Genomic DNA, 57,671 nt, shown 5'->3' with positions numbered 1-57,671 from the left:
CGGGTCACTCGCGCTGTCTATCAGTATCTGAAAACTCACTCCTTGTGATCTGCTGTGTACGTTCAGCAAGATTCCCTCTGGTGTCAGTGTTCATGCCCGGCCAGTCCGTGGCGAATGACGGGGTAGGCGATGCGCGAATCCGTACAGGCAGAGGTCATGATGAGCTTTCTCGTGTCGGAGGAACTGTCCTTCCGCATCCCGGTTGAGCTCCGCTACGACACCTGTGACCCCTACGCCGTGCGGCTGACCTTCCACTTGCCGGGAGATGCTCCAGTGACCTGGGCGTTCGGTCGGGAACTGCTGATCGACGGCGTCGGGCGGCCGTGCGGGGAGGGCGACGTACGCGTCTCGCCGGTGGATCCCGACGTACTGGGCGAGGTGCTGATCCGACTTCAGGTCGGCAGCGATCAAGCGCTGTTCCGTTCGTCGACCGCACCGCTCGTGGCCTTCCTCGACCGCACCGACAAGCTGGTGCCGCTGGGCCAGGAGGGGGCGCTCGCCGACTTCGACGCCCACCTGGACGACGCGCTGGACCGGATCCTGGCGGAGCAGAGCGCCGGCTGAAGCGTTCCGCCAGTCGGGTGGACCGGTGGCGGAACGCTTCAGCGCGCTCCGCCCGCCATCCGGGACATCAGCGCTTACGGCGCCTGCCCCGCCCGCCGCGCCCTGCGGCAGGCCGTGCATCCGGTACCTGCCCGGTCCCGTGTGCCTGCGCCGGTCCGTATGCCTGCGTCCGTGCCTGAGCCGTCGGGCGGTCGGCCGAGACCACCAGCGCGGCCAGGGCCGTGGTCACCGGTACCGAGGCCACCAGGCCGATCGAGCCGATCAGGGTGCGCACGATCTCCTCCGCGACCAGCTCGCTGTTGGCGACCGTCCCCACGCTGCTCTGCGCGATGGAGAACAGCAGCAGCAGCGGCAGTGCGGCGCCCGCGTAGGCGAGGACCAGCGTGTTGACCACGGACGCGATGTGATCGCGGCCGATGCGGATGCCAGCGCGGTACAGCCCGCGCCAGCCCGTCGAGGGGTTGGCCTCATGCAGCTCCCAGACCGCGGACGTCTGGGTGACCGTCACGTCGTCGAGGACACCGAGCGAACCGATGATGACGCCGGCCAGCAGCAGACCGCTCATGTCGATCCCGGGATACAGCCCGTGGATCAGACCGGTGTTGTCGTCGGTGTTGCCGGTCAGCGCGGCCCACCCGATGAACACCGAGCCCAGGAAGCCGATCAGCAGCAGCGAGATCAGTGTGCCGAGCACCGCCACCGACGTACGCGCCGACAGCCCGTGACACAGGTACAGGGCGATCAGCATGATCGCGCTCGCCCCCACCACCGCCACGACCAGCGGGTTCGATCCCTGCAGGATCGCGGGCAGGATGAAGAAGTTGAGCACCAGGAAGCTGATCGCCAGCGCGACCAGCGCCATGACGCCACGCAGCCGTCCCACGGCCACGACGGCGAGCGCGAAGATGCCCGCGAGCAGCGCCATCGGGAAGCGCCGGTCCACATCGGTGACCGAGTACTGGAGGTCCTCGGGCGCGGAGGGCTCGTAGGCGACCACGACCTTCTGGCCCTCGCTCAGCTGCCGGGACTGGTCCGGCTGCACGATCTCGTTGAACGTACGGCCCTTGTCGTCGCCGGTGTCGACCCGGATCGTCGCCTTCTTGCAGGTACCGCCCGCCTGCTGCTGGGCGGACGAGCCCTCGGCGGTGGAGGTGTCGCCGGTCGGGACGCCCCCGGAGGCGTTGACGGACTGACAGCTCAGCTCGACCACCTTGGTGACCGTGGCGCGCTGTGTCTGCCGGTCGAAACCGACGCCTGTGCGCTCGTGCGCCGGGGCACCGCCCGGCCACAGCACGGCGAGTCCGATCAGCACCGCCGCCGTGAACGGGATCAGGATCGCCGCGATGACCTTGCGCAGGTGCTGGGAGACGGGCGCCGCCGGGCCGTGACTGTGGCTGTGCCCGTGCGCGTGGCCGCCGCCGTCTCCGGCACCGGGTGTGCGCGGTGGTTCGGGCGGTGGATACGGAGGAGGTTGAGTGGAGCTCACCGCCCGATCATCGCAAGAACGGGATGGGCCCTCTGTTCACCGCGCCAGAAATGACGCTAGCGTGGAGGCGCTTTTGTACACGCGGGAGCTCGGAGCACCGGGCTGAGAGGGCGCTGACCTCCGTCCCAGCGATGTTTCACATGAAACATCACCGAATTGCGAGTGATGTTTCACACGGAACGTCGGCAGACGGAAACCGCTGCGTCGACCGCCGAACCTGTTACCGGGTAATGCCGGCGTAGGGAGTAGGTCTCATGACCAACAAGGACGCACGCACGCCTGCCTCCACGCAGAACCCGACGGAGACGTCGGTGAACGGGGAGGCCGGGAAGTCCATCGGCTGGCACAAGGCGTACGTCGAGGGCGCACGCCCCGACCTGCGGGTGCCGGTCCGTCAGGTGCACCTCACCAACGGGCAGTCGGTCACGCTGTACGACACGTCGGGCCCGTACACCGATCCGCTCGTCGACACCGACGTCCGCCGGGGCCTGGCTCCGCTGCGGGAGAGCTGGATCATCGCCCGCGGTGACACGGAGGAGTACGCGGGCCGTCCCGTCCGTCCCGAGGACGACGGGATCAAGCACACCTCTCCGCGCGGGGGCCTGCGCAATCTGGACGCCGTGTTCCCCGGCCGGCCGCGCCTGCCGCGCAGGGGCCGCGGGGGCCGGGCGGTCACGCAGCTGGCGTACGCGCGCCGTGGTGAGACCACGCCCGAGATGGAGTTCGTCGCGGTCCGGGAGAACGTCTCCCCCGAAGTGGTCCGTGAGGAGATCGCGGCGGGCCGGGCGGTGCTGCCGGCCAACGTCAATCACCCGGAGATCGAGCCGATGATCATCGGCAAGCGGTTCCTGGTGAAGGTGAACGCCAACATCGGCAACTCGGCGGTCACGTCCTCCATCGAGGAGGAGGTCGAGAAGATGACCTGGGCGACCCGCTGGGGCGCCGACACGGTCATGGACCTTTCCACCGGCCGGAACATCCACACCACCCGCGAGTGGGTGCTGCGCAACTCCCCCGTCCCCATCGGCACCGTGCCGCTCTACCAGGCCCTGGAGAAGGTCGACGGCCGGGCCGAGGAACTGACCTGGGAGATCTACAAGGACACGGTCGTCGAACAGGCCGAGCAGGGTGTGGACTACATGACGGTCCACGCGGGCGTGCGTCTCGCGTACGTACCGCTCACCGCCCACCGCAAGACCGGCATCGTCTCCCGCGGCGGCTCGATCATGGCCGCATGGTGCCTGGCGCACCACAAGGAGTCGTTCCTGTACGAGAACTTCGAGGAGCTCTGCGAGATCCTCGCCGCGTACGACGTCACGTACTCGCTCGGCGACGGCCTGCGGCCCGGGTCCATCGCGGACGCCAACGACGAGGCGCAGTTCGCGGAGTTGCGCACGCTCGGGGAACTCAACACGGTCGCGAAGCGTTTCAATGTTCAGACCATGATCGAGGGCCCGGGGCATGTCCCGATGCACAAGATCAAGGAGAACATCGACCTTCAGCAGGAGATCTGCGATGAAGCCCCGTTCTATACGCTCGGCCCGCTGACGACGGACGTCGCGCCCGCGTACGACCACATCACGTCCGGCATCGGTGCCGCGATGATCGCTTGGTGGGGCACGGCCATGCTCTGCTACGTCACGCCCAAGGAACACCTGGGCCTGCCCAACCGTGACGACGTCAAGACCGGCGTCATCACCTACAAGATCGCCGCCCATGCCGCCGACCTCGCCAAGGGGCACCCGGGCGCCCAGGAGTGGGACGACGCGTTGTCCGACGCCCGCTTCGAGTTCCGGTGGGAGGACCAGTTCAACCTCGCCCTGGATCCGGAGACGGCACGTGAGTTCCACGACGAGACCCTGCCGGCGGAACCCGCCAAGACGGCCCACTTCTGCTCGATGTGCGGACCGAAATTCTGTTCGATGAAAATCTCTCAGGACATCCGTCGTGAACACGGCGGAAGCCGGGACGAGATCGAGGAGGGGATGGCTCGGAAGTCGAAGGAGTTCGCGGAGGCGGGCAATCGCGTGTACCTGCCGATCGCGGACTGAGCGTTCGCCGCAGGCGGCGCGGGGGCGGTGCCCGTGGTGGGTGCCGCTCCCGCGGGGCGGCAGGTGCGGTTGCCTCTCCCCTTCGCCGGGGCGGGTGGGCAGACTGGCCCCATGACAGCGAGTCCGATGAGCAAGGGGTCCAATCTTCCCGTCGATGCCCGCGTGGTGCGCGTGGAGTTCGCTTGGGCGGCCGGGCCCGGTGTGCCCGACATCGACGCCTCGGCGCTTCTCCTCACGGAGGCCGGGCGGGTGCGGGACGACGGGGACTTCGTCTTCTACAACCAGTCCCGTCACACGTCCGGCGCCGTGACGCACCTCGGGAAACAGCGTGGCGCGCGGGACGTGACCGACACCGTGGAGGTGGATCTGGACGCCGTGGAAGGGGCGGTCGAGCGGATCGTGCTGTGCGCGTCGGCGGACGGCGGGACGTTCGGGCAGGTGCCGGGACTGGTGCTCAGGCTGCTCGACGCCGGGGCGGGGGCCGAGCTGGCCCGGTTCGACATGGCGGCGGGGACGGAGACCGCGTTCATCGGCGGCGAGCTGTACCGGCGGCAGGGGAAGTGGAAGTTCCGGGCGGTGGGACAGGGGTACGCCTCCGGACTCGCGGGCCTGGCCACGGACTTCGGCATCACCGTGGACGACACGCCCCAGGTCTCGTCCGCTTCCCCCGCGGCCACCGCGCCCCCGGCCCCACCCGCGGTCGTCGCAGCCCCGGTTCCGCCGTCCCCGCCCGTTCCTCCCGCGGTGCCGGTCGCGCCCGCCCATCAGCCCTCCGTGCCCCACCCCCACTCCGGTGCCCCGCGGCTCACCAAGGGCGAGGAGCGGTTGCCCGTCGACATGCGCAAGCGGTTGTCGCTGCGCAAGGAGCAGGTGGCGGTCAGTCTGCGCAAGCACGGGGCCGCCGAGGTCACCGCGCGCGTCATCCTCGTACTCGACGCCTCCGGGTCCATGTCCTTCCTGTACTCCAAGGGGGTCGTGGCCGATGTCGTCGAGCGGATGGCGGCGGTCGCGGCGCAGCTGGACGACGACGGTGAGATGCAGGCCTGGACCTTCGCCTCGAACCCGGCCCGGTTGCCGGATCTGCGGCTGGGGGAGCTTCCCGAGTGGCTGCGGCTGCATGTGCGCGTGGGGGAGGTGGGTCTGTTCAGGCGCGGGCGGAAGAAGGGGCTGGAACCCAGCCAGGTCGACATGCGGGACGTGGGCATCCAGAACGAGGAGCAGAAGGTCATCGCCGAGGTGCGGGCGTTCGTCCGGGACCGTCCCGCGTCCGCTCCGACCCTCGTCCTGTTCTTCTCCGACGGTGGTGTCTACCGCAACAAGGAGATCGAGCGCGAGCTCCGCGAGGCGGTGGAGGAACCGGTCTTCTGGCAGTTCGTGGGGCTGGGCAGGTCCAACTACGGCGTGCTGGAGCGGTTCGACACACTGCCGGGACGCCGCGTCGACAACGTCGGGTTCTTCGCCGTCGACGACATCAGCACCGTGCCGGACGCGGAACTGTACGACCGTCTGCTGTCCGAGTTCCCGCAGTGGATCACGGCCGCGGGACGGGCGGGGATTCTCTGAGACCCGGTCCGAGCCTCCCCGGTCCGACCTCCCCAGCCCTTCATCGGACCCGGCCCTCCGCCCCGTCCACCCGGCTCGCGCCTCCGGCATGGAGAGCGCAAGCCGACGGACGGGCCACCCGGCTACTCCGGCTGGTGCTCCGGTCCCCCGAAGTCCGGGCTGGAGTAGTCCGGACTGGAGTAGCTCGGCCGTGTGCCGCGGGTCGCCCCCTCCTCCGGACTGGAGAAACCCGGCCGGTCGTACCCCAGGTGCGGGATACGGCTGGTCGGCGCGGGCGGTGCCGTGTGCCGCAGCGCAGTGACCGTCGCCGGGTCGGTGAGCGCGTCCCGCAGGAACGGCAGGATCCCCCGCTCCAGCAGGGCCTCGTGCCAGGCGTCCCTGGCCAGGGCCACCTCCCCGTCGAGTTCGCGGTACGGCCCGCCGAGCGCCGAGGGCTTGTTGTGCAACGCGGTGAGCAGCAGGCCCACGGCGGCGACGAGGATGGCGACCGCCGTCACCGCGCCGAACACCCACCCCGTGGTGAGCATGGTCCGGGCGAACGCGGCGCCGGGGTCGAGCATCCGCAGGATGTAGCCGACGAGCAGGAAGATCGCAGCCGCCGTTCCGGCCAGGACGGGTGCCAGGACGGCGACGACGGCGACGGCGCCGGCCCCGGTGGTCCCGGCGACCTCTCCCACGGTGGCGGCGAGCCCCACCGCGTTCGTGTCCGGCTCGGTGGAACCGGACTCGCGGACGGACGGGGTGGCCGACGACGGTGGCCGGCGCAGTTCCTCACGGACCTTCACATAGTGCTGGTACTCGGTCGCCGCGGCCGTCGTGATGATCGCGGTGGCGTTGAGCGCCATGGTGCGCAGTTGTTCCGAGTTGAGCCGCTGTCCGACCGCGGCCAGTTCCGGGTGGTGTGGTGCGGAGCGCAGCGCCTCATCGAGAATCCGCTCGTATTCCTGGCGGTCCTCGTTCAGCAGGTGCTGCGGAACGCTGTTCATGTGCATCCCCCGATGCTCCGTAGGGCTTGGGGCTCGGCATGCTGACGAGCCGTCGGGCAGAAACGGAGGGGAGCCTGCTACGGATAAGCCGATGGTAGAGCGGTGACGGCGCGTGGTGACAGGGGGTTTACCGAAATTGGCACGTGCACGGTGCGGTTGCGGGCCGCACGGTCACGGCCCGTTGGATCGTCAGGTGCCCAGCGGCAACTGCTGGACCAGCAGTTTCCCGGCCATGGTGACCCCGCCGTCCATCGCGATGGCGAGTCCGTCGGCGTAGACATGAGGACCGGTGACCACGGGGCCGCTGTCGTCCTCGCCGTCCTCGGAACCGACTTCGCCCGTCAGATACGGGATCGGGCTGTGGCCGTGAACGACCCGGGTGCCGCCGTACGTATCCAGCAGGGAGCGCACCGCGTCGGCGCCGCCCTCGTCGCGGAAGGAGAACCGCTTGGTGAACTTGCGGAACAGGTCCCAGACCTCGTCGGCGTCGTTGCGGGTGAGCGTCTCGCGGACGGTGTCGTTGACCTCTTCGATGGAACGGCCGTAGTCGAGGTAGGCGGTGGTGTCGGAATGCAGCAGCAGATGGCCGTCGACCTCCTCGACGGCGTCGAGGCGGGCCATCCACTGCAGGTGGTGGTCCTGGAGGCGGTCCATGTCGGTCTTCTGTCCGCCGTTGAGCAGCCAGGCCGCCTGGAAGGTGGCGGTGCCCGCGCCGGAGTTGACGGGGGTGTCGCCGAACCGCTTGGCGCCGAGCAGCAGCAGCTCGTGGTTGCCCATGAGGGCCTTGCAGTAGCCGCCGGCGGCGGCGGCCTCGGCGGACAGCCGCATCACGAGGTCGATGACGCCGATGCCGTCCGGGCCGCGGTCGGTGAAGTCGCCGAGGAACCACAGCCGCGCGGTGCCGGCGCACCACTGGCCCGCCGAGTCCAGCAGCCCCTGCTCCTGGAGGGCGGCCACCAGCTCGTCGAGGTAGCCGTGGACGTCGCCGACCACATACAGCGGTCCCTGGCCGGTGGCGGGCTGCGGGGCGGGGACGGACGCGGGATCGACGGTCACCTGAACAGTGTCCCCCCGATTGATGACGGGGAGGTCCCGCTGGGTGGGTGTGTATCCCTCCGGATAGGTCTCCTCGGAGGGCGGGACGACGTCGCCGGGGTGCGTGCTCTGGGCATACGGACCGGTCTCGTGCACGTACGCGGGTACCCGGAAGTCGCGCAACGTCGCCGTCCGCTCCACCTCGGGTCCCTGACCGGCCCCCTGAGTCATCGACCCCTCCACCATCGCGCCGCTTCTGCACCGCGTCGGACTGCCTGGTCGCAGCGGCCCGCGGTGTCGTGGGCCCATCATAGGAATGCGGATCGCGCCGTGTGACGACCCAGGGGTGGTGAATCGGAGCAAGACTCCGGTTCACCGCGGCTTTCGCCCTGTTTGAGTGGGTCTTCGACGGCCCCGGCCGCACACCTTCCGCCGCTGACCGGTTCGCCTTCCTTCCGGGTGCCCGGCCCGTTTCCCCCGGAGGGGTGCCCGGGAACACCCTCGCGTCCCCCTCCGGAGACAGGACCGTCCCCCCTCCGGAGACAGGACCGTCCCCCCTCCGGAGACAGGGCCGTCCCCCCTCCGGAGACGGGACCGTCCCTGCGGGACCCGGACCCGCCTGTACGAGACCCCCCGGAAACGGAGTGGGCACCGTCCCGGACGCCCTCCGATGCCGACCCGGCGTGCGTGACACGCCTTCTTCCGAGGCGCGGCCGGTCGTCGAAGCCGCCGCTTTCCCCTCCGGAAGCGGAAGCTCCACGATCCGGGCCGCGGCACGCCCTGTCGGGACCCCTGTGTCACGACCCCTTCGGTGACCTCGGCGGGCTGACCGTCGTACGGGGCGGACGCCGCTGCGAGGAGGTCCGCACGATCAGCTCGGTCGGTATGACCTGCTCCACCGGCTGGTCCGAGTCGACGCCCTCGATGGCGTCGATGAGCAGCTGGATCACCGCCGTGCCGATGCGGCGCGGTTTGAGGGAGAGCGTGGTGACGGGCGGTTCGGTGTTGGCGTAGACCGTGGACTCGCTGCAGCAGACGAGCAGCAGGTCGTCCGGGACGCGCAGGCCGTAGCGGCGGGCGGCGGCGAGCAGATCGGTACCGTTCGGATCGAACAGGCCGTAGACGGCGTCGGGTCGGTCGGGACGGGCGAGCAGCCGGTCGGCGGCGACGGCGCCGGCGCACGGATCGTGCGCCGGGTAGGCCTCGTAGACTGGATCCTGGCCCACACGCTCGCACCAGTGCAGATAAGCGGTGGTCGACAGGTGGGTGTACGTGTCGGTGGTGGTGCCGGTGAGCAGGCCGATGCGGCGGGCGCCGGCGTCGGCGAGGTGGTCGAGGATGCCCGTCACAGCGGCCTCGTGGTCGTTGTCGACCCAGGCGGTGACCGGCAGCGAACCGGCCGGCCGGCCGTCGGAGACGACCGGTAAGCCCTGGCGGACCAGCTCGCTGACGACCGGGTCCTGGTCGGAGGGGTCGATGACGACCGTGCCGTCCAGGGCCACGTTGGACCACACGTCGTGGCGGGAGGTCGCGGGCAGGATGACGAGGGCGTAGCCGCGGGCGAGCGCGGCGGAGGTGGCGGCGCGCGCCATTTCGGCGAAGTACGCGAACTCGGTGAAGGTGAAAGGTTCATCCCCGTACGTCGTCACGGTCAGGCCGATGAGTCCGGACTTCCCGGTGCGGAGCGTACGGGCGGCGGCCGAGGGGCGGTACCCCAGTCTGTCGGCCACCTCGCGGACGTGGCGCCGGGTGGCGTCCGGGAGCCTTCCTTTGCCGTTGAGGGCGTCGGAGACGGTCGTGATGGAGACTCCGGCGGCGGCGGCCACGTCCCTGATGCCCGCTCGTTCCGGCCGGCTGCCTCGGCGTGAGGTATCCGCGCGGCTCACCTGGTGCTTCCCTGCTGCTGTCATGGCGAGCCGATAGTAGGGCTCATGCGGTGGGGTAGGGCGGACGCATATGCACGCGTTGACAGGCACGTTTCTGCATGATCATTAAGGGTCAATTGGCTTAGAAGTAAAGGGTGTTGAACGTTCCGATACCAAGACCTGGCGTGTCGGCGCATGCGGGCCTGTCGAGGGTGTGATGTTGCGAAGAGGTCTCAACTCACCTGCACGAGGGATGCGCGCCACGGCGCAAGCCACCGGCGCGTAGATATATGTACAGCGCGCCCCTGGTCCGCACGCCATTCGTACACCTTCGGGTTACGTTGCCCTTGTTGCCTCTGTGACGTACGGGCCGGTGAGCATCCTCTGCTCCTCTACGCAGCGGCGCCCAATCCTCATAAGGTGAGCAGTATTGGATGTCGGCGGCGGACACGGGTGCCGCCGGTCTTCGCGAGGAGGACTGCGGTGAGCGAGACGAGCCCCAAGCTGCGCGCCGAGCTGGAGGGGATCCCCACGTACAAGCCGGGCAAGCCGGCGGCGGCCGGCGGACCGGTGGCGTACAAGCTGTCCTCCAACGAGAACCCCTATCCGCCGCTGCCCGGCGTGATGGAGACCGTGACGGCCGCGGCCTCCTCCTTCAACCGGTACCCGGACATGGCCTGTACGGCGCTGATGGCCGAGCTGTCCGAGCGCTTCGCGGTCCCGGCCTCCCACCTGGCCACCGGCACCGGCTCGGTCGGTGTCGCCCAGCAGCTGCTGCAGGCCACCTCCGGGCCCGGCGACGAGGTGATCTACGCCTGGCGGTCCTTCGAGGCCTACCCGATCATCACGCAGGTCAGCGGTGCCACGTCGGTCCAGGTGCCGCTCACCCCGGGAGACGTGCACGACCTGGACGCGATGGCCGGGGCGATCACCGACCGGACCCGGCTCATCTTCGTCTGCAACCCCAACAACCCGACCGGCACGGTGGTGCGGCGGGCCGAGCTGGAGCGTTTCCTCGACCGGGTTCCGAGCGACGTCCTGGTGGTGCTCGACGAGGCCTACCGCGAGTTCATCCGGGACACCGAGGTGCCGGACGGCGTCGAGATCTACCGCGAGCGGCCCAACGTCTGCGTCCTGCGGACCTTCTCCAAGGCGTACGGCCTGGCGGGGCTGCGTGTCGGTTTCGCCATCGCCCATGAGCCGGTGGCGGCGGCGCTGCGCAAGACGGCGGTGCCGTTCGGGGTGAGCCAGATCGCACAGGACGCGGCGATCGCCTCACTGCGCGCCGAGGACGAGCTGATCGGCCGGGTCGGCTCGCTGGTCTGTGAGCGCAACCGCGTGATGGACGCGCTGCGGGACCAGGGCTGGACGGTGCCCGAGACCCAGGCCAACTTCGTCTGGCTGCGGCTGGGGGAGCGCACGGCGGCGTTCGCGCAGGCGTGCGAGCAGGCGGGTGCGGTCGTCCGGCCGTTCCCCGGGGAGGGCGTGCGGGTCACGGTCGGGGAGACCGAGGCGAACGACATCTTCCTGAAGGTGGCTGAAGGCTTCCGCAAGGAGGTCTGACCGGCGCGTATGTCCAGGCGGTCGGCGGCTCGTCCGTCGGCCGCCTTCGTGTGTGCGGAAGTGCGCGCAAAGGGGTCGACGTCACAGGGGACCCCCCTTCCCGGTCAGAAAAACGGTAGGTCATAATTGCTTGTGAATGTGAACGCGTTCACAAGCGCATCCCGTTTTCGTCCGAGATGTCGAGGGACGAACGGGATCAAGCGGCCGCCGCGACCACGGCGAAGTGAAGTAAGGAGCGACGACGTGGATCTGGCTCTGGCGCCGGAGACCCTGGCGCGATGGCAGTTCGGTATCACCACCGTCTACCACTTCCTCTTCGTTCCCCTGACGATCTCGCTCGCCGCCCTCACCGCGGGGCTGCAGACCGCCTGGGTGCGCACGGAGAAGGAGAAGTACCTCAAGGCGACGAAGTTCTGGGGCAAGCTCTTCCTGATCAACATCGCGATGGGCGTGGTCACCGGCATCGTGCAGGAGTTCCAGTTCGGCATGAACTGGTCCGACTACTCGCGGTTCGTCGGTGACGTCTTCGGCGCCCCGCTCGCCTTCGAGGCTCTGATCGCCTTCTTCTTCGAGTCCACCTTCATCGGACTGTGGATCTTCGGCTGGGACAAGCTGCCCAAGAAGATCCACCTGGCCTGCATCTGGATGGTCTCGATCGGCACCCTGCTGTCGGCGTACTTCATCCTCGCCGCCAACTCCTGGATGCAGCACCCGGTCGGCTACCGGATCAACGAGGAGAAGGGCCGCGCCGAGCTCACCGACTTCTGGCTGGTGCTCACCCAGAACACCACGCTCAACCAGGTCTTCCACAGCTTCTCGGCGGCCTTCCTGACCGGCGGCGCCTTCATGGTGGGCATCGCCGCCTTCCACCTGATACGGGGGAAGCACATCCCGGTGATGCGGACCTCGCTCCGGCTCGGCCTGGTCACCCTCGCGGTCGGCGGCCTGTTCACCGCGATCAGCGGCGACACCCTCGGCAAGGTCATGTACGAGCAGCAGCCGATGAAGATGGCCGCAGCCGAGGCCCTGTGGGACGGCGAGGAACCGGCGCCCTTCTCCGTGTTCGCCTACGGCGACGTCGACCGGGGCCACAACAAGGTCGCCCTGGAGATCCCCGGCCTGCTGTCCTTCCTCGCCCACAGCGACTTCGAGTCGTACGTGCCCGGCATCAACGACACCAACGAGGCCCTGCAGGAGAAGTTCGGCCCCGGTGACTACAAGCCCATCGTCCCCGTCGCCTACTGGGGCTTCCGCTGGATGATCGGCTTCGGGATGGCCTCCTTCTCGCTCGGCCTCCTCGGCCTGTGGCTCACCCGCAAGAAGTTCCTGCTCCCGGCCGCCCACCGCACCGGGGAGGACGAGGTACCGCACCTGGTGCTGCTGAAGAAGCCGCTCGGCTCCCGGCTCACCCGGCTGTACTGGCTCCTGGCGCTGTGGACCATGGCGTTCCCGTTGATCGCCAACGCCTGGGGCTGGATCTTCACGGAGATGGGCCGGCAACCCTGGGTGGTCTACGGCGTGATGCAGACCAGGGACGCGGTCTCCCCCGGTGTGTCCACGGCCGAGGTCATCACCTCGATGTCCGTCTTCACCCTGCTCTACGCCGTCCTGGCCGTCATCGAGGTCAAGCTGCTCGCCAAGTACGTCAAGGCCGGCCCGCCCGAGCTCGGCGACTCCGACCTCAACCCGCCCACGAAGCTCGGCGGCGACATCCGTGACGCCGACAAGCCGATGGCCTTCTCGTACTAGGCCGAGGGAGCTGCACCGTCATGGAACTGCACGACGTCTGGTTCGTACTGATCGCCGTCCTGTGGACCGGCTACTTCTTCCTGGAGGGCTTCGACTTCGGGGTGGGTGTCCTCACCCGGCTGCTCGCCCGGGACCGGGCCGAGAAGCGGGTGCTGATCAACACCATCGGCCCCGTCTGGGACGGCAACGAGGTGTGGCTGCTCACGGCCGGCGGCGCGACGTTCGCCGCCTTCCCCGAGTGGTACGCCACACTCTTCTCCGGCTTCTACCTGCCACTGCTGGCCATCCTGATCTGCCTGATCATCCGCGGTGTCGCCTTCGAGTACCGGGCGAAGCGGCCGGAGGAGAACTGGCAGCGCAACTGGGAAACGGCGATCTTCTGGACCTCACTGATCCCGGCGTTCCTGTGGGGAGTGGCCTTCGGGAACATCGTGCACGGCGTGAAGATCGACGCCGAGTTCGAGTACGTGGGTGACGTCTGGGACCTGCTCAACCCGTACGCCCTGCTGGGCGGCCTGGTCACGCTGACGCTGTTCACCTTCCACGGCACGGTGTTCACGGCCCTCAAGACGGTCGGTGAGATCCGGGAGCGGGCGCGGAAGCTGGCCCTGCGGGTGGGTCTGGTCACCGCTGTACTGGCGGCGGCCTTCCTGCTGTGGACGCAGGCCGACCGCGGTGACGGCAGCAGCCTGGTCGCGCTGGCCGTGGCGGTCGCCTCGTTGGTCGCCGCCCTGGTGGCGAACCAGGCAGGACGCGAAGGGCGGGCGTTCGCCCTGTCCGGCGTCACCATCGTGGCCGCCGTGGCGATGCTCTTCCTGACGTTGTTCCCGAACGTCATGCCGTCCACCCTGGACGCCGACTGGAGCCTGACCGTCACCAACGCCTCCTCCAGCCCCTACACCCTGAAGATCATGACCTGGCTCGCAGTGATCGCCACACCGGTGGTGCTGCTCTACCAGGGCTGGACGTACTGGGTGTTCCGCAAGCGGATCGGCACCCAGCACATCGCCGACCCCGTGCACTGAGGGTGTGTTTCACGTGAAACCGATCGACCCGCGCCTGCTTCGGTATGCCCGCGCCACCCGAGGCTTCCTGATGGCGGTCGTCGGCCTGGGCGCCGTCGGCGCGGTGCTGGTCATCGCCCAGGCCATGCTCATCGCCGAGATCGTGGTGGGCGCCTTCCAGGACGGGCTGTCCGTCGGTGCACTCGGCACCCCCCTGCTGCTGCTCACCGTGGTCGCGGCCGGCCGTGGGCTGGTCGGCTGGCTGACCGAGCTGGCCGCGCACCGGGCGAGCGCCGCGGTGAAGTCGGAGCTGCGGGGGCGGCTGCTGGAGCGGTCGACGGCGCTGGGGCCGGGGTGGCTGGACGGGCAGCGCACCGGATCGCTGGTCGCCCTGGCCACCCGTGGGGTCGACGCCCTCGACGGCTACTTCTCGCGCTACCTCCCCCAGCTGGGGCTCGCGGTGGTCGTCCCGGTGGCGGTGCTGGCACGGATCGTCACCGAGGAGTGGGTCTCGGCGGCGATCATCGTCGGCACCCTGCCGCTCATCCCGATCTTCATGGTGCTGATCGGCTGGGCCACCCAGTCCCGGATGGACCGTCAGTGGCTGGTGCTGTCCCGGCTGTCCGGCCACTTCCTGGACGTCGTCGCCGGACTGCCGACGCTGAAGGTCTTCGGACGGGCCAAGGCGCAGGCGGAGTCCATCCGCCGGATCACCGACGAATACCGGCGGGCGACCATGCGGACGCTGCGGATCGCCTTCGTCTCCTCCTTCGCGCTGGAACTGCTCGCCACGCTCTCGGTGGCGCTGGTCGCGGTGACGATCGGCATGCGGCTCGTGTACGGCGAGATGGACCTCTACACCGGTCTGCTCATCCTGATCCTGGCGCCCGAGGCCTATCTGCCGCTACGGCAGGTCGGCGCTCAGTACCACGCGGCCGCGGAGGGCCTCGGGGCGGCCGAGGAGATCTTCTCGGTGCTGGAGACACCCGTGCCCGCGTCGGGGACGGCAGCGGTGCCGACGGGCGCCCTCGCCTTCGAGGACGTGACGGTCCGCTATCCGGGCCGGTCCGCGGACGCGGTGACGGACGTGTCCCTCACCGTCGCCCCCGGGGAGACGGTCGCACTCGTCGGACCGAGCGGCGCGGGCAAGTCGACCCTGCTGAACGTGCTGCTCGGGTTCGTCCGGCCCACTGAGGGGCGGGTGCGGATCGGGGGAGCCGATCTCGGCGGACTCGACCTCGCCGAGTGGCACAGTCGCGTCGCCTGGGTGCCGCAGCGGCCGCATCTGTACGCCGGGACGATCACCGAGAACGTACGGCTGGCCCGGCCCGACGCCGACGACGACGCCGTGCGGCGTGCCCTGCGGGACGCCGGGGCGCTGGAGTTCGTGGACGCGCTGCCCGACGGCGCCCAGGCCGTGCTCGGTGAGGACGGAGCGGGACTGTCGGCCGGGCAGCGGCAGCGGCTCGCGCTGGCCCGGGCGTTCCTCGCGGACCGTCCCGTCCTGCTGCTCGACGAGCCGACGGCCGCGCTGGACGGTGCCACCGAGGCCGATGTCGTGGCGGCGGTACGGCGACTGGCCACCGGCCGGACGGTGCTGCTCGTGGTGCACCGGCCGGCGCTGCTGGCCGTGGCGGACCGGGTGGTGCGGCTCGCCGAACCGGCTCCCGCGGCCCCCGGGGAGCCCTCGCGCCGGGAGGGCCGCACCGCGACGGCCGCCGGAACGGGCCCCGTACCGGACAGCGGGCCCGCCGAGCACGAAGACGCAGGGCCGGCCCCGGGCGGTGTCCTCGCCCGCGTCCGTGCCCTGTCCGGCGCCCGGCGGGGGAGGATCACCCTCGCGCTGCTGCTCGGCACCCTCGCCCTGGGCAGCGCCGTCGGGCTCATGGCGACCTCCGGGTGGCTCATCTCCCGGGCCTCGCAGCAGCCGCCCGTGCTGTATCTGATGATGGCCGTGACGGCGACCCGCGCCTTCGGCATCGGCCGGGCCGTGTTCCGCTACGCCGAGCGGCTCGTGTCGCACGACGCCGTGCTGCGCATGCTGGCCGACACCCGGGTCGCGGTGTACCGGCGGCTGGAGCGGCTGGCGCCCGCGGGACTGCGCGGTACCCGCCGGGGCGACCTGCTCTCCCGGCTGGTCTCCGACGTGGACGCGCTCCAGGACTACTGGCTGCGCTGGCTGCTGCCGGCCGGTGCGGCCGTCGCCGTCTCCGCCCTGTCCGTCGGCTTCACCGCCTGGCTGCTGCCCGAGGCCGGGGCCGTGCTCGCGGCCGGGCTGCTCGCGGCGGGCGCCGGTGTGCCCCTGCTGACCGGTGCCGTGGCCCGGCGCGCGGAGCGCAGGCTGGCACCGGCGCGGGGCGTCCTCGCGACCCGGGTGACCGATCTGCTCACCGGCACCGCGGAGCTGACCGTCGCCGGTGCCCTGCCCACGCGGACCGCCGAGGCGCGCCGGGCCGACGGCACGCTCACCCGGATCGCCTCGCGCGCCGCCACCGCCACCGCGCTCGGTGACGGACTCTCCGCACTGATCTCCGGACTGACCGTCGCGGCCGCCGCCCTCGTCGGCGCCCGGGCCGTGGCCACCGGCCGACTGGACGGTGTGACCCTCGCCGTCGTCGTCCTCACCCCGCTGGCCGCGTTCGAGGCCGTCCTCGGGATGCCGCTCGCCGTGCAGTACCGGCAGCGGGTACGCCGCAGCGCCGAGCGCGTGTACGAGGTCCTGGACGCCCCGGTCCCCGTACGGGAGCCGGAGGCGCCCCGGCAGGCTCCCGCGTCGCCGTTCCCGCTCGTGGTCAAGGGGCTGGCCGCCCGGCACCCCGGGCAGGACCGGGACGCGCTCGCCGGGGTGGACCTGACGCTCGAACGGGGCCGCCGGATCGCGGTGGTCGGCCCGTCCGGCTCCGGGAAGACGACCCTCGCGCAAGCGCTGCTGCGGTTCCTGGACCCGGGCGCGGGCGCCTACACACTGGCCGGGGTGGACGCGTACTCCCTGGACGGCGACGACGTACGGCGGCTGGTCGGACTGTGCGCGCAGGACGCGCACCTCTTCAACAGCTCGGTACGGGAGAACCTGCTGCTCGCCAGGAAGGACGCGACCGAGGACGAGCTGCGCGACGCTCTCCGCCGGGTCCGGCTGCTGGAATGGGCCGACGGCCTGCCCGAAGGGCTCGACACGCTCGTCGGTGAGCACGGGGCACGGCTGTCCGGCGGGCAGCGGCAGCGGCTGGCGCTCGCCCGGGCGCTGCTCGCGGACTTCCCCGTGCTGGTGCTCGACGAACCCGCCGAACACCTCGACCTGCCGACCGCCGACGCGCTCACCGCCGACCTGCTGGCCGCCACCGAGGGCCGTACGACGCTGCTCATCACCCACCGGCTGGCCGGTCTGGAGGCGGTGGACGAGGTGGTCGTGCTGGACGAGGGACGGGTGGTGCAGAGCGGGCCGTACGCCGAACTGGCTTCCGTGGCCGGCCCGTTGCGGGCCATGGCGCGCCGGGAGGAGCAGGCCGGCCTCCTGGTGGCGGCACGCTAGCCCGGTGGACGCCTGACGCGTGACAAGACGTCAGGCGCAGAGGAACAGGCCGCTGTTCGGCGGTACCGCTGGTCCGTCCGGGGCGAGTGGTCCCCCATGTGTACGACGTGAACAGGACCGCGTGCCGGGGCGGGGTCCAGGATCGCAGTCATGCGCTTCACCCGCCGCCATCCGCTGCTCACCGCCGTGCTGTTGTGCGCGCTCGCCGTGCTCGCCGCCCGGCCCGCCGACGGAGACGGCTCCCACACCCCCGGCCACGGCTCCGCGCCCGGCGTCAGCGCGGAGGTGGCGCGGCTGTACGAGGAAGCGGCGGCGGCGACGGAGCAGTACGAGGCCGGCCGGCGTGAGGCCGAGAAGCAGCGGGCCGAGGGACAGCGGCTGGAGGAGCGGCTCGACCGGGAGCGGCAGGACATGGCCGGGCTGCACGAGGAGCTGGGCCGGATCGCGAGTTCCCAGTACCGGGACGGTGGCGGGCTGCCGCTCACCGCGCACATGCTGCTCGCCGACGACCCCGAAGAGCTGATGCGCGGTCAGCGGGCGGTGCGGCAGGCGGAGGTGTCGCTCGACAAGGCGATCGACAAGAGCGAACGGGCCGAGGCCCGGCTCGCCCGCGACGAGGCGAGGGCCGCGGCTGCGTGGAAGAGGCTGGAGCAGCGGAACACGGAACTCGCCGTCCTGCAGCAGGGCATCGAGCGGAAGCTCGAAGCGGCGCGGTGGAAGCTCCAGGGCCAGGCGGACGCCTCCGTCGCGGCCGGTGCCTGCCGCGGTGCGGTCCGCCTCGACCAGCCGGAGACGCGGTTCGCCACCCGCTGGGTGGCGCCGGTGGAGACGTACGAACTGTCCGCCTCCTACGGCAGCGGCGGCGCCCGGTGGGCGAACCGGCACACCGGGCAGGACCTCGCGGTGCCGATCGGCACGCCGGTGCGGGCCGTGGGCACCGGGAAGGTGGTGAAGGTGTCCTGCGGGGGAGCCTTCGGCATCGAGATCGTGCTCCAGCACGCGGACGGCTACTACACGCAGTACGCCCATCTCGCCGCCGTCGCCGTCGACCAGGGGGACCGGGTGCGGCCCGGGCAGTGGATCGGCCAGTCCGGCACCAGCGGCAACTCCACGGGTCCGCATCTGCACTTCGAGGTGCGGGTCACGCCGGAGATGGGATCGGCGGTGGACCCCGTGCCGTGGCTGGCACGGCACGGGGTGTCGCTCTGAGCGGCTACGGCCGCTCGTTCAGCAGCCGCTCGATCACCACGGCCACCCCGTCGTCGTTGTTGGCGACCGTGCGGCCCGAGGCGGCGGCGATCACGTCCGGGTGGGCGTTGCCCATCGCGTAGGAACGGCCGGCCCAGGTCAGCATCTCGACGTCGTTCGGCATGTCGCCGAAGGCGACGACCTCCTCGTGCGAGATGCCGCGCTCGGCGCAGCACAGGGCGAGTGTGCTGGCCTTGGACACGTCGGGACCGCTGATCTCCAGCAGGGCGCTGGGGCTGGAACGGGTGACGTTGGCACGGTCGCCGACGGCGAGCCGGGCCAGGGTCAGGAAGGCGTCGGGGTCGAGCTCGGGATGGTGGGCGAGGATCTTGAGCACCGGCTCGCCGGCGGTGTGGGAGTCCGGAGCCAGCAGGTCCTCGGCGGGGGCGAGCGAGTCCGGGACCTCCATGTGCAGCTTCGGGTACGCCGGCTCCTGGTTGAAGCCGAAGGTCTGCTCCACGGCGTACACCGTGCCCGGGGCGGCCTCGCGCAGCAGCCGTACGGCGTCCAGCGCGTTCTTCCGGGGCAGCTCGCGCACCTTCACGAAGCGGTGCGCTCCGGGGCCGCCGTGCAGGTCGACGACGGCCGCGCCGTTGCCGCAGATGGCGAGGCCGTGGCCGTGGACGTGGTCGCTGACGACGTCCATCCAGCGGGCCGGGCGGCCGGTGACGAAGAAGACCTCGACGCCCGCCTCCTCGGCGGCGGCGAGCGCGGCGACGGTGCGCGGGGACACCGACTTGTCGTCGCGCAGCAGGGTGCCGTCGAGGTCGGTGGCGATGAGCCGCGGTCGAGTGGTGGCTGCCTGGGGCTCGGGCTGTCGGGTGGCTGAGGTCACCCGGCCATTGTCCCGCATATGCCTGCACGGCCGTGCGGGACTCCGCACATCTGAGTGGTTACCGTCGTCACCAGCGGCCTTGCCCGCACCCCGGGACAGCCGGGGTCACCGCAACTGCGCCGGCGCCTCCATGGCGATCCGTTCGAAGACCTTCTGGTCCGCGGCGAAGTCCGAGCCGGGGATGGGCCAGTGGATCACGATCTCGGTGAATCCCAGCTCGGCGTGACGGCCCGCGAAATCGACGAAGGCGTCCAGGGACTCCAGCGGACGACCCCGGTCCGGGGTGAATCCGGTGAGCAGGATCTTCTCCAGCCCGGTCACGTCCCGGCCGAGCTCGGCGCAGGCGTCGGCCAGCTTCTCCGCCTGGCCGCGAATGGCCTGAACCGACTGTTCGGGCGTGCCGTCCTCGTACAGCCGGGGATCACCCGTGGTCACCCACGCCTGCCCGTGACGTGCCGCGAGCCGCAGCCCGCGCGGTCCTGTGGCCGCCACGGCGAACGGCAGCCGGGGCCGCTGCACACAGCCCGGGACGTTGCGCGCCTCGTGCGCCGCGTAGAAGTCGCCCTCGTACGACACCGAGTCCTCGGTGAGCAGCCGGTCGAGCAGGGGCACGAACTCGGCGAAGCGGTCGGCGCGCTCACGGGGTGTCCAGGGCTCCTGGCCGAGCGCCGTGGCGTCGAAGCCGGTGCCGCCCGCGCCGATCCCGAGCGTGACGCGTCCGCCGGAGATGTCGTCGAGGGAGATGAGCTCCTTGGCGAGGGTCACCGGGTGCCGGAAGTTCGGCGAGGTCACCAGCGTGCCCAGTCGCATCCGGTCGGTCACGGCCGCGGCGGCGGTCAGGGTGGGAACGGCGCCGAACCAGGGGCCGTCCCGGAAACCGCGCCAGGACAGATGGTCGTAGGTGTATCCCGTGTGGAAGCCGAGTTCCTCGGCACGCACCCACGCCGAACGGCTGCCCTCGTGCCAGCGGCGGTACGGGAGGATCACGGTGCTCAGGCGCAGAGTCATACCACCGAGCCTATGCGGTGAGCCCCGTGTTTCACGTGAAACGATCAGGCCGTCCGCGGTCCGCCTCAGTGGCTTGCGGGAAACCGCAGATACCGGCTCGGCACGGCTCGGGTCAGCCAGACACCGTTGGCGCTCACATGGAAGACATGGCCGTCGCGGTGCATGGCGGCCGCGTCCACGGACAGGACGACCGGGCGGCCCCGGCGGGCGCCGACGCGGGCCGCCGTCTCGCGGTCGGCGGAGAGGTGCACGTCGTGCCGGTTCATGGGCCGCAGCCCCTCGGTACGGATCGCCTCCAGGTTCCGGGCGACGGTGCCGTGGTACAGGTACGACGGCGGGGTGGCCGGTGCCAGTCCGAGGTCGACCTCGACGCTGTGGCCCTGACTGGCACGGATCCGCGTGCCCTCGACGGCGAAGCGCCGCTTGTCGTTGCCGGCGACGACGTGGTCCAGTTCCTCCCGGGTGATCCGGAAGCCGTGCGCGGACGCCGCGGCGATCAACGCGTCGATCTCGACCCAGCCGCCCTCGTCGAGCGTGAGCCCGATCCTCGCGGGCTGATGGCGCAGATGCTTGGCGAGGTACTTCGACACCTTCACGGTGCGTCTTTCATCCATCCGCTCAGATTGCCGGGAGAGACGCGCATCACGCGATCGATTTAGCTCCGGAGGTTTGATCCACAGCCAAGTGCGGTTATCCACAGGGGAATTGAGGTCCACTGTGGACAACCGGCCTCACATCGGTGGCCCTCACACCGGTGGTTTCACCCGCGCGATCCTCCGCAGTGCCCCCGGCATCCACCGCGACAGCGCATACGCCGTCCGCGCCTCCGGGGTGACCGGCACCACCGCCTCGTCACGCGCCACCGCCCGCAGGATCGCGGCGGCGACCTTCTCCGGCGGGTAGTTGCGCAACCCGTACAGGCGTGCCACCCGCTTCCGCAGCCGCCGTTCCTCCTCGGCGTCCACGCCCGCGAAGCGCGCGGTGGAGGTGATGGGGGTGTTCACGAACCCGGGGCACACCGCCGTCACGCCGATGTCCCGGTCCGCCAGCTCCGCCCGCAGGCACTCGCTCAGCATCAGCACCGCCGCCTTGGACGTGCTGTAGGCGGGCAGCGCCCTGGACGGCTGGAACGCCGCCGCCGAGGCGACGTTGACGATGTGACCGCCCTGCCCGCGCTCGGCCATCCGCCGCCCGAAGAGCCGGCAGCCGTGGATCACCCCCCACAGATTGACGTCGAGGACCTTCTTCCAGTCCTCCGGGGTGGTGTCGAAGAAGGAGCCGCCCAGCCCGATGCCCGCGTTGTTCACCAGGACGTCCACCACGCCGTACTCGGTGGTGACCCGCTCGGCGAGCTTCTCCATCGCCTGCTCGTCGGACACGTCCACCGTCTCCGCCCAGGCCGCCGCCGCTCCGTGGCCACGGGCCTCCCCGGCGGTACGGACCGCGGCCTCCGCGTCCAGGTCGACCGCCAGCACGCGCGCGCCCGCCTCCGCGAACGCGAGCGCGGTCGCCCGCCCGATGCCGCTGCCCGCCCCCGTGACCAGGACCAGCTGTCCGCCGAAGCGGTCGGCGTAGCGGCCCGGAGCCGTGACTTCCGCGCGGCCGGCCTCCACCGACGTCACGAAGCCGGAGATCCATGCCGCCAGCTGGTCCGGGCGGCTGCGCGGCACCCAGTGCTTCGCCGGCAGCGTCCGCCGGGTCAGCCGTGGAGCCCACAACTCCAGATCCTCGTAGAGCCGCTCCGAGAGGAACACGTCGTCCAGGGGCGTGATGAGCTGCACGGGCGCGTGCGCGTAGGCGTCCGCACGCGGGCTGCGCAGCCGGGCCCGCACGTTGTCCCGGTAGAGCCAGGCCCCGTGTGCCGCGTCCGACGGCAGGGACGGGGTCGGGTAGCCGTTGCCGGGTACCTTCTCGAGGCGCTCGAGGATCCGCGGCCAGGCTCTGCCGAGCGGCCCGCGCCAGGCCAGTTCCGGCAGCACGGGCGTGTGCAGCAGGTAGATGTACCAGGACTTGGCGCCCTGGCCCAGCAACTGACCGACCCGGCGCGGGGTGGGCCGCCTCAGACGGCGGTCGATCCAGTGCCCGAAGTGGTCGAGCGACGGCCCCGACATCGACGTGAAGGAAGCGATCCGCCCCGCGGTGCGCCCGACCGTGACGAACTCCCAGGACTGCACCGAACCCCAGTCGTGCCCCACCAGATGCACCGGCCGGTCCGGGCTGACCGCGTCGGCGACGGCCAGGAAGTCGTCGGTCAGCTTCTCCAGGGTGAATCCGCCACGCAGCGGACGCGGCGCCGTGGACCGGCCGTGGCCCCGGACGTCGTACGCCACGACGTGGAACCGCTCGGCGAGCCGGGGCGCGACCTCGGACCACACCTCCTTGCTGTCCGGGTAGCCGTGCACCAGGACGACCGTCGGCCGCCCTCTCTCACCCAGCTCCGCCACGCACAGCTCGACCCCGCCCGTACGCACCCGGCGCTCCCGCGCCCCCGCCCACACCGTCCCCGACAAGCCGTCACCCCCTGCGGTCATGACTGCGCTACGTGTCCGTAACGTGACAGGAGTGAATCTCGCAGTCGGCCGCGGCCCCGTCAATAGCGGGCCTCCAGGCTGTGGATAACTCCCCGGAAGGAGATCCCCCTACGGGCCCGTACGACTCCAGACGGACACCAAGACGGCTCTTCGGTCTGACGACCGCAGTGGTACGGGTCACTACCGTCGAGGACGTGACTGTGATCGCGACCGAAAGCCTGAGCAAGCGGTTCCCCCGGGTGACCGCTCTTGACCGGCTCTCCGTGGACGTCGGGCCCGGTGTGACCGGACTCGTCGGAGCCAATGGAGCCGGCAAGTCCACACTGATCAAGATCCTGCTGGGTCTGTCCCCCGCCACCGAGGGCCGCGCCGAAGTGCTCGGACTCGATGTCGCCACCGAGGGCGCCGCCATCCGCGAACGGGTCGGCTACATGCCGGAGCACGACTGCCTGCCGCCGGACGTCTCGGCCACCGAGTTCGTCGTCCACATGGCGCGCATGTCCGGCCTGCCGCCCACCGCCGCGCGGGAACGCACCGCGGACACCCTGCGCCACGTCGGCCTGTACGAGGAGCGCTACCGCCCCATCGGCGGCTACTCCACCGGCATGAAGCAGCGAGTGAAGCTCGCACAGGCCCTCGTGCACGACCCCCGGCTGGTCTTCCTCGACGAGCCCACCAACGGCCTGGACCCGGTCGGCCGTGACGAGATGCTCGGCCTGATCCGACGCATCCACACCGACTTCGGCATCTCGGTCCTGGTCACCTCCCACCTGCTGGGTGAACTGGAGCGCACCTGCGACCACGTCGTGGTCGTCGACGGCGGCAAGCTGCTGCGCTCCAGTTCCACCACGGACTTCACCCAGACCACCACCACCCTCGCGATCGAGGTCACCGACACCGACGAGCACCCGGACGGCACCCACGCGGTGCGCGACGCGCTCCACGCGCGAGGGGTGGCCGTCGAGGACGGCAGCGGACTGCCGGGCGCCGGACACATCCTGCTGCTCACCGCACAGGGCGAGGACACCTACGACCTGGTCCGGGACGTCATCGCGGACCTCGGACTCGGCCTGGTGCGCATGGAACAGCGCCGGCACCACATCTCCGAGGTCTTCACCAGCAGCGAAGAGAACAGCGACGAGCAGCGGAAGGAGGCGGTCGGCCATGGCAACTGAGCAGTCCATGCAGACACCAGCCACTGCACCGGGTGACACCCGTATCCACAACATCGGCTACCGCTCCTACGACGGCCCCCGCCTCGGCCGTTCCTACGCCACGCTCTCGCTGTACTCGCAGTCCCTGCGCGGCGCCTACGGCCTCGGCCGCTCGGTGAAGTCCAAGGTGCTGCCGATGCTGCTGTTCGTGGTGATGTGCGTGCCCGCCGCCATCATGGTGGCCGTCGCCGTCGCCACCAAGGCCAACGACCTGCCGGTCGACTACACGCGCTACGCGATCGTCATGCAGGCCGTCATCAGCCTGTACGTCGCCTCGCAGGCACCCCAGTCCGTCTCGCGCGACCTGCGCTTCAAAACCGTACCGCTGTACTTCTCGCGGCCCATCGAGACCGCCGACTACGTACGCGCCAAGTTCGCCGCACTGGCGTCGGCCCTGTTCATCCTCACCGCCGCTCCCCTGCTGGTGCTGTACATCGGCGCGCTGCTGGCCAAGCTCGACTTCACCGACCAGACCAAGGGGTTCGCGCAGGGACTCGTCTCCGTGGCACTGCTCTCGCTGCTCTTCGCCGGCATCGGCCTGGTCATCGCGTCGGCCACCCCGCGCCGCGGCTTCGGCATCGCGGCCGTCATCGCCGTACTGACCATCTCCTACGGCGCGGTCTCCACCCTCCAGGCGATCGCGGAGGTCCAGAACAGCGGCGACTCCATCGCCTGGATCGGCCTGTTCTCGCCGATCACCCTCATCGACGGCGTGCAGTCCGCCTTCCTGGGCGCGACCTCCGCCTTCCCGGGCGGCGTGGGACCGGGCAACACCGCGGGCGTCGTCTACGTCCTGTTCACCCTCGGTCTGATCGCCGCGAGCTACGGCCTCCTGGTGCGCCGCTACAAGAAGGTGGGACTGTGACCACGCTCAGCATCGACCACGTCTCCCGCTGGTTCGGCAACGTGGTCGCCGTCAACGACATCACCATGACCATCGGCCCCGGCGTCACCGGCCTGCTCGGCCCCAACGGTGCCGGGAAGTCCACTCTCATCAACATGATGGGCGGCTTCCTCGCCCCCTCCACCGGCACCGTCACCCTCGACGGACAGCAGGTGTGGCGCAACGAGACCATCTACCGGCACATCGGCGTCGTCCCCGAGCGCGAGGCGATGTACGACTTCCTCACCGGCCGCGAATTCGTCCTCGCCAACGCCGAACTCCACGGCCTGGGCGCCAAGGCCGCCCAGCGGGCGCTGGCCACGGTCGAGATGGAGTACGCGCAGGACCGCAAGATCGCCACGTACTCCAAGGGCATGCGGCAGCGCGTGAAGATGGCGTCCGCGCTGGTCCACCAGCCGTCACTGCTCCTGCTCGACGAGCCCTTCAACGGCATGGACCCGCGTCAGCGCATGCAGCTGATGGACCTGCTGCGGCGGATGGGCGACGAGGGCCGCACCGTGCTGTTCTCCTCCCACATCCTCGAAGAGGTCGAGCAACTCGCCTGGCACATCGAGGTCGTCGTCGCCGGCCGGCACGCGGCCAGCGGTGACTTCCGCAGGATCCGCCGCCTGATGACGGACCGACCGCACCGCTACCTGGTGCGCTCCAGCGACGACCGCGTCCTCGCGGCCGCGCTGATCGCCGACCCGTCGACGTCCGGCATCGAGGTCGACCACGCCGAGGGCGCCCTGCGCATCCAGGCCGTCGACTTCGGCCGCTTCACGGCCCTGCTGCCGAGGGTCGCGAAGGAGCACGGCATCCGCCTGCTCACGGTCTCGCCGTCCGACGAGTCCCTCGAGTCCGTCTTCTCGTACCTCGTCGCGGCGTAGGAGGCCCTGATGTACGACCCCACAGTCGCCCGGCTCACCTACCGGGCCCTGCTCGGCCGTCGCCGGGCCCTCATCCTGGGCGCCCTGCCCCTGCTGCTGATCGCGATCTCCCTGGCGGTGCGCGCCCTCGCCGGCGCCGACGACCAGACCGCGGCCGACGTCCTCGGCGGGCTCGCGCTCGCCACCATGGTGCCGATCATCGGTGTCATCGCCGGCACCGGAGCCATCGGTCCCGAGATCGACGACGGCTCGGTGGTGTACCTGCTGTCCAAGCCGATCAAGCGGCCCACGATCATCTACACCAAGCTGATCGTCGCGATCGCCGTCACCATGGTGTTCTCGGCGGTGCCGACCCTGATCGCGGGCTTCGTCCTGAACGGCAACGGCCAGCAGGTCGCCGTCGCCTACACCGTGGCCGCGCTGGTCGCCTCCATCGCGTACGCCGCGCTCTTCCTGCTGCTCGGCACGGTCTCGCGGCACGCGGTGGTGTTCGGGCTGGTCTACGCCCTGGTCTGGGAGGCGCTGTTCGGCTCCCTGGTGCCCGGCGCGCGCACGCTGAGCGTCCAGCAGTGGGCGCTGGCGGTGGCGCAGAAGGTCTCCGGGGGCGACCTGGTCACCTCGGACGTGAGTCTGACGACCGCGACGGTGCTGCTGGCCGCGGTCACCGTGCTGGCCACCTGGTACGCCGGACAGAAGCTGCGCTCGCTGACGCTGGCCGGCGAGGAGTGAGACGCCCGCCGGGCGGCGGGTCGGGTGGTACCGCCTGCCGGTTTTATTCGGTGGCGCCCGACTCGTCCGGCGGGCACAGTGATGGTGTCCACGACACCGGGACGGGGCAGCCCGCGGCGGACTCCGGAGCAATCCCCACTGCTCCGTCGAGTCCGTCCTTACGGGGAGCTGCCCGGGGCGGCCGCTTCGAGCACGCGCACTTCTGTCGCGTGGGCCGCCCCTCCCGGGGGCACATCCCGGGCCCTTGAGGCACCGGGGGAGGCACGCCTGCCCGCAGTCACGGCAAGAGGCGTTCCAGGACCAGCGCGATGCCGTCCTCCTCGTTGGAGGTCGTCACCTCGTCGGCCACCGTCTTCAGGTCCTCGTGGGCGTTGGCCATGGCTACGCTGTGGGCGGACCAGGCGAACATCGGGATGTCGTTGGGCATGTCGCCGAAGGCGATCGTCTCCGCGGCCTTCACGCCCAGCCGGCGCGCCGCCAGTGACAGCCCCGTGGCCTTGGACAGGCCGAGCGGGAGCAGTTCGACGATGCCCTCGCCCGCCATGGTGACGGTGACGAACCCGCCCGCCGCGCGGGTGGCCGCGTCGGCGAGCTCGTCCGAGGTCAGGGTCGGGTGCTGGATGTACAGCTTGTTCAGAGGCGCCGTCCACAGGTCCGACGCGTCCGTGAACGGGATCGCGGGCAGCCCGCCCACGACCTCGTAACCGGGACCGACCAGCACCTCGCCGTCCAGACCGTCGCGGCTCGCCGCCAGGTGCAGCGGGCCGACCTCCGCCTCGATCTTGGCCAGCGCCACTCCGGCCAGCTGCCGGTCCAGGGTCACCGACGTCAGCAGGCGGTGCGCCCCGGCGTCGTACACCTGGGCCCCCTGACCGCAGACGGCGAGACCCTCGTAGCCGAGGTCGTCGAGTATGGGGCGGGTCCAGGGCACCGCGCGGCCGGTGACGACGATGTGCGCGGCGCCCGCCGCGGTGGCCGCGGCGAGCGCGTCACGGGTGCGGCGGGAGACCGAGTGGTCGTCCCGCAGCAGCGTGCCGTCGAGGTCGGTGGCGATGAGCCGGTACGGGAAGGTCGCGGGGGTGGTGCTCACTTGGTGACCGGCTCCAGGAGTTCCCGGCCGCCCAGGTACGGACGCAGCACCTCCGGCACGCGCACGGAGCCGTCGGCCTGCTGGTGGTTCTCCAGGATCGCCACGATCGTGCGCGGTACGGCGCACAGTGTGCCGTTGAGCGTGGCCAGCGGGCGCACCTTCTTGTCCTCACGGACGCGGATCGACAGCCGGCGCGACTGGAACTCGGTGCAGTCCGAGGTCGAGGTCAGCTCGCGGTACTTGCCCTGGGTCGGGATCCACGCCTCGCAGTCGTACTTACGCGCGGCCGAGGAGCCCAGGTCGCCCGAGGCGACGTCGATCACGCGGAACGGAAGCTCCAGCGAGGTCAGCCACTGCTTCTCCCACTCCAGCAGCCGCTGGTGCTCCGCCTGGGAGTCCTCCGGGGCGACGTACGAGAACATCTCGACCTTGTCGAACTGGTGCACGCGGAAGATGCCCCGGGTGTCCTTGCCGTGCGAGCCGGCCTCGCGGCGGAAGCAGGGCGAGAATCCCGCGTACCGCAGCGGCAGCCGGTCGGCGTCGATGATCTCGTCCATGTGGTACGCGGCCAGCGCCACCTCGGACGTGCCGACCAGGTAGAGGTCGTCCTTGTCCAGGTGGTAGACGTCCTGGGCGGCCTGGCCGAGGAAGCCGGTGCCGGCCATCGACTGGGGGCGCACCAGCGCGGGGGTCAGCATCGGCGTGAGGCCGGCGGCCGTGGCCTGGGCCATCGCGGCGTTCACCAGGGCGAGCTCGAGCAGTGCGCCGACGCCGGTCAGGAAGTAGAAGCGGGAGCCCGAGACCTTGGCGCCGCGCTCGACGTCGATGGCACCGAGGAGCTGGCCGAGCTCCAGGTGGTCCTTGGGCGCGAAGCCCTCGGCGTCGAAGTCACGGATGCCGCCGTGCGTCTCCAGCGTGACGAAGTCCTCCTCGCCGCCGACGGGCACGTCGGGGTGGACGAGGTTGCTCAGCTTGAGCAGCAGGTCCTGTGTCTCGCTCGCCGCGGCGTCGCGGTCGGCGTCGGCCGCCTTGACGTCGGCGGCGAGTTGGCCGGCCCGCTTCAGCAGCTCGGCCTTCTCGTCGCCGGCCGCCTTGGGGATGAGCTTGCCGAGCGACTTCTGCTCGGCGCGCAGCTCGTCGAAGCGGACGCCGGACGACCTGCGCCGCTCGTCGGCAGACAGGAGGGCGTCGACGAGCGCGACGTCCTCTCCACGGGCGCGCTGCGAAGCACGCACACGGTCGGGGTCCTCACGAAGCAGGCGAAGGTCAATCACGCGGTCCAGGCTACCGGTGCGGGGTGACGCCTCACGACTCACTATTGCGGTGCGGCGGTACACGGTCCGTTATGAGGGAATTGCGCAAAATGTTCCGCAAGGTCAATGAAAGGGGCACTCCCCCTGGAACGGGTCAGTTCGCGGGCTGCCGGTTGACAGGGATTCCTTGCGCGGCTGGGGACTTGGCTTCGGTTGTCCACAGGCGTCCCCGTTCTCGGAAAGTTATCCACAGGTTGTGGGGAAGATCTGTGGACTTCGGAATTGGCCACTCCGAAACGCCTGATCAAAGCCGAGGATTCCCAGGACAAACCGCCTTCCTCCCCACTTTTGAGTGGAAAGGGATCACCTCAAAGGGTTGACCGAAGGAAAAGGGTGGACGAAGGGGATGTGCGGGACGATGAACGGGATCATGCTCCGCAGGGCGATTTATCGACCGAATGCGGCTTCGGTGTCGACTTGTCCCCAGATAGAGAAGCGGACCTGTGGATAACTCCTGTGGACAACGAAAATCAGCAGGTAGGACCGGGAACCGTCCTCCCCGGCCCTGTCAGAACCGCCCGTCCTGGCACCGCGCGACCCAGTCCGCCGCTCCCACGAACTCCTCGTCCGACGTCCCGGGGAACGGTGGAAGCACCTCCCCGGGACGTACGTCCGCACGCGGGTACGAACCGAGGAAGCGCACCTGTAGACAGATCCGCTTGAGCCCCGTCAGCGCCTCGGCCATCCGCCGGTCCGAGATGTGGCCCTCGGCGTCGATGCAGAAGCAGTAGTTGCCGATCCCGGCACCGGTCGGCCGGGACTGGAGCAGCATCAGGTTGATGCCGCGGGTGGCGAACTCGCCCAGCAGGTCGCGCAGGCCGCCGGGATGGTCGTCGCGCTGCCACAGCACGACGGACGTCTTGTCGGCGCCCGTGGGCGCGGCGGGCCGGGCGGGGCGGCCCACCAGCACGAACCGGGTCTGGGCGTTCTCCGCGTCGTGGATCTCCGTCTCCAGGGCCTCCAGGCCGTACCGGGCGGCGGCGAACTCACCGGCGAAGGCGGCGTCGTACCGGCCCTCCTGGACAAGTCGCGCGCCGTCCGCGTTGGAGGCGGCCGACTCCCAGACGACGTCCGGGAGATGCGTCTTGAGCCAGTTGCGCACCTGCGGCTGGGCGGCCGGGTGGGCGGTGACCGTCTTGATGTCCGACAGTTTGGTGCCCGGACGGACGAGCAGCGCGAAGGTGATCGACAGCAGCACCTCGCGGTAGATCATCAGCGGGGTGCCCGCGACCAGTTCGTCGAGGGTGGTGGTGATACCGCCCTCGACGGAGTTCTCGATGGGGACGAACGCGGCCTCGGCCTCGCCGACGCGCACCGCGTCGAGCGCGGACTGCACGGACACGTACGGGATCAGCTCACGGGTGGCCGCCTCGGGAAGCGTGCGCAGGGCGACTTCGGTGAAGGTGCCCTCTGGGCCGAGATACGCATAGCTCGCTGGCATGACCTCACCCTAATGGGCCCCGGCCGGCGGCAGCCCGGCAAGAGCTCTCAGGGGTGACTCGGGACGGTTCTCATCCCTCCAGCAGCCGCTGCCCCACATACTCTCCCTCCGCCGCGCCGCCCGGCACAGCGAACAGCCCGCTCGCCTCGTGGCGGACGAACGGCGTCAGGGCGTCGCCCCGGTCGAGCTTGCGCTGCACCGGCACGAAGCCGCGCAGCGGATCGGCCTGCCAGCAGATGAACAGCAGCCCCGCGTCCGGCACCCCGTCCGCGTCGATGCCGTCGTGGTACGAGAACGGGCGGCGGAGCATGGCGGCGCCGCCGTTCTGGTCGGGTCGGGTGATCCTGGCGTGGGCGTTGATCGGGACGACCAGGTTGCCCCGGGAATCCGTCTTCTCCAGGTCCATCTCGGACGTCTCGGTGCCCCCGGACAGCGGCGCCCCGTCGGACTTGCGGCGCCCGATGACGCTCTCCTGGTCCTTGACCGGCAGCTTCTCCCAGTCGTCGAGCAGCATGCGGATACGGCGTACGACGACGTAGGAGCCGTTCGCCATCCAGGCGGGCTCACCCTCCTCGGGGACGAAGATCCGCTCGTCGAAGTCGGACTCGGCGGGCTTGGGGTTGCGGGTGCCGTCGACCTGGCCCATCAGGTTGCGGGCGGTCATGGGGCGGGCGGTGGCGCCGGGTGAGCGGTTGAAGCCGTTCGTCTGCCAGCGCACCTTGGCCGCCGAGCCCGCGTCCTTCTGGACGGCGCGCAGGGCGTGGAAGGCCACGAGGGCGTCGTCGGCGCCGATCTGCACCCACAGGTCGCCGTTGCTGCGGGCCTTGTCGAGGTGGTCGGAGGAGAAGTCGGGCAGCGGGTCCAGGGCGACCGGGCGCTGTTTCTCCAGGCCGGTGCGCCCGAAGAAGCTGTGGCCGAAGCCGAAGGTGAGGGTCAGTGAGGAGGGGCCGGCGTCGCGGGCCACGCCGGTGTCGTCCTGCGCGCTGGGCTCGCCCGCCATCAGCCGGCGGGCGGTGTCCGACCAGCGGCGCAGCAGTGCGGCGGCCTCCTTGCGTCCGGCCCCGGGGGCGAGGTCGAAGGCGATGAGATGGCCGCGGGCCTGGAGCGGCTGGGTGATGCCGGGCTGATGTTTCACGTGAAACCCGACCCGGCTGTCGCCCACCGACGTCAGCGGGGTGGCTCCGGCGGGTGCCGACGCGTATCCCACGGCCCCGCCCGCTGCTCCGAGTGCGAGCCCGGCGGCACCGGCCGTGCCGAGCAGCCGGCGTCGGGAGAGGCCGTTCCCGGTGGTCCGGTCCCCGGGCTCCTCCTGGGGCGCCTCGGGGGTCCGGACCTGCGGAATGGACTGGTCAGCCATGGTGGTTCAGCCGATCTTCGCGTTCTTCGAGACGGTCACCTGGTCGATGTCGGAGGTTCGCACGGTCACCTCGATCTTCCAGTCGCCCGTCATGGGGACCTGTACTCCGCTCGCCGACCAGTGCCCGGTGGTGATGCGGTCGGGGACGACGGGCAGCGGCCCGATGTCCTTGGCGGAGAGGGTGAGGGCGACCTTCACCTCGGGGACGTCGACGGCCTGGCCGTCCGGGCCCTCCACATAGACGTGCATGGTGTTGTCGCCGACCCGGGCGGGGTCGAGGTCGACCGTGACGACGCCCTTGCCGTTCTCGCCGCCGGTGTCGAAGGGCATGTTCAGTGTCACCGCTCCGGTGCCCTGACCGGTCGGGGCGGACGACGAGGACGAGACGGAGGTGGCCGCCTCGGCATCCTGTTCCGTACGTCCCGGCTCGGTCTGCGTCAGCACGGTGGTGACGGCGAGCAGGACGACGGCGATGCCTGCCTCGGCGAGTACGGAGCGGCGCAGACCGGAGCGGTCGGGGTCGGCGTCGCGCAGCCGCTTCTGCCGGGCGCTCTCCATCGCGGCCCGCTGCCGGGCGAGCTGAGCGGCCCGAACGGCGCCGCCCTTTTCGGCCCCGGTGGCCTTGCCCGCCCCCGCCGGCTGCTTCTCCTCCTCCTCGTGCGCCGCCGGGGCCGGTGCCTTCGCCAGCCGTGCCGTCCAGCGCCGTGAGAGGGAGGCGATCGCGACCAGCACCGCCATGAGCCCGATCTTGGCGAGCAGCAGCTGCCCGTACCGGGTGTCGGTGAACGCCGACCAGGAGCCGAGCTGCCGCCAGCTCTGGTAGACGCCGGTGACGACGAGCGTCACCACGCTGCCGAAGGCGAGCCGGGAGAACCGCTGGACGGCGTCCTGGTCGACCGGGGTGTCGGCGGGCGCCCGGTAGAGGGCGACGAGCAGGGTGGTGAGTCCGCCGAGCCAGGCGGCGACGGCCAGCAGGTGGAGCACGTCGACGGGCATGGCGATGCCGGGCTGGAGCCCCTGGGAGGCGTGCTCGGACATGGCCCAGCTGGCGGCGAGCCCGGCCGCCACGACCGTCCCGCCGATCGCCAGCCCGAAGGTCAGGTCCCGCTTCTCCTCGGCCTCGCGCTTGTCATAGGCGCCGAACAGCACCGCGATGAACAGGGCCGCCGCGGCGAGCAGCAGCAGCCGGGACACCAGTGCCGCCCCGGTCTTCGTCTGGAGCACGTCCCCGAGCAGCGACAGGTCGAAGACGTCGCCGACCGTCCCGGAGGTGGTGTAGGAGCCGCGCAGGAGCAGCAGCGCGAGCGTGGCCGTGGTGAGTGCCAGCCAGCCGGAGACGACCAGCCGCTGCACCGTCCGCACCCCGGAGCCACGTCCCCAGCAGGCGAGTACGAAGGCGGCCCCGCCGGTCATGACGGCGAAGCCGGCGTACGACACGTAGCGGCCGATGCCGTACAGCCAGCCGATCAGGCCGTCGTCGGGGGCCTGATCGGAGACCGAGACGGAGGTCTTGGAGGGCGCGCCGATGGAGAAGGTGAAGGCACCGGCGACGGGATGGCTGTCCGCGGACACCACCTGGTAGGCCACGGTGTACGTGCCGTCGGGCAGCCCGCTGAGCAGCCGCACGGTGTACGTCGTGCCGCCGGGGCTGGCCGGGTCGCCCTTGTCGACCCGTTCGCCCTTGGGGTCGAGGACGCGTACGGCGTCGTCACTCACGGCGATCTGCTCGGAGAAGGTGAGCGAGACCTGGGTGGGTGCCGTGTCGACCACCGCCCCCTGCCCGGGGTCGCTGCCGGTCAGCGCGGCGTGCGCGGAGGCGGGAGCGGCTCCGGTGAGGAGCGCGCCGGTGACGGCCAGGAGCAGCAGCACCAGGGTCCGCACGCGGGGGGCGATGGTCTGGGTCACAGGGGTGTCTCCCTCAGTGTCCGGTCTTCGGGGTGTAGGTGGCGGGCTTCACCGGGATCTCGACCGTGACGGGGTCGGAGTGGGCGAAGCGCAGTTCGACGGTGACCTTCTGACCCTGCTTCGGTTTCCGCTTCAGCTGCTCGAACATCAGATGGTTGCCGCCGCTCTCGAGCACCAGGCTGCCGTGGGCCGGGATGTCGAGGGCCTCGGCCTCCTGCATGGCCCCGTCGACGGTCTCGTGCACGGTGACCTGGTCGGCGACGTTGCTGCTGACCGAGGTCAGCCGGTCCGCGGAGTCGCCCTCGTTGGTGATGGTGAGGAAGCCGGCGGCCATGTCGGAGATGGGCTGCGGCATGTACGCGGAGCCGACGGACAGCTCCGCCGTGCCGCTGTCCGAGCCGCCGCAGCCGGCCAGGGCCAGCGCCCCGGCGACGATCACGGCCGCGGCTGCCGGGCGCCTCACGGGTTCTCGCCCTTGATGATCTCGGGGAGGTCCTTGGTGTAGTCCTCGACGGTGGCGTCCTCGCCGTAGAGGACGTAACCGCCGTCGGTCTTCGGCGAGAAGGCGATGACCTGGGTGCCGTGGTCGGAGACGGTCTTGCCGTTGTCGTCCTTGCGCGGCGGGTCGATCGAGATGCCGAGGGTGCGGGCACCGGCCTGGATGGTGTCGAAGTCGCCGGTCAGGCCGACGACCTGGGAGTCGATTCCCTTGAGCCACGTGCCCAGCGCGGCGGAGGTGTCACGCTCCGGGTCGGTGGTGACGAACACGATCCGCAGCTCGTCCTGCTGGTCCTGGGGCAGCTGCTTCTTGGCCACGGCGAGGTTGTTCATCGTCAGCGGGCAGACGTCGGGGCAGTGGGTGTAACCGAAGTAGATCAGCGTGGGCCTGCCCGCGGTCTGCTCCCGGAGGTCGTACTCCTTGCCCTGGGTGTCGGTGAGGACGAGGTCCGGCTTCTCGAACGGCTTGTCGAGGACGGTGGCAGCCTTCTGGGCGCCGGCTTCTTCGGACACCACGGCGACGGGCTTGCCGCTGTCGTCGGATCCGCTGCCGCAGGCGGACAGGGTGAGGGAGGCGACGGCGAGCAGGGCCGCGGCCGCGAAGGTCTTCTTGCGCATGAATGGTCCTGAGAGGTGAGTGCTCCGGCGCGCACCGGGAGGTCACGGGGCCGTGGGCGACCCGGTGCGCGCCGTTGAGAAGAGGGGGGTCAGGCGGTGGTGCGCCGACGACCGGCGAGTACGCCGTAGGCGACGCCCGCGGCGCCGACCACGATGCCGACGACGCCCAGGACGCGGGCGGTGGTGTCCGTACCGCCGGAGTCGCCCTCGTCGTCGGAGGCGGAGGTCCGGGCGGAGGTGTTCTCGGCCGCCGCGGTGTCCTCGGAGGCCTTGTCGTCGGCCGCGGCACCGTGCGAGTGGCCGTCCTCGGAGGCCTCGGACAGGGTGAGCACGGGAGCAGGGTGCTCGGGCTCCTCCTGGCCCTTCTGCGGCACCTCGATCCAGCGGACGACCTCGTCGTTGGAGTACGTCTGCAGGGCCTTGAAGACGAGTTCGTCGGCGTCCTCGGGCAGCGTGCCGACGGACACCGGGAACTTCTGGAAGAAGCCGGGCTCGATGCCGTCGCCCTTGGCGGTCCAGGTGACCTTGGAGACCGCCTCGTTGATCTTCTCGCCGTGCATCTCGAGCGGCTTGTCCAGCTTGGACTTGGTGACCTTGACGTCCCAGCCCTCGACCGGCTGCGGCATCACGGACGCCAGCGGGTGGTCCGTGGGGAAGGTGACCTCGAGCTTGGTGGTCGAGGCGTTGTCCCGCTCGTTGGGGACCTTGAAGCCGACGACCGCGTAGCCGCCCTTCGCGGCCTGCCCCTCCGGCTGCACGCTGACGTGCGCGAAGCAGGGGGCGGACACGGCGAGGACGGCGGCACCGGCGACGGCACCGGCGGCGGCGATACGGGAAGCCTTCATGGCAGAAGCACTCCGCTTCGATTGAGGTTTCACTGACGGTGAGGGATGTGCCGCGCGTACGGCCGGACGGGCCTTTCGGGCAGGACGGCCGGGCGCACACGGAAAACGGCCGCACGCGCGCGTGCCGCACGCCGGCGCCCCTCTCCTCGGCCGAGAACCCGGAGTGGTGGTCGCCTTGCGTCAGGCGGCGAGAGCGAGTGCGGTGACGGCGGTCGGCGGACCCCGGCGGATCACCGTGTGATGCAGCCCGGCGGAACGGGGCGGAAGCGGGGCGAGCAGCGCGGTGCGCGCCATGCGCGGGGCCCCTTCCGGTGCTCCCGGGAGCCCGGCGCGCAGGGCACGCACCAGGGCGAGCGCCGCGCGGAGGGATCGTACGAGGGCGCCTTCGGCGACACCGTGCGCCGACAGTTCGGCCAGCCGCAGCAGGGCCAGGTCACCGCGGCGCAGCAGCCATCCCGCGGCGAGCGCCGCGAGGACGTGGCCGAGCAGCATCGGCAGTGACGGCAGCAGTGACGCAGGGGCGTTCGCGGCAGCCTCCGCGTGGGGGGCGGCCCCGGCGTGGTGGACCCGCGCTTCGGTGAGGACGCGCTCGGCCTGCGCGGGGCTGAGTCCCGCCGCGGTGGTCCCGCACAACAGCCGCGCGGCCTGCTCGACCAGCGTGGCGTCGGAGAGCGCGGACGACGAACCCGTGGCGGGTGCGCCGTGCTGTCCCAGGCCGAACAGTGTGTGCAGGACCGTCTGGCCGCACGCCAGCAGTACCGCGATCCCCGGCAGCGACCGGGCGCGTCCGGCGAGCGGTGCGGCGACCGCGAGGATCCCGAGGAAGCCCGCGCCCAGCGTCCACAGCGGTACGGCGGCGTGGGAGGCGAGCGTGTGGCCCGCCCCGGCCAGCACGACGCAGACCGCGGCGAACACCGCGGCCCGCAGGATCCGGAGTCCTCGTCCGGAGCGCATCGTGCGCGGGTGGGGGGCAGACATGGCGCGCTCATCATCGCACCGGCCCACCGGTCGCCGTACGGCAGGTCCGCAAGATGAGGTACGACCGGAAGATCACATCTGCCACAGCGCGCCCCACATACACCGATCGGCTCCGCGACACATCCACCGTATGGGCGGTGTCACGTCAACTGCACGCTTACGAACGGGAACTCAGGGCAATACGTAACGGTATGTCGAGGCGCAGCCAGGAGGCTGGAGCATGAGCATCTGGTGGTCACTCCATCTGCGGCGCGATGCCGCCAGCGTGCCGCTCGCCCGGCGCCTGCTGCTCGGCACCATGGAGACCGCGGGCGTCGACCCCGACATCTCCTACGACCTCTCCGTCGCCCTCAGCGAGGCCTGCGCGAACGCGGTCGAGCACGGCGGGGGCGCCACGCGGGACGGTACCTCGGAGGCGTTCCGGGTGACCGCCTATCTCGACGGCGAGAAGTGCCGCATCGAGGTCGCCGACGCGGGCCCCGGTTTCCCCGGCGCGACCGGGAACCGCTCCCGCCCGCCGGTCCGCCCCGCGTCGTCCGACGCCGAGCACGGGCGGGGCCTGTGCCTCATCCAGGAGCTCGCCGACCACGTCCACATCGGTAACAAGCCGGGCCGGGGCGGCGCGGTGGTGAGCTTCGACAAGATCCTCAAGTGGCGCAAGGACGCCCCGCTCGTCGCGGTGTAGCGACGGCCGGGCACGCGCGCGTGCCCGGCCGTCGTGTCGTGCGTCAGCTCTTCAGGGCGGCCATCCACGCCTCGACCTCGTCCGACCGCCGGGGCAGCCCGTCGGAGAGGTTCCGGTTGCCGTCCGCGGTGACGAGGATGTCGTCCTCGATGCGGACGCCGATGCCGCGGTACTCCTCGGGCACGGTCAGGTCGTCGGCCTGGAAGTACAGGCCCGGCTCGACGGTGAGCACCATGCCGGGCTCCAGCGTGCCGTCGACGTACGTCTCGGTCCGCGCGGCGGCGCAGTCGTGGACGTCCATGCCGAGCATGTGACCGGTGCCGTGCAGCGTCCAGCGGCGCTGCAGACCCAGCTCCAGCACCCGCTCCACCGGGCCCTCGACCAGGCCCCACTCGACGAGCCGCTCGGCCAGCACGCGCTGGGCGGCGTCGTGGAAGTCGCGGTACTTGGCGCCCGGCCTCACCGCCGCGATGCCGGCCTCCTGGGCGTCGTACACGGCGTCGTAGATCTTCTTCTGCAGCTCGCTGTACGTGCCGTCGACCGGCAGCGTGCGCGTGACGTCGGCCGTGTAGTACGTGTGCGTCTCCACGCCCGCGTCGAGCAGCAGCAGGTCACCGGAGCGGACCGGGCCGTCGTTGCGCACCCAGTGCAGTGTGCAGGCGTGCGGTCCGGCGGCGCAGATGGAGCCGTAGCCGACGTCGTTGCCCTCCACGCGGGCGCGCAGGAAGAACGTTCCCTCGATGTAGCGCTCGCTGGTGGCCTCGGCCTTGTCGAGGACCTTCACGACGTCCTCGAAGCCGCGCACGGTGGAGTCGACGGCCTTCTGCAACTCGCCGATCTCGAAGTCGTCCTTGACCAGCCGCGCCTCGGAGAGGAAGACGCGCAGCTCCTCGTCGCGCTCGGCGGTGACCTTGTCGGTCAGCGCTGCCTCGATCCCGGCGTCGTGCCCGCGCACGACCCGCACCGGGCCGGTGGCCTCGCGCAACGCGCCGGCCAGCTCGCGGACGTCGGAGGCGGGGATGCCGTACAGCTTCTCGGCCTCGGTGAGGGAGTGGCGGCGGCCGACCCACAGCTCGCCCTGGCCGTCCAGCCAGAACTCGCCGTTCTCACGGTTGGAGCGGGGCAGGAGGTAGATCGTCTCCTTGTGGCCGTCGGCCGTGGGCTCCAGGACGAGGACGCCGTCCTCCGTCTGGTTGCCGGTGAGGTAGGCGTACTCGACCGATGCGCGGAAGGAGTACTCCGTGTCGTTCGAACGCGTCTTCAGGTTGCCCGCGGGGACGACCAGACGCTCACCCGGGAAACGGGCGGAGAGCGCCGCACGGCGGGCGGCGGTCTCCGCGGCCTGGGGGATCGGCCGCAGGTCATGCAGCTCGGTGTCGGCCCAGCCGCTCTTCATGCTCTCGGCCAGCTCGTCGGACACGCCCGGGTACAGGCCGTTCTTGCGCTGCTTGACAGGCTCTTCTTCGGCAGTCTCCGGGGTCTCCGGCAACTCCTCCGCCACGGTCATCCTCCTCGATACGGCACTGGACCACCCCCCATCGTACGGTCGGGCGGAAACGGCCGAATGGGGCACGGACCTGTAGCGGAGGGGGACGGGACGGCTACTCGAAGCGCGCCGCCAGCAGCACCACGTCTTCCCTGGAGTCCGCCGTGTCCGCGCCCTCCGGCAGCACCGCGCGCAGGACGTGGTCGGCGACGGCGCCCGGGTCGCGGCGCAGGGCCTTCGGCACCCCGGCCGCCGCGGCGTGCAGCCGCGCGAAGGCACGGTCGGTCGGGTCGCCGGTGCGGTGCAGCAGCCCGTCGGTGTAGAGCAGAACCGTCTCCCCCGGCTCCGCCTGGACCTCCACGCTCGGCGCCTCCCAGCAGGCGAGCATGCCCAGGGGAGCGGAGACCGACGTCTCGACGAACTCGGTGCGGCGCTCGCCGAGCAGCAGCGGTGGACTGTGCCCGGCGCCGGCCAGCGTGATCCGGCGCAGCGCGGGTTCGCAGTAGCCGAACAGGGCGGTGGCCGACCGGGCCGGTTCGGTGAGCCGGAGCAGCAGCTCCAGGTCCGACAGGACGGCGACCGGATCCTCGCCCTCCATCACGGCGTACGCGCGCAGCGACGCCCGCAGCCGGCCCATCGCCGCGACCGCGCTGGGCCCCGACCCGGTGACGGACCCGACGGCGAGACCGAGGGCCGCGTCCGGGAGCGGCAGCGCGTCGTACCAGTCGCCGCCCCCGCGCGGGGAGGTGCGGTGCCGCGCGGCGAGCTGGACCCCGGCGACCCGGGGCAGACGGGAGGGCAGCAGTTCCTCGGCCATCGTGGCCATGCACACGCGCGTGCGCTCGAGTTCGAGAAGCCGGGCCAGGTGCTCGGCGGCGTGGCGGACGTACAGGCCCACGAGGTGGCGCTGCCGCTCCGACGGTTCGGCCGGCTCGTCGTAGAGCCACACCGCGGCGCCCAGGCGCCCGGCGGACTCGGTGGTGAGGGGGAGGGCGAAGCTGGCGGCGTAGCCGAGGCGGGCGGCGACCTCGCGGTGCCGGGGGTCGAGCCCCTTCTCGGCGAACAGATCGGGTTCGGCGATGCCGTCGTCGGCGCCGGACAGCCCGTCGAGGATCCTGCCGTACGGCAGTGAACCGCGCGGCACCGTCTCCATGTGACCGAGATCCGCGCGGGCCAGTCCCAGGCCGATGGTGGTGGCCGGGCCGAGACCGTCGGCGGGTTCCAGGGCGACGAGACCGCGCCGCGCGCCCACCAGGGCGGATCCCGCGCGCAGCAGCTCCTGGAGCGCCTCGTCGAGCGTGCTCGCACGGGCCAGGCGCTCGGTGAGCTCGTGGAGGGTGGTGAGGTCGGAGACCCAGCCGGCGAGCCGGTCCTGGAGCAGCGCGCCCGGCGCGTTCCGGGTGTTTGCCGTGGGGGCGGGGGAGGTACCCGTGACGGGCGCGACAGTGTGTGCGGGTGAGGGAACCGTTGAATCGATTCCAGCCACTTTCGGAGGGTGCGGAGCGTTCATGGTGTCCGGCCTTCAGACCGGTACGTACTGCTCAAAAGCATCGCAAACCCCCATGTCATTCTGCGTCGCCGGCAGTGTCTCCACATGTACACGTACTCGTGAGGAGATGTCCAGCATTGTCCTGCTGGGATTCCTGGTGTCCGTGGGACTGAAGGGAACTCCCCGCAGACCCCTTGCCGAAAAGCGAAGTTGGCTTGAAACTGCCTCAGGGGGAGGCTTATTGCGGTCGACTGGCCTTGCTCGACGGAGCGTCACAACGGTCATGATGGGTACGTACTCGGTGAAGGCCAGGGGTGGTGGGGAACCGCCCGGGAACCTGGCGACGGACCCGGGCGTCTTAACCACCGACGACCGTGCCCCATCCTCCCGTGGCGGAGGCGGAGAGAAACACGCGCGACGGTAAACGCCAGACTTCGCCACCCCCACGCCACGCCCGTACTTCTGATAGACGCAGTACGGGTGGAACGGCCGCGGAGGCAGCCCATGCTCGGCCCATAGGGGTTCCCCCTGCCCGGCGCGGGGGTGTGATGCGCCAACAGGTACGCACAGTGAAGTGATCGACACATGACGTGATCTGGACCACGGTGTTGCCAGGCGTGCAACGGAAAGGAACGAGCGCTCATGCGCGAGATCCTCGGAAGGCGACGCAGGCTCCTGTCCCGGCGTGGCGACGGAGGGCCCGATCTGATCGGCGCGGCCCTGACCTTCGCCACGGACTGGCAGTGGCCCGTACTCCCGGGCGTGGCGGCGGACCCGGAGGGCCGGTCCCGCTGCGCCTGCCCCGACCCCGAGTGCACGGTGCCGGGTGCCCACCCGTTCGACCCCGGCCTCCTCGCCGCCACCACTGACGCGCGCATGGTGCGCTGGTGGTGGGGGAACCGGCCGACGGCGCCAATCATTCTCGCCACCGGTGGCAAGGCCCCCTGCGCGGTGTCCCTGCCCGCCCTGCCGGCCGCCCGGGCCCTCACCGTGCTCGACCGGCGCGGCATACGGCTCGGCCCGGTCGTAGCCTCGTCGGCCCGCTGGTCGATCCTGGTGAAGCCGTACTCCATGGAGCAGCTGGGTGAGCTGCTGTACGCCAAGGACTTCGTCCCCGGCTCCCTCCGGTTCCACGGCGAGGGCGGCTACATCGCGCTGCCCCCGTCCGAGACCGCGCAGGGCGAGGTCCGCTGGGAGCGCGCACCGCTGCCCGGCTCGGCCTCGCCGTGGGTGCCCGATGTCGAGGCGGTGGTGGACGCCGTGGTCGACGCCCTCACCCGTACGGGTGTGAGCGCGCCCGAGATGTAGCGGGCGCGCGCACGGCACCCCGGCCGGGACAGGGTCCTTCCTCCCGGACCGGGGTGTCCGCTTGTCTCGCGTTGTCTCGCGGGCGCGACGGCGATCTGTACGACCGCGGGCTGCCGTGGGCAGGGGGTGAGCCTGCGCGGGTCCGGGGGTCCGGTCCGTGCGGTACGGCCGACTGTTCACGGTGACATCGAGGCGCCGCCGCCCGGCGGAGGTCACGCCTCCGGGCTCGAGGGCCTCGCCGGTTCCGACGGCCCGCCGCGCGCGGTGACGGCATGATGCCGCCGTGCGGCGCGGTCCCGTGCCTTTCTCCCCGGCGGCATCGCGGCGCGGACCTGTGCGCCGGCGCAGGGGAGGAGTGTCCGGGCGCGGACCCACCACGGCGAGGCCCGGGCGCACCCGCCGGGGCGGGCTGTCGCCACTGTCACCGCTGTCGCCGTGCGAGACGCCGGGCCGGTGCGGAAGGCGCCGTAGGGAGACCGCAGCCGCTGCCCGCCGGAAGTAACTCCCCAGTGACGACTGGCAGTTGACGGGGGACCGCGTTCCGTGAGCGGTGGCCGGCACGCAAGAACCCGGTTGCTGGCGACGGGGGATGCACCAGCAACCGGGCTACTGGAACGGTAACAAGAGATCGGCGGTTCGCAAATTCGATCTCGGCTTTCCGGTCACCGACTGACTTGCCCGCACCGGGAGTTGTTTCAGAGGGGCAATGGTGCGCGACAGGGCGGTTCCGCCGGCCGGGCGTCCGGCGGAACCCGGTGTGTGGCCGATCCTCAGCTCAGCGTGACCTGGCGGTTCGTCAGACCGCCGCGCGCGCGGCGCTCGTCGGCGGTCAGTGGCGCGTCCGTGGCCAGTGCGGCGGCGAGCCGCTCGGCGAACTCGGCCGCCGGCTTCTCCACGTCCTCGGCGCCGACCCCGCTGGGCAGGTCCCAGACCGGCACGGTGAGCCCGTGAGCGCGGAAGGAGCCCACGAGACGGGTGCCCTCACCGAGCGAGGAGCCTCCCGCCGTGTGCAGCCGCGCGAGAGCGTCCAGAAGCTGCTCCTCGGGGTGTGGCATGACCCACCGCAGATGGTTCTTCTCGGGCGTCTCGCACCAGTACGCGGCGTCCACGCCCGACAGCTTGACGGTCGGGACGGCCGCGGCGTTGGCCCGCTCCAGCGAGGCGGTGACGTCCGGCGTGGCATTCTCCGGGTCCGGGACCCAGAACTCGAACCCGCTGTGCACGACCGGCTCGAAAGCACCCTCGGGATCGAGCAGATCCTGCAGCCGGGGACCGTCGGCGGGGGCGCGCCGGGACTGCACCGGCGTGCCCGGGTCGGCGCCGAGCGCGCGCTGCAGGGTGTCGGCGAGGTCGCGGCTGATGTCGCCGGAGGAGGTGTCGTTCTGCAGGCCGAGCAGGACCGAGCCGTCGTCGCGGCGCAGGGCGGGCCAGGCCATCGGCAGCACCGTGGCCAGCGTGACCGAGGGGACGCCCTCGGGCAGGCCGCCCTTGAGCGTCAGCTCGACGGTGGCGGCCGGCACCAGCTCACGCAGCGCCACCCAGTCGCACTCGCCCGGCAGGCCCTCGAACGGGCGGTGCACCAGCTCGGTCACCGCGTGCGCGGCGGCACGGCCGTGACATGCCTTGTAACGGCGGCCGCTGCCGCACGGGCAGGGCTCGCGGGCGCCGACGACCGGGATCTGCCCGTCCGTGAGCTGCGGGCGCTTGGCCTTCGTCTGGAGTCGCTTCTTGGCCATCGTGGGTGTCTCCCGGTTACGGCTCGTCTGGTACGGGCGCGAGCCTAGCCGTTCGCGCCACGGCCGACGGGAACCTGTGGACAACGTGCCGCCTGTGGACACCGCGGGCACGGCAGAGAACCGGAGCGGTGCCGTTCCCGCCGCCCCCGGCCGGGACCGTCCTGGCCGAGGACGCCCTCGGCCGGGACGGCACCTCGGCCGGGACCGTCCTCAGCCGGGACGGCACCTCGGCCGGGACCGTCCTCAGCCGGGACGGCACCTCGGCCGGGACCGTCCTCAGTCCAGGTCGTCGAAGACGTCCGCGAAGTCCAGCCCGGGTATGCGGGAGACCGTGGGAGCCGTCACCCGCGCGGCGAAGTCCTCGCGCCGGTGCCCGGCTCCGGCGTCCGGGTCGTACACGTCGTCGTGGACGACGACCCACACCGTGACCTCGCCCGGTACCTCGTCGCGTACGCCCCAGTCGTCGGCCAGCGCGGTGATGATGTTCAGCCCCCGGCCGCCGTGCGCCGTGACCGACGGAGTGGCCGGAGCCGGACGGGTCGGGCCGCCGCCGTCCGTGACCTCCACGACAAGACGTCCGCACGGATCCACCCGCCAGGCGGCGCGTACGTCCCCGTCCCCGGCCAGGGCGTCGCCGAGAGGCCGGCCGTGTTTGCACGCATTGCTCAGCAGTTCGGAAAGGATCAGTACGGCATCGTCGACGACCGAGTCCGCCACCCCGCCGTCGCATAGCTGCGCGCGCATACGGCGCCTCGCCTTCCCCACGCCCGCAGGGCCATGGGGTACGGCCATGCTCGACGACGTGGGCACTTCCTGTGCCACCACCAACGCCACCCCCGAGACCTCCTTCGCCCCACGCCACGGTGTGGATGCCCCATGGGCCCGAACCGGAAACCGGCCAGCCCATGAGCGGTGACGCACTCCAAGCGACCGAACACGCACCGAACGCGCCGGAGCACACCCCGTAGCCATGTGGCTGGATTTCGTCGCTGTGGCCGAGATGTGAGGATGCGCCCGGGTCGGGCATGGGGTCAAGACTCGTGCGTGCTGCTCCTGGGGCCGGTGGGGCGGGTGGTGCGCCGCGCGGTCAGCGGCCGAGCTGATCGAGCACCGCGCGGGGGCGGTTGGTGATGATGGCGTCCACGCCGAGACGCACACAGAGGTCCACGTCCTCCGGCTCGTTCACGGTCCACACGTGCACCTGGTGCCCGGACTGCTTCAGGCGCTCGATGTACGCGGGGTGGCTGCGCACGATGCGGACCGAGGGCCCCGCGATCCGTACGCCGGCGGGCAGCCTCCCGTCGCGCAGTCGCGGTGAGACGAACTGCATCAGATAGACCGTGGGCAGCGTCGGCGAGGCGGCGCGCACGCGGTGCAGTGACCGCGCGGAGAAGCTCATCACGCGCACCGGGGAGTCCTCCGCGGCGGCGGGCGCGTCGAGACCGAACCGCTTGAGCAGGATCAGCAGCCGCTCCTCCACCTGTCCCGCCCACCGCGTGGGATGCTTGGTCTCGATCGCCAGCTCGACCCGGCGTCCGGCGTCGGAGACCAGCTCCAGCAGCCGCTCCAGGGTGAGGACGGAGGTGGCCTCCCGGTCCTCCGGGCGGTGCTCCCAGTCGGGCTCCTCGACGCGCGGCCCCCCGAAGGCGTCGCGGCTCTTCCAGGAGCCGAAGTCCAGGGCGGCCAGATCGGAGAGCTCGAGCGCCGAAACCGCACCGCGACCGTTGGACGTACGGTTGACGCGACGGTCGTGAACGCACACAAGGTGACCGTCGGCGGTCAGGCGCACATCGCATTCGAGCGCATCCGCACCGTCCTCGATCGCTTTGCGGTACGCGGCCAGGGTGTGCTCGGGAGCGTCCTCGGAGGCTCCGCGGTGTGCGACGACTCGGGTCGGGTGCTGTTGTGCGTGGGTCACCGCGTCATGGTGCCACCGTGCACGGGTAGACGGGTGCCCGGAGTGACGTGAACGGTGTCGCCGTCCGGTCGGGGACATCGAGTAGCGCGCCTTACGTGAGTAATGCCCTATATAAAGAATGGCCCCGGACCCACAGGAACGGCTTATGGTGCCCTGACGGCCCGTGGGAAAAGCTGACGTCATACAAAGAGACATGCACAGCTGCATCGCGCCGGACTCGTGGACGGGCGTGAACGAGCGTGACCGAGTGCGACCGACAACAACAGCCGTGGACCGAGGAGAGAAGCTGTGAGCACCGAGAACGAGGGCACCCCGGTACCCCCGGCCCCGTCCGCACCGCCGCCCGCGCCGGTGGATGCTCCCGCTGCCTCGGCGCACCAGGGGCACCCGGCCCCGGGAGCGGCTCCGGACCCGGGCCACGCCGCGCCGCCGGCGTCCGCACAGAACGCGGACCAGGGATACGGATCCGGCCCCCAGGGCCCGGTGGGCGGGACCGGCTGGGGCCCGCACGGCACCCACGGAGGCCAGGACCCCACCCCTTCCCCCTCCGCCCCCGACGCCTCCTGGCCCCCGCCCCCTCCGCCGTCCACCCCCTCGTACGGCGACGGCGGTGCCGGGCACGGTGCGGGCGGCTGGGGTTCCTCCTACCAGCAGCCGGCGCCGAAGAACGGTGGCGGGCGCGGCCGTATGCTCGCCGCGGTCCTGGTGGCCGCGCTGGTCGCGGGTGGCGCGGGCGGTGGTCTCGGCTACACGCTGGCCAAGGAGAACGACAGCAACGGCTCGACGACCGTCTCGGCGTCCACCAGCGGCGGCAACGTGAAGCGCGACCCGGGCACGGTCGCCGCCGTGGCCGGCAAGGCGCTGCCGAGCACGGTCACCATCGAGGCCGAGAGCAGCAGCGGCGAGGGCGGCACGGGCACGGGCTTCGTCTTCGACACCCAGGGCCACATCGTCACCAACAACCACGTGGTGGCGGACGCCGTCGACAGCGGCAAGGTCACGGCGACCTTCCCCAACGGAAAGAAGTACGACGCCGAGGTGGTCGGCCACGCACAGGGTTACGACGTCGCGGTCATCAAGCTGGACAACGCTCCCTCGGACCTGAAGCCGCTTCCCCTGGGCAACTCCGACGAGGTGGCCGTCGGCGACTCGACGATCGCGATCGGCGCGCCCTTCGGTCTGTCCAACACGGTGACGACGGGCATCATCAGCGCGAAGAACCGCCCGGTCGCCTCCAGCGACGGCACCGGCAGCCAGGCGTCGTACATGAGCGCCCTGCAGACCGACGCGTCCATCAACCCGGGCAACTCCGGCGGTCCGCTGCTCGACGCGCAGGGCAACGTGATCGGCATCAACTCCGCGATCCAGTCCACCAGCAACGGTGGCTTCGGCACGGGGCAGGCCGGCTCGATCGGCCTGGGCTTCGCCATTCCGATCAACCAGGCCAAGTACGTCGCCCAGGAACTGATCAAGACGGGCAAGCCGGTGTACGCCAAGATCGGCGCGTCGGTCTCCCTGGAGGACACGACGGGCGGCGCGAAGATCACCGAACAGGGCGCGGGCGGCTCCGAGCCCGTCGACCCCGGTGGCCCCGCCGACAAGGCCGGCCTGCAGCCCGGTGACGTCATCATCAAGCTCGACGACCGGGTCATCGACTCCGGCCCCACCCTGATCGGCGAGATCTGGACCCACAAGCCGGGCGACGAGGTCACGGTCACCTACGAGCGCGACGGCAAGGAGCGCACCACGGAACTCACCCTGGGCTCCCGCGTGGGCGACAGCTGACCTCACCCGCGGACCCCGGACCCGTTACCCTTGTCCCCGCGCCGCCGATCACCGGCAGGCGCGGGGAGGCGTGCCCGAGCGGCCGAAGGGAACGGTCTTGAAAACCGTCGTGGCAGCGATGTCACCGTGGGTTCAAATCCCACCGCCTCCGCGCGACGAGCAGTGAGAACGGCCCCTGACCCGAGTGACTGGGCGGGGGCCGTTCTCATGCTCGGTTCTTCGTGACCGGCCGCTGTTTCCCGTGGTTCCCCGCTCGATCCGTTCGCGGATCAGGGGCGCTCGCGCGTGGCCGGGTTGTTCAGGCAGAGGGCGATGTTGCGGACCGCGGCGGTGAGTTCCTCGATCACCCGGGCCGCCTGCTCGGCGTTGTGGAAGGACGGGCTCCCTGCCAGCGCCAGGTCCAGTTCCTGCGCGGACCGGAGGGCCGTCCCGAAGCCCTCGACGGAAGGGGAGGCGGGCGCGGACGCCTCGGCCGCGGCGGTGGGCACGCTCGTACCGGCCGCGGGAAGAGGCCCTGGTGCCACCGGGTCCGACGCCGGTGCGCCGGAGACCGCGGGTGCCGGCTCGGGTGCGACCGGTGGTGCCGGCGGTCCGGTCGGCGCAGTGCCGGCCCCCGGATCCCCCCGGCGTCCGTCGAACGGGGCGGGGAAGGCACCGAAGTCACCGGTCACGGAGGCGCATTCCTCCTCCCCCGGCCGCGACGGCACGGCCGGCACGGGACGCGGGTCCTGAGAGGTCCGCAGGTCATGCGGGGGCATGTCCGACGCATGACGCGTCCGGGGGAGCACGAAGTGCTCGAAACCCGGGAACGAGGGAGTGGCGGGGTGCGAGGAGGCGCGTGGGTTGTACTCGGCCTGCCACTGCATGCGGTAGCGGTCGACCTGGTCGGCGCAGGAGGTGCGGGCGTGGAAGACGGCCGTGTCCTCCCCCAGGTCCGGGTACCAGAGGTTCGGGCCCGGGAAGCGCACGGTCCGCACCCGCGGCCTGACCGGCTCGGCGCACCCCATGCAGCAGCCCTCCGGCACCATGAGCGGGATGCCGCCGTCCTGCTCCGGCCAGCGGGGGCCGCCCTCCCAGCGGTACTCCCCGTGGTGGCAGGGCGGCAGCTCGCCGCAGGCGCGGCAGACCGCGTAGTGCTCGGGGAGGACCCGCCAGTCGTGGCTGGCGGGAGCGCACCAGTGCTTCGGTGTGGAACGGGGCAGGTTCTCGTTGCGCAGCACCAGCACCACCGGGCGCTTGTAGAACTCGGCCCGCTCAGGGGCCGGTTTGACCGCCTGGTTGTTGGCCCGCCGCAGTTCGTTGGCGTGCCACCACAGTTCCACGTGGTCGCGCCACGCCTTCTCGTAGGAGTCCGGCCACCAGTCGTTCGGGTAGCCGTTGATCTCCAGGATCCGCCACCCCTGCCGGTCCAGTACCACGATGGAGCCGGCCCGCAGCCGCATGTGCGTTCCGTTGTCCCCCTCGTCCGGCCAGTCGTGGCGGCCGATGCGAGTGGGCTGGTCTGGGAGCCACCTGCGAACCTGCATGTCATGCTCCTCGGCAATGAAACTTCATAGTTTCAACTGGGGCAGTGAGCAACATTCTGAACAATCAGGACGTTTGGGGCGCTGTAGACACGCGCACGCTGCTGATAGCAGATGATCGAAAACGTCTTCCGCGGCACCGTTTTCTTTCGCGCGATCCCCTGTCACCAGGCTTTTTCGCATCCGGAGCCGTCACCGGACCCGGTCTCCGCGAAGCCCGGGACAGCGGCTTCGTACCCCGGCGACGGGACCCGACACTCACCCGTACGTGTGATGACGTTCAGGCTGCCGCCACTCCGTACGTGTGCATCACCGCGCGGATCCGTCACCTCGCGCGCCCGAAGCGATCCGAACGGCGGCCCTTAGAGCTCTTCGTCCTCGGCCAGCCGTTCCCAGGAAAGGTCCCGCAGCGAGGGCTCCGCGTCGCGGCCGGACGGTACGCGCGGGAAGGGCTGGAACCAGGCGACGGTGAGGCGGGAACGGTACAGGGAGCGGTCGTGGGCCGGGTCGAGCGCCTCGGACCGGAAGCTGCCGACGTACGTCACGGCGGGCAGCACCTCCACGGGGCCGAAGGCGCCGGCGTACTGGTCGGGGTATTCGCGCGGGGGCGGGACCAGATGGACCGGAGTGCCGGGGAAGGCGCGCCCGGCGGACCGGAGCAGCCGGTTGATCTTCCTGTCGTTGAGGGGTTTGCACGGGTAGCCCTCGAGCGGTCCGTCGTACGTCGACGACATCCGCAGCTCGGCGAGGTCGACCGAACGGCCGGAGTCGAGGAGGACACGGGCGAGTGACATGGCCGGCACTCCGGAGCGGTGGCGCATCGGGGTCTTTCGGTTTTCGTGGGGGAGCGGAGAGCACGGGTGGCGGGCGGAGGCGGTCAGGGCAGGTGTCCCGTCATCCGCGCCGCCGACGCGACCGTCGCGCGGGCTTCGCGTTCGGACAGGCCGGTGGTGAGGGCCGCGTCGACCAGGGGGTCCACCAGGGCCGGGCCGATTCCGTCCTCGTAGGCACGGCAGGCTGCCCAGAACAGGCGGGTGTTGCGCTGGCCCTCCTGCGCCGCGAGCACGAACTGGACGAGTCCCTGACCGTGCCCGCCGGTCGACGGGGGCGTCGGGTGGTGCGCGCGGGGCGGCGGGAGGAGCAGGCGCAGGAGGGCGGGCGGGCAGACCGCCGGGGCCAGACGCGCGGTGCCCGGGGCGGTGGTGTACGGGCCGTGGTCGGTGCGGGAACCGGGGCCGACGAGGTAGCCGCCGGCGCCCCGGATGTCGATGCCGGGGGCCAGGCGACCCGCGGAGTTGGGGACGACGACGTCCGGCGGGCCGCTCAGCCACAGGTGGCGGCCGCCGCTCGGGGTCAGGACGATCACCGTGGCGGGGATCGTGAACAGGTGGCGTCGGGCCAGTTCGCGCAGGGCGGCGAACGAGTCCGTACCGGTCTTGGTGTCCAGGTCGACGCCGATGAGGTGGTGCGGGGGCAGTCCGCAGGCGATGCCGTAACCGGTGGCGCGGGGTGCGGCGGCGAACAGTTCGCGGATGCGGGCGGGATCGGTGGAGGCGTCGTGGACGCCGTGGCCGAAGCGGCCGCACTCGCCGTGGCAGGGCGGACCCACCGGCTCCGGGGTGTCGCGATGCGGGGAGCGCAGGGCCGGGAGCTTCGTCCGGGACAGGGGGATGACGGCCAGTCCGCGTTCGGCGGCTGACAGGGCGTGTGCGAGGGCCAGCGTCGTGGCCTGCCGGTCGGTGGTGGCCATGCCTTCATTTTCGTACACATGTTCGAGGAAGGGAAGGGGGAGGGGTGCGACGCGCCGAGGAGGGGGTGTCGGCGGGAGAAGTGGCGGAACGCTTCGCCCCTTGCGGTGAGCGGGGCGGGGGTGCCCCTCTCGACAGCGGGTGGGATTCAAGGGGCGTGCCGGGGTTTATCGCCTTGTCGTCACGCTTGCGTGCGAATGACGGCGTCCGGGGTGGTTCGCCGGGGATCACCTGGGCAACCCTGATCTCGCGACGTCGTGCACAGCACCGGGGCGGGGGGACGACTTCCCTGGTGACAGCCGTACTTCACGCACACACGGCCACGGGCCGGTGCGTCCTTGTTCTGGAGGGAACACAACATGGCAAGCATCCGTACCGCCCGCGTCATCGCCGCGGTCTCCGCCCTGCCGCTCGCGGCCGCCCTCTTCACCGGCGTCGCGGCGGCGGACAGTGGCGCCCTGGCGGACGACGGATCGAACGCGACGGCCACGAGCTCCGAGGTCGACGCCCTCGGCACCGGCGTCGGCGGCGACAACTTCGGCAACTCGGCCACCTCGCAGCAGCAGGCCACCGGATCCGGCGCCACGAACCAGAACAACACCGCCCAGGTCAACGGCTCCGCCTTCACGGCCGTCAACCAGGGAAACGACAACGTGGCCATCAGCTTCAGCCCGCTGTGGTGAGGCCGGCGTCCTGACCGTGCGGGTGTGCTTCGCGGGGTGCAAGGCGTCCGGGCGGCGGTGTTTCGGTACCGCCGCCCAGGCGTGCCCGGGACGCGGACGCCGACGGCCCGGGAGCTCAGGGTCCTTCTCAGGGGCCGACCCGCAGTACCCCTCATCCGCTCATCCACCTTCAGGAGGTGCAGCCGGCCCCACCCCTACAACCTGAGGGGGACGTGTCTTCGGGACCTGCGGGCGATCCGCCGGACCGGCCCCCGCTCATAGCGTTGAGCCATGACCACACCCGTCTGCACCAGAGCTTCGAAAGCCGCCACTCCAGCGACGGCGGCGCAGACCCTCCCGTACCCGTCGTTCTCGTCGTACATGAGGGCTCGCCAGCCGGTCCTCCTGCGTACCGCCCGGTCGCTGACCGGGAATCCGAGCGACGCGGAGGACCTGCTGCAGACCGCGCTCACCAAGACGTACGTCGCCTGGGAGCGCATAGAGGACCACCGCGCGCTCGACGGCTATGTGCGCAGGGCGCTGCTGAACACGCGTACCTCGCAGTGGCGCAAGCGCAAGGTCGACGAGTTCGCCTGTGACGAGCTGCCCGAGCCCGACCCGGTGCCCGGCGGTGACGACCCGGCCGAGCACCAGGCGCTGCGCGACGCGATGTGGCGGGCGATCATGCGGCTGCCCGCGCGGCAGCGGGCGATGGTCGTGCTGCGGTACTACGAGGACCTCAGCGAGGTCCAGACGGCCGAGGTGCTCGGCGTCTCGGTGGGCACGGTGAAGTCGGCCGTGTCGAGGGCGCTCGGCAAGCTCCGCGAGGACGCCGAACTGGGGCTCGTCCGCAGCTGAAACGCGCCGGTCCTCCGGCGCGGCGTGATCGATCATTCGCTCCCCTAGTGACATACCGCGCGGTATGTGCGCAGAATCAGCGCAACTCTTACCGCCGCTTAGGCAATGTCGCCCAGGAGGACGCCGTGCTGAGCACCATGCAGGACGTACCGCTGCTGATCTCGAGGATCCTGACCCACGGGTCGACGATCCACGGCACCTCACAGGTGACCACCTGGACCGGCGAGGGCGAACCGCACCGCCGCTCCTACGCGGAGATCGGCGCCCGGGCGGCCCAGCTGGCCCACGCCCTGCGCGACGACCTCGGTGTCACCGGCGACGACCGGGTCGCCACCCTCATGTGGAACAACGCCGAGCACGTCGAGGCGTACTTCGCGATCCCCTCCATGGGCGCCGTCCTCCACACCCTGAACCTCCGCCTCCCGGCCGAGCAGCTCGCGTGGATCGTCAACCACGCCGCCGACCGGGTGATCCTCGTCAACGGTTCGCTGATCCCCCTGCTCGCCCCGCTGCTGCCGCACCTGAAGACGGTCGAGCACGTGGTCGTCTCCGGCCCCGGCGACCGTTCCGCGCTGGCGGACGCCACCGCGCGGGTGCACGAGTACGAGGAGCTGCTCGCCGGACAGCCCGTCGCCTACGACTGGCCGGAGCTGGACGAGCGTGCCGCCGCCGCCATGTGCTACACCTCCGGCACCACCGGCGACCCCAAGGGCGTGGTCTACAGCCACCGCTCCATCTACCTGCACTCCATGCAGGTCAACATGGCGCAGTCGATGGGCCTGACCGACCAGGACACCTCGCTGGTCGTCGTCCCGCAGTTCCACGTCAACGCCTGGGGCCTGCCGCACGCCACCTTCATGACCGGCGTCAACATGCTGATGCCGGACCGCTTCCTGCAGCCCGTCCCGCTCGCCGAGATGATCGAGGGCGAGCGGCCGACCCACGCCGCCGCCGTCCCCACCATCTGGCAGGGCCTGCTCGCCGAGCTGACCGCCAAGCCCCGGGACGTCTCCTCCCTCACCCAGGTCACCATCGGCGGATCGGCCTGTCCGCCCGCCCTGATGGAGGCGTTCGACCGGCTGGGCATGCGGGTCTGCCACGCCTGGGGCATGACGGAGACCTCCCCGCTCGGCACCATCGCCCGCCCGCCGGCCCACGCCGTGGGCACCGAGGAGGAGTTCGCCTACCGGCTGACCCAGGGCCGTTTCCCGGCCGGCGTCGAGGCCCGCCTCACCGGCCCCGGCGGTGAGCGCCTCCCCTGGGACGGCGAGTCCGCGGGCGAGCTCGAGGTGCGCGGCACGTGGATCGCGGGCGCCTACTACAACGGCCCCGACGCCGAGCCCCTGCGCCCGGCCGACAAGTTCAGCGAGGACGGCTGGCTGAAGACGGGCGACGTCGGGACGATCTCCCCCGACGGCTTCCTCACCCTCACCGACCGGGCCAAGGACGTCATCAAGTCCGGCGGCGAGTGGATCTCCTCGGTCGAGCTGGAGAACGCGCTGATGTCCCACCCGGACGTCGCCGAGGCCGCCGTCGTCGCCGTCCCGGACGACAGGTGGGGCGAGCGCCCGCTGGCCACGGTCGTCCTCAAGGAGGGCTCCACCGCCGACTTCACCACCCTGCGCGCCTTCCTCCAGGAGGAGGGAAAGATCGCCAAGTGGCAGCTCCCGGAGCGCTGGACGGTGATCGCGTCGGTGCCGAAGACCAGCGTCGGCAAGTTCGACAAGAAGGTGCTGCGCAGGCAGTACGCCGAGGGTTCGCTGGACGTCACCCGGCTCTGACACCGGCGTGCGCCGGATGTGCCGGGCGGTGAGCGGACCTCGCCGTGCATCGTCCGGTGAGGGTGGAGGCCGCCGTCCCTGCCGTGCATCGTCCGGTGAGGGGGGAGGCCACCTTCCCCGCCGTGCATCGTCCGGTGAGGGGGGAGGCCACCTTCCCCGCCGTGCATCGTCCGGCGAGGGGGAGGCCACCTTCCCCGCCACGCACCGCCCGGCGGCGCGCGGCTCCGTCACCGGTGCGTGTACGGCGGGTGTCCCGGTCGTACGGTGACGGCTGTCACCGCCGTCCCGCCGTGCTCCCCCAGCCCAGCGCCAGCCAGACCGCCGCCACCGCCGACACCCCGCCCCAGCCGAAGTGGGTGAAGGCGGTGCCCGCGAGGGCCGAGGCGGTGGCGCCGCCGGCGAAGCCGGAGACGACATAGGCCGTGTTGGCGACGGCCGGGCTGGAGGTGGTGGTCAGGGCGAGGGTCTGGTTGGCGACGTGGGAGGCGACCAGGGCCACGTGGATCGCGATCGCGGCGACGAACAGGGCCCAGACGGCCTGCCCGCCCAGCCAGAACAGCGGCACGGAGACGGCCGCGAGCAGATACGCCCCCCGTACGACCCGGGCGGCGCCGAAACGGTCGACCAGCCCGCCCGCCAGCGGCGCCACCGCGCTCGCCGCGAGCCCGAAGAGGCCGAACAGCCCGGCGGTGGCGGTGGACAGGTCGTAGGCCGGGCCCGTCAGCAGCAGGGCGAGCGAGGTCCACAGCGCGCTCCACGCGCCGAACATCCCCGCCTGGCGCACCGACGCGCGCCACAGGTCGGGCGAGCGGCGCAGCAGTCCGGGCAGCGCGGCGAGGCCGCCGAACAGCGAGCCGTCGCGGTGTCGCCGCTCGGACGGCAGGACGAGGGCGGTGGCGATGCCCAGGGCGAGCGTGAGGACGGCCGCGCCCGCGAACACCCACCGCCAGCCGTAGGCCTGCCCGGCGAGCCCGCCGAGGACCCGGGCCGCGACGATCCCGGTGAACAGACCGGCGATCACGGCCGCGACATGGCGGGCACGGCGGGCGGCGGGGGCGCGCTCGGCGACCAGCGGGACGAGGAGCTGCGGTACGACGGTTCCGGCCGAGGCGACGAACACGGCGACCGCCAGTGCGCCGGTGCCCGGGGCGACCGCACTGGCGATCAGGGCGGCGGTGGTGACCAGGGTGAGGACGGTGACCAGCCGGCGCCGGTCGGCGGTGTCGCCGAGAGGGGCGAAGAAGAGCAGCCCGACGGCGTATCCGAGCTGGGCGACCGAGGCGATCCAGGCCACGGTCGACGGCGTGGAACCGAAGTCGCGGGCGATCAGGGAGAGCAGGGGCGCGGCGAGGTAGATGTTGGCGGCCGTGACCGCGGTGCAGACGGCGATGAGCGTGAGGAACGCGCCGGAGCCCCGGGACGGACCCGGGCCGGGAGCGGCGAGCGGTGGCCTGCGGGCCTGCCGGCCGGTGGTGGTGGCGCTGGGCGCTGAGGACATGAGCGGGAGTACCCTTCGAGTCTGCTCTAGCAACCAACTGGTTGGTTGGCTGATGGGGGAACAGTCTGCGTGCCCGCTGGATTCCCTGTCAACCAAACGGTTGGTTACTTGTCGCGCTACCCTGTCCCCATGGCAGTCAGGGACCCCGAGGCGACCAAGGCCCGGATCTTCGAGGCGGCGGTCACCGAGTTCGCCCGCCACGGCATCGCCGGTGCCCGCATCGACCGCATCGCGGCCGAGGCGAAGGCCAACAAGCAGCTCATCTACGCCTACTTCGGCAACAAGGCGGAGCTGTTCGCGATCGTCCTCGAGCGGAAGATGCTGGACCTCGCCGAGTCCGTCCCCGTCGACCCGGACGACATCGAGAGCTGGGTCGACCGGCTGATGGACTACCACGCCGCCCACCCCGAACTGCTGCGCCTGCTCTTCTGGGAGGGCCTGGAGTACGGCACCGACGAGCTGCCCCACGAGGGCGAACGCCAGGAGCACTACGTCCGCAAGGTCGCCCTGCTCCGGGACGGCCAGGAGCGCGGAGTCGTCACCGACGCCATCCCGGCCGGCGACCTGCTGTTCCTGCTGACCGCGCTGGCCAACTGGACGGCCGTCGTCCCGCAGATGCGCCGCGTCCTGGTCGGCGACCAGGACGGGGACCGCGCCCGGCTGCGCGCGTCCGTGAAGGAGGCGGCCCGCCGCCTGGTCGGCCGCTGACGGCGGCGCGGGTCAGTTGGTCCCGATCCGCGACAGCAGGTCGACGATCCTGTCCTGCACCTCTTCACTGGTGGACCGCTCCGCCAGGAACAGCACCGTCTCGCCGGAGGCCAGCCGCGGCAGGTCCGCCTGGTCGACGGCGGCCGTGTAGACGACGAGCGGGGTGCGGTTGAGCTGCCCGTTCGCCCGCAGCCAGTCGACGATCCCGGCGGACCCGGCCTGGCGCCGGTGCACCTGCATCAGGTCCATCACCACCAGGTTCGGCCGGAACTGCCCCGCCAGCGCCACCGCGTCGGCGTCGCTCGCGGCCCGCGCGACCTGCATCCCGCGCCGCTCCAGCGTCCCGGTCAGCGCCAGCGCGATCTCCGCGTGCTCCTCGATCAGCAGCACGCGCGGGGGGTGCTGATCACTGTCGCGCGGCGCGAGCGCCTTCAGCAGCACGGCGGGATCGGCGCCGTACGCGGCATCGCGCGAGGCCTGTCCGAGCCCGGCCGTGACGAGCACCGGCACCTCGGCGGCCACCGCCGCCTGTCGCAGCGACTGCAGGGCCGTACGGGTGATCGGCCCGGTCAGCGGATCCACGAACAGCGCGGCGGGGAACGCCGCGATCTGCGCGTCGACCTCCTCGCGCGAGTGCACGATCACCGGCCGGTAGCCGCGGTCGCTCAGCGCCTGCTGGGTGGTGACGTCCGGCGCGGGCCACACCAGCAGCCGACGCGGGTTGTCCAGCGGCTCCGGCGGCAGCTCGTCGTCCATCGGCTGCGGACGCGGCGGGTCCGCCACCTCGACGGCCCCGCCCGGACCGTCCAGCGGCTCGGGCCCCTCGGCGGCGTCCGCGTCGGGCGCCCCTATGGCGTACGAACGTCCGGTGCCCTCGGTCGTCGGCGCGAGCCGGGACTGCGCCGGCGCGTGGGCGGGTACGGGCTCGGCCGACGGGTGCGGGCGCCCGTTCTGCTCGTTGCCCGCGGCCGGGTCGGGGCGCGTGCCGAGCTTGCGGCGGCGGCCGGAGCCGCCCGGCTGGTGCGGGGGAGGCGTGGCCGACGGCAACGGCTGCTGCACCTGGAGGGCCTGCCGGTTGAACGGCACGCCCTGCCCCAGCGTCCGCACGCTGATCGCCCGCCCCTGCGTGGAGTTCGGATCGACCGGCGCCGCGGCCTCCGCGGGCAACGGCTGAGAGGCCCGCTGCACCGGCGCGCCCTCGGGCGGCAACGGGGTGCCGGCGGCGGGGGTCGGCTGCGCCGGACCCGCGGCCACCGGTACGGCCGTACCGGCACCGGAGGTGTCACCGGCGGCGGGCCACCGCTGCGGGACGGGGGCACCTTCGGACGCAACACCGGGCGCGGCCTCGGCGGGAAGCGGCTGCGCGACGGGAAGTGGCTGCGCCATTTCTGTCTGCACCTGCCCCTGCGCGGGGACGGGGGCCCCGTGTGCCGGCGCGGTGCCTTGCGGCGGGATGACGGCCCCGTGCGTCGGAGCTCCCTGCGGGGGAACGGCTGCGCTCTGTGCGGGTACGGGGGCCCCGTGCGTCGGGGTTGCGGCACCCTGCGGCGGGATGACGGCCCCGTGCGTCGGGACCGGGGTTCCTTGCGGGGGAACGGCTGCGCCTTGTGCGGGGACGGGGGCCCCGTGTGCCGGCGCGGTGCCTTGCGGCGGGATGACGGCCCCGTGCGTCGGAGCTCCCTGCGGGGGAACGGCTGCGCTCTGTGCG

The 57,671-nt window shown here is 71.4% G+C and carries 46 protein-coding genes, 1 tRNA gene, 1 pseudogene and 1 riboswitch (1 of these 49 running past the window's edge); of the genes and pseudogenes, 21 read left to right on the top strand and 27 right to left on the bottom strand.

Annotated features, from left to right (window positions below; genetic code table 11):
* Both ACH4VX_RS17665 and ACH4VX_RS17660 read left to right on the top strand, forming a co-directional pair.
* On the top strand, positions 1–31 hold the final stretch of the coding sequence (locus ACH4VX_RS17665) for an IclR family transcriptional regulator (protein ID WP_398368427.1). The gene continues 683 nt to the left of window position 1, outside the view; only the last 31 of its 714 coding nucleotides appear in the window; its start codon lies off the left edge, out of view; it ends in the stop codon at positions 29–31.
* A 98-nt stretch (positions 32–129) separates the two neighbouring features.
* Entirely contained in the window at positions 130–564 is a 435-nt protein-coding gene (locus ACH4VX_RS17660; protein ID WP_030820186.1) for an SsgA family sporulation/cell division regulator, read from the top strand.
* 67 nt (positions 565–631) lie between these two features.
* Here the strand turns inward: ACH4VX_RS17660 and ACH4VX_RS17655 are convergent, their stop codons facing one another.
* Positions 632–2,050, bottom strand: coding sequence for a YibE/F family protein (locus tag ACH4VX_RS17655; RefSeq protein WP_398368295.1), 1,419 nt, complete (start codon positions 2,048–2,050; stop codon positions 632–634).
* 71 nt (positions 2,051–2,121) lie between these two features.
* Positions 2,122–2,312: riboswitch (TPP riboswitch) on the top strand.
* Here ACH4VX_RS17655 and thiC point away from each other — a divergent pair.
* Positions 2,305–4,101, top strand: coding sequence for a phosphomethylpyrimidine synthase ThiC (gene thiC / locus ACH4VX_RS17650; protein ID WP_398368294.1), 1,797 nt, complete (start codon positions 2,305–2,307; stop codon positions 4,099–4,101). It overlaps the preceding riboswitch by 8 nt.
* Before the next feature lie 111 nt (positions 4,102–4,212).
* The gene (locus ACH4VX_RS17645) at positions 4,213–5,664 is read left to right on the top strand and encodes a VWA domain-containing protein (RefSeq protein ID WP_398368293.1); all 1,452 of its coding nucleotides are present in this window, start codon (positions 4,213–4,215) and stop codon (positions 5,662–5,664) included.
* Between the two features lie 122 nt (positions 5,665–5,786).
* On the opposite strand, the gene ACH4VX_RS17640 is transcribed toward ACH4VX_RS17645, so the two are convergent.
* From ACH4VX_RS17640 to ACH4VX_RS17630, 3 genes are all read right to left on the bottom strand, one after another.
* Positions 5,787–6,656, bottom strand: a complete 870-nt coding sequence (locus tag ACH4VX_RS17640) for a hypothetical protein (protein ID WP_398368292.1) — start codon at positions 6,654–6,656, stop codon at positions 5,787–5,789.
* Positions 6,657–6,839: 183 nt separating this feature from the next.
* Positions 6,840–7,931, bottom strand: a complete 1,092-nt coding sequence (locus ACH4VX_RS17635) for a metallophosphoesterase family protein (RefSeq protein WP_398368291.1) — start codon at positions 7,929–7,931, stop codon at positions 6,840–6,842.
* Between the two features lie 551 nt (positions 7,932–8,482).
* The gene (locus tag ACH4VX_RS17630; RefSeq protein WP_398368290.1) at positions 8,483–9,595 is read right to left on the bottom strand and encodes a LacI family DNA-binding transcriptional regulator; all 1,113 of its coding nucleotides are present in this window, start codon (positions 9,593–9,595) and stop codon (positions 8,483–8,485) included.
* A gap of 438 nt (positions 9,596–10,033) precedes the next feature.
* On the opposite strand from ACH4VX_RS17630, the gene hisC reads away from it, so the two are divergent.
* The 5 genes from hisC to ACH4VX_RS17605 all read left to right on the top strand — a co-directional run bounded on the left by hisC (position 10,034) and on the right by ACH4VX_RS17605 (position 18,604).
* Entirely contained in the window at positions 10,034–11,113 is a 1,080-nt protein-coding gene (gene hisC, locus ACH4VX_RS17625) for a histidinol-phosphate transaminase (RefSeq protein ID WP_398368289.1), read from the top strand.
* Between the two features lie 243 nt (positions 11,114–11,356).
* The gene (locus ACH4VX_RS17620; protein WP_398368288.1) at positions 11,357–12,862 is read left to right on the top strand and encodes a cytochrome ubiquinol oxidase subunit I; all 1,506 of its coding nucleotides are present in this window, start codon (positions 11,357–11,359) and stop codon (positions 12,860–12,862) included.
* A gap of 20 nt (positions 12,863–12,882) precedes the next feature.
* A complete protein-coding gene (gene cydB / locus ACH4VX_RS17615) occupies positions 12,883–13,887 on the top strand; it encodes a cytochrome d ubiquinol oxidase subunit II (RefSeq protein WP_398368287.1) in 1,005 nt (334 codons plus the stop codon).
* Positions 13,888–13,900: 13 nt separating this feature from the next.
* The gene (gene cydD, locus ACH4VX_RS17610; protein ID WP_398368286.1) at positions 13,901–17,395 is read left to right on the top strand and encodes a thiol reductant ABC exporter subunit CydD; all 3,495 of its coding nucleotides are present in this window, start codon (positions 13,901–13,903) and stop codon (positions 17,393–17,395) included.
* Between the two features lie 150 nt (positions 17,396–17,545).
* Complete coding sequence (locus ACH4VX_RS17605; RefSeq protein WP_398368285.1) at positions 17,546–18,604, top strand: peptidoglycan DD-metalloendopeptidase family protein; 1,059 nt, start codon at positions 17,546–17,548, stop codon at positions 18,602–18,604.
* 4 nt (positions 18,605–18,608) lie between these two features.
* On the opposite strand, the gene ACH4VX_RS17600 is transcribed toward ACH4VX_RS17605, so the two are convergent.
* The 4 genes from ACH4VX_RS17600 to ACH4VX_RS17585 form a co-directional block, all read right to left on the bottom strand.
* Positions 18,609–19,496, bottom strand: coding sequence for an HAD hydrolase family protein (locus ACH4VX_RS17600; RefSeq protein ID WP_398368284.1), 888 nt, complete (start codon positions 19,494–19,496; stop codon positions 18,609–18,611).
* 87 nt (positions 19,497–19,583) lie between these two features.
* Positions 19,584–20,486 carry an LLM class flavin-dependent oxidoreductase gene (locus ACH4VX_RS17595; protein ID WP_398368283.1) on the bottom strand — a complete coding sequence of 301 codons (903 nt, stop codon included), beginning with the start codon at positions 20,484–20,486 and terminating at the stop codon, positions 19,584–19,586.
* A 65-nt stretch (positions 20,487–20,551) separates the two neighbouring features.
* The gene (locus tag ACH4VX_RS17590) at positions 20,552–21,100 is read right to left on the bottom strand and encodes an RNA 2'-phosphotransferase (RefSeq protein ID WP_398368282.1); all 549 of its coding nucleotides are present in this window, start codon (positions 21,098–21,100) and stop codon (positions 20,552–20,554) included.
* Positions 21,101–21,232: 132 nt separating this feature from the next.
* The gene (locus ACH4VX_RS17585) at positions 21,233–23,017 is read right to left on the bottom strand and encodes an SDR family oxidoreductase (RefSeq protein WP_398368281.1); all 1,785 of its coding nucleotides are present in this window, start codon (positions 23,015–23,017) and stop codon (positions 21,233–21,235) included.
* A gap of 200 nt (positions 23,018–23,217) precedes the next feature.
* Between ACH4VX_RS17585 and ACH4VX_RS17580 the strand changes: the two genes are divergently transcribed.
* Genes ACH4VX_RS17580 through ACH4VX_RS17565 form a run of 4 tightly spaced genes read left to right on the top strand, consistent with a single transcriptional unit; the run spans position 23,218 to position 26,733 of the window.
* Entirely contained in the window at positions 23,218–24,192 is a 975-nt protein-coding gene (locus ACH4VX_RS17580; RefSeq protein ID WP_398368426.1) for an ABC transporter ATP-binding protein, read from the top strand.
* Positions 24,182–25,096, top strand: coding sequence for an ABC transporter permease (locus tag ACH4VX_RS17575; RefSeq protein WP_398368280.1), 915 nt, complete (start codon positions 24,182–24,184; stop codon positions 25,094–25,096). The genes ACH4VX_RS17580 and ACH4VX_RS17575 overlap by 11 nt, the downstream gene beginning before the upstream one ends.
* On the top strand, positions 25,093–26,004 hold the full coding sequence (locus tag ACH4VX_RS17570; RefSeq protein ID WP_398368279.1) for an ABC transporter ATP-binding protein: 912 nt from the start codon (positions 25,093–25,095) through the stop codon (positions 26,002–26,004). Before ACH4VX_RS17575 ends, ACH4VX_RS17570 begins: the two co-directional genes overlap by 4 nt.
* Positions 26,005–26,013: 9 nt before the next feature.
* Positions 26,014–26,733: an ABC transporter permease subunit gene (locus tag ACH4VX_RS17565; RefSeq protein ID WP_398368278.1), complete on the top strand. Its 720-nt coding sequence runs from the start codon at positions 26,014–26,016 to the stop codon at positions 26,731–26,733.
* A gap of 277 nt (positions 26,734–27,010) precedes the next feature.
* On the opposite strand, the gene ACH4VX_RS17560 is transcribed toward ACH4VX_RS17565, so the two are convergent.
* The 9 genes from ACH4VX_RS17560 to ACH4VX_RS17520 form a co-directional block, all read right to left on the bottom strand.
* Positions 27,011–27,823, bottom strand: coding sequence for an HAD family hydrolase (locus tag ACH4VX_RS17560; protein WP_398368277.1), 813 nt, complete (start codon positions 27,821–27,823; stop codon positions 27,011–27,013).
* Positions 27,820–29,097 carry a serine--tRNA ligase gene (gene serS, locus ACH4VX_RS17555; protein WP_398368276.1) on the bottom strand — a complete coding sequence of 426 codons (1,278 nt, stop codon included), beginning with the start codon at positions 29,095–29,097 and terminating at the stop codon, positions 27,820–27,822. Before serS ends, ACH4VX_RS17560 begins: the two co-directional genes overlap by 4 nt.
* A gap of 547 nt (positions 29,098–29,644) precedes the next feature.
* Positions 29,645–30,577, bottom strand: coding sequence for a prephenate dehydratase (pheA, locus tag ACH4VX_RS17550; RefSeq protein ID WP_398368275.1), 933 nt, complete (start codon positions 30,575–30,577; stop codon positions 29,645–29,647).
* A 70-nt stretch (positions 30,578–30,647) separates the two neighbouring features.
* Positions 30,648–31,934, bottom strand: a complete 1,287-nt coding sequence (gene efeB / locus ACH4VX_RS17545) for an iron uptake transporter deferrochelatase/peroxidase subunit (RefSeq protein ID WP_398368274.1) — start codon at positions 31,932–31,934, stop codon at positions 30,648–30,650.
* Between the two features lie 6 nt (positions 31,935–31,940).
* Positions 31,941–33,839: a copper resistance CopC/CopD family protein gene (locus tag ACH4VX_RS17540; protein ID WP_398368273.1), complete on the bottom strand. Its 1,899-nt coding sequence runs from the start codon at positions 33,837–33,839 to the stop codon at positions 31,941–31,943.
* 13 nt (positions 33,840–33,852) lie between these two features.
* Positions 33,853–34,302, bottom strand: coding sequence for a copper chaperone PCu(A)C (locus ACH4VX_RS17535; RefSeq protein WP_398368272.1), 450 nt, complete (start codon positions 34,300–34,302; stop codon positions 33,853–33,855).
* Positions 34,299–34,955, bottom strand: a complete 657-nt coding sequence (locus tag ACH4VX_RS17530; RefSeq protein ID WP_398368271.1) for an SCO family protein — start codon at positions 34,953–34,955, stop codon at positions 34,299–34,301. Before ACH4VX_RS17530 ends, ACH4VX_RS17535 begins: the two co-directional genes overlap by 4 nt.
* A gap of 89 nt (positions 34,956–35,044) precedes the next feature.
* Entirely contained in the window at positions 35,045–35,800 is a 756-nt protein-coding gene (locus tag ACH4VX_RS17525) for a YcnI family protein (RefSeq protein ID WP_398368270.1), read from the bottom strand.
* 180 nt (positions 35,801–35,980) lie between these two features.
* Positions 35,981–36,778, bottom strand: coding sequence for a hypothetical protein (locus ACH4VX_RS17520; protein WP_398368269.1), 798 nt, complete (start codon positions 36,776–36,778; stop codon positions 35,981–35,983).
* Between the two features lie 220 nt (positions 36,779–36,998).
* On the opposite strand from ACH4VX_RS17520, the gene ACH4VX_RS17515 reads away from it, so the two are divergent.
* Complete coding sequence (locus ACH4VX_RS17515) at positions 36,999–37,463, top strand: ATP-binding protein (protein WP_398368268.1); 465 nt, start codon at positions 36,999–37,001, stop codon at positions 37,461–37,463.
* A gap of 43 nt (positions 37,464–37,506) precedes the next feature.
* Here the strand turns inward: ACH4VX_RS17515 and ACH4VX_RS17510 are convergent, their stop codons facing one another.
* On the bottom strand, positions 37,507–38,964 hold the full coding sequence (locus ACH4VX_RS17510) for an aminopeptidase P family protein (RefSeq protein ID WP_398368267.1): 1,458 nt from the start codon (positions 38,962–38,964) through the stop codon (positions 37,507–37,509).
* Between the two features lie 100 nt (positions 38,965–39,064).
* The gene (locus ACH4VX_RS17505) at positions 39,065–40,459 is read right to left on the bottom strand and encodes a PP2C family protein-serine/threonine phosphatase (RefSeq protein ID WP_398368266.1); all 1,395 of its coding nucleotides are present in this window, start codon (positions 40,457–40,459) and stop codon (positions 39,065–39,067) included.
* 621 nt (positions 40,460–41,080) lie between these two features.
* Here ACH4VX_RS17505 and ACH4VX_RS17500 point away from each other — a divergent pair.
* Entirely contained in the window at positions 41,081–41,746 is a 666-nt protein-coding gene (locus ACH4VX_RS17500) for a bifunctional DNA primase/polymerase (protein ID WP_398368265.1), read from the top strand.
* A gap of 770 nt (positions 41,747–42,516) precedes the next feature.
* Here the strand turns inward: ACH4VX_RS17500 and ACH4VX_RS17495 are convergent.
* The 3 genes from ACH4VX_RS17495 to ACH4VX_RS17485 form a co-directional block, all read right to left on the bottom strand.
* Entirely contained in the window at positions 42,517–43,482 is a 966-nt protein-coding gene (locus ACH4VX_RS17495; protein WP_398368264.1) for a DUF5926 family protein, read from the bottom strand.
* A gap of 276 nt (positions 43,483–43,758) precedes the next feature.
* On the bottom strand, positions 43,759–44,403 hold the full coding sequence (locus tag ACH4VX_RS17490; protein WP_398368263.1) for an ATP-binding protein: 645 nt from the start codon (positions 44,401–44,403) through the stop codon (positions 43,759–43,761).
* A 166-nt stretch (positions 44,404–44,569) separates the two neighbouring features.
* Positions 44,570–45,400 (bottom strand): glycerophosphodiester phosphodiesterase, encoded by an 831-nt coding sequence (locus ACH4VX_RS17485; RefSeq protein WP_398368262.1) that lies wholly within the window; start codon positions 45,398–45,400, stop codon positions 44,570–44,572.
* A 288-nt stretch (positions 45,401–45,688) separates the two neighbouring features.
* Here ACH4VX_RS17485 and ACH4VX_RS17480 point away from each other — a divergent pair, with 288 nt between their 5' ends.
* Both ACH4VX_RS17480 and ACH4VX_RS17475 read left to right on the top strand, forming a co-directional pair.
* Positions 45,689–47,185: a S1C family serine protease gene (locus ACH4VX_RS17480; RefSeq protein ID WP_398368261.1), complete on the top strand. Its 1,497-nt coding sequence runs from the start codon at positions 45,689–45,691 to the stop codon at positions 47,183–47,185.
* 64 nt (positions 47,186–47,249) lie between these two features.
* Positions 47,250–47,336: transfer RNA gene (locus ACH4VX_RS17475), tRNA-Ser, on the top strand.
* A 118-nt stretch (positions 47,337–47,454) separates the two neighbouring features.
* Here the strand turns inward: ACH4VX_RS17475 and ACH4VX_RS17470 are convergent.
* From ACH4VX_RS17470 to ACH4VX_RS17460, 3 genes are all read right to left on the bottom strand, one after another.
* Entirely contained in the window at positions 47,455–48,711 is a 1,257-nt protein-coding gene (locus tag ACH4VX_RS17470; RefSeq protein WP_398368260.1) for a hypothetical protein, read from the bottom strand.
* Positions 48,712–49,070: 359 nt separating this feature from the next.
* The gene (locus ACH4VX_RS17465; protein ID WP_398368259.1) at positions 49,071–49,502 is read right to left on the bottom strand and encodes a hypothetical protein; all 432 of its coding nucleotides are present in this window, start codon (positions 49,500–49,502) and stop codon (positions 49,071–49,073) included.
* Positions 49,503–49,585: 83 nt separating this feature from the next.
* Positions 49,586–50,458 carry a bifunctional DNA primase/polymerase gene (locus tag ACH4VX_RS17460; protein ID WP_398368258.1) on the bottom strand — a complete coding sequence of 291 codons (873 nt, stop codon included), beginning with the start codon at positions 50,456–50,458 and terminating at the stop codon, positions 49,586–49,588.
* Positions 50,459–50,815: 357 nt separating this feature from the next.
* On the opposite strand from ACH4VX_RS17460, the gene ACH4VX_RS17455 reads away from it, so the two are divergent.
* From ACH4VX_RS17455 to ACH4VX_RS17445, 3 genes are all read left to right on the top strand, one after another.
* Positions 50,816–51,139, top strand: coding sequence for a hypothetical protein (locus tag ACH4VX_RS17455; RefSeq protein WP_398368257.1), 324 nt, complete (start codon positions 50,816–50,818; stop codon positions 51,137–51,139).
* Between the two features lie 270 nt (positions 51,140–51,409).
* Positions 51,410–51,976, top strand: coding sequence for a SigE family RNA polymerase sigma factor (locus tag ACH4VX_RS17450; protein ID WP_398368256.1), 567 nt, complete (start codon positions 51,410–51,412; stop codon positions 51,974–51,976).
* Positions 51,977–52,101: 125 nt separating this feature from the next.
* A complete protein-coding gene (locus ACH4VX_RS17445; RefSeq protein ID WP_398368255.1) occupies positions 52,102–53,757 on the top strand; it encodes a long-chain fatty acid--CoA ligase in 1,656 nt (551 codons plus the stop codon).
* A gap of 274 nt (positions 53,758–54,031) precedes the next feature.
* Here ACH4VX_RS17445 and ACH4VX_RS17440 read toward each other — a convergent pair whose 3' ends face one another.
* A complete protein-coding gene (locus ACH4VX_RS17440; protein WP_398368254.1) occupies positions 54,032–55,255 on the bottom strand; it encodes an MFS transporter in 1,224 nt (407 codons plus the stop codon).
* Positions 55,256–55,384: 129 nt separating this feature from the next.
* On the opposite strand from ACH4VX_RS17440, the gene ACH4VX_RS17435 reads away from it, so the two are divergent.
* Positions 55,385–55,963 carry a TetR family transcriptional regulator gene (locus tag ACH4VX_RS17435; protein WP_398368253.1) on the top strand — a complete coding sequence of 193 codons (579 nt, stop codon included), beginning with the start codon at positions 55,385–55,387 and terminating at the stop codon, positions 55,961–55,963.
* Positions 55,964–55,975: 12 nt separating this feature from the next.
* Here the strand turns inward: ACH4VX_RS17435 and ACH4VX_RS17430 are convergent.
* Positions 55,976–57,671 (bottom strand): annotated as a pseudogene (locus ACH4VX_RS17430) (histidine kinase); the annotation flags it as partial.

Source organism: Streptomyces sp. NPDC020731, assembly GCF_044334705.1.
In the GTDB taxonomy this organism is placed as follows: Bacteria; Actinomycetota; Actinomycetes; order Streptomycetales; family Streptomycetaceae; genus Streptomyces.
This window is presented reverse-complemented; position numbering and strand designations above follow the sequence as displayed.

Bases quoted from the DNA above. Each gene is read 5' to 3' on its own strand.
- ACH4VX_RS17455 (WP_398368257.1), top strand. From the start codon at position 50,816: ATGGCAAGCATCCGTACCGCCCGCGTCATCGCCGCGGTCTCCGCCCTG.
- ACH4VX_RS17660 (WP_030820186.1), top strand. From the start codon at position 130: ATGCGCGAATCCGTACAGGCAGAGGTCATGATGAGCTTTCTCGTGTCG.
- ACH4VX_RS17515 (WP_398368268.1), top strand. From the start codon at position 36,999: ATGAGCATCTGGTGGTCACTCCATCTGCGGCGCGATGCCGCCAGCGTG.
- ACH4VX_RS17590 (WP_398368282.1), bottom strand. From the start codon at position 21,100: ATGGATGAAAGACGCACCGTGAAGGTGTCGAAGTACCTCGCCAAGCAT.
- ACH4VX_RS17585 (WP_398368281.1), bottom strand. From the start codon at position 23,017: ATGACCGCAGGGGGTGACGGCTTGTCGGGGACGGTGTGGGCGGGGGCG.
- ACH4VX_RS17595 (WP_398368283.1), bottom strand. From the start codon at position 20,486: ATGACTCTGCGCCTGAGCACCGTGATCCTCCCGTACCGCCGCTGGCAC.
- ACH4VX_RS17645 (WP_398368293.1), top strand. From the start codon at position 4,213: ATGACAGCGAGTCCGATGAGCAAGGGGTCCAATCTTCCCGTCGATGCC.
- ACH4VX_RS17460 (WP_398368258.1), bottom strand. From the start codon at position 50,458: ATGGCCACCACCGACCGGCAGGCCACGACGCTGGCCCTCGCACACGCC.
- pheA (WP_398368275.1), bottom strand. From the start codon at position 30,577: ATGCCAGCGAGCTATGCGTATCTCGGCCCAGAGGGCACCTTCACCGAA.
- ACH4VX_RS17495 (WP_398368264.1), bottom strand. From the start codon at position 43,482: ATGGCCAAGAAGCGACTCCAGACGAAGGCCAAGCGCCCGCAGCTCACG.
- ACH4VX_RS17465 (WP_398368259.1), bottom strand. From the start codon at position 49,502: ATGTCACTCGCCCGTGTCCTCCTCGACTCCGGCCGTTCGGTCGACCTC.
- ACH4VX_RS17530 (WP_398368271.1), bottom strand. From the start codon at position 34,955: ATGCGCAAGAAGACCTTCGCGGCCGCGGCCCTGCTCGCCGTCGCCTCC.
- ACH4VX_RS17575 (WP_398368280.1), top strand. From the start codon at position 24,182: ATGGCAACTGAGCAGTCCATGCAGACACCAGCCACTGCACCGGGTGAC.
- ACH4VX_RS17470 (WP_398368260.1), bottom strand. From the start codon at position 48,711: ATGCAGGTTCGCAGGTGGCTCCCAGACCAGCCCACTCGCATCGGCCGC.
- ACH4VX_RS17630 (WP_398368290.1), bottom strand. From the start codon at position 9,595: ATGACAGCAGCAGGGAAGCACCAGGTGAGCCGCGCGGATACCTCACGC.
- ACH4VX_RS17440 (WP_398368254.1), bottom strand. From the start codon at position 55,255: ATGTCCTCAGCGCCCAGCGCCACCACCACCGGCCGGCAGGCCCGCAGG.
- ACH4VX_RS17435 (WP_398368253.1), top strand. From the start codon at position 55,385: ATGGCAGTCAGGGACCCCGAGGCGACCAAGGCCCGGATCTTCGAGGCG.
- efeB (WP_398368274.1), bottom strand. From the start codon at position 31,934: ATGGCTGACCAGTCCATTCCGCAGGTCCGGACCCCCGAGGCGCCCCAG.
- ACH4VX_RS17525 (WP_398368270.1), bottom strand. From the start codon at position 35,800: ATGAAGGCTTCCCGTATCGCCGCCGCCGGTGCCGTCGCCGGTGCCGCC.
- thiC (WP_398368294.1), top strand. From the start codon at position 2,305: ATGACCAACAAGGACGCACGCACGCCTGCCTCCACGCAGAACCCGACG.
- ACH4VX_RS17600 (WP_398368284.1), bottom strand. From the start codon at position 19,496: ATGCGGGACAATGGCCGGGTGACCTCAGCCACCCGACAGCCCGAGCCC.
- ACH4VX_RS17520 (WP_398368269.1), bottom strand. From the start codon at position 36,778: ATGTCTGCCCCCCACCCGCGCACGATGCGCTCCGGACGAGGACTCCGG.
- ACH4VX_RS17500 (WP_398368265.1), top strand. From the start codon at position 41,081: ATGCGCGAGATCCTCGGAAGGCGACGCAGGCTCCTGTCCCGGCGTGGC.
- ACH4VX_RS17450 (WP_398368256.1), top strand. From the start codon at position 51,410: ATGACCACACCCGTCTGCACCAGAGCTTCGAAAGCCGCCACTCCAGCG.
- ACH4VX_RS17640 (WP_398368292.1), bottom strand. From the start codon at position 6,656: ATGCACATGAACAGCGTTCCGCAGCACCTGCTGAACGAGGACCGCCAG.
- ACH4VX_RS17565 (WP_398368278.1), top strand. From the start codon at position 26,014: ATGTACGACCCCACAGTCGCCCGGCTCACCTACCGGGCCCTGCTCGGC.
- ACH4VX_RS17635 (WP_398368291.1), bottom strand. From the start codon at position 7,931: ATGGTGGAGGGGTCGATGACTCAGGGGGCCGGTCAGGGACCCGAGGTG.
- ACH4VX_RS17605 (WP_398368285.1), top strand. From the start codon at position 17,546: ATGCGCTTCACCCGCCGCCATCCGCTGCTCACCGCCGTGCTGTTGTGC.
- ACH4VX_RS17505 (WP_398368266.1), bottom strand. From the start codon at position 40,459: ATGAACGCTCCGCACCCTCCGAAAGTGGCTGGAATCGATTCAACGGTT.
- cydB (WP_398368287.1), top strand. From the start codon at position 12,883: ATGGAACTGCACGACGTCTGGTTCGTACTGATCGCCGTCCTGTGGACC.